Genomic DNA, 47,542 nt, shown 5'->3' on the forward strand with positions numbered 1-47,542 from the left:
CCCCCTCATGAGGTCTACACCACTCGGGGTTCGCGCCCGCAACCCCGCCTGGCCCCCTTTCGCACGCGGCACGCGATCTCTTTCGACGAGTGGACTAGACCTTTTGCGGGGTCCCGCGCGACACTGTCCCCCGTGAGACACGTCATCGCCCTCGATGTGGGCGGCACCGGCATGAAGGCCGCCCTGGTCGCGGCGGACGGCACGCTGCTGCACGAGGCACGCCGCCCGACCGGCCGGGAGCGCGGCCCGGGTGCCGTGGTCGACTCCGTGCTCGACTTCGCCGCGGACCTTCGTACCTACGGCGAAAGCGCTTACGGCGAGCCCGCCGCCGCGGCCGGGGTCGCCGTGCCCGGGCTGGTCGACGAGCGGGCCGGCATCGCGGTCTACTCCGCGAACCTCGGCTGGCGCGACGCGCCCCTGCGCGACCTGCTCACCCGCCGCCTCGACGGCACCCCCGTCGCCCTCGGCCACGACGTGCGCGCCGGCGGCCTCGCCGAGGGCCGGCTGGGCGCGGGGCGGGGCGCCGAGCGCTTCCTGTTCGTGGCGCTGGGCACCGGCATCGCCGGGGCGATCGGCATCGAGGGCCGTGTCGAGGCCACCGAGCTCGGGCACGTCGTCGTCCGCCCCGGCGGCCCGGTCTGCGGCTGCGGCCAGCGGGGCTGCCTGGAGACGGCGGCCTCCGCCGCCGCCGTGGCCCGCGCCTGGGAGGCCGCGGGCGGGAGCCCGGACGCCGGGGCCGCCGGCTGCGCCGCCGCCGTCGAGGCGGGCGACCCCCGCGCGGCGGCCGTGTGGGACGAGGTCGTCGCCGCCCTCGCCGACGGCCTGGTCACCGGGATCACCCTGATGACCCCGGGCACGCTGATCGTCGGCGGCGGGCTCGCCGAGGCCGGCGACACCCTCTTCGCACCGCTGCGGGCCGCCGTCGAGCGGCGGCTGACCTTCCAGCAACTCCCCCTCATCGTGCCGGCGGCCCTCGGGGACACCGCCGGATGCCTGGGCGCAGGGCTGCTCGCCTGGGATCTTCTCTCCGTGGAGGTGACCGCTTGACTGCGGCAACTAGCGTGCTGACCGGTGCCCGTGTGGTGCTGCCGGACGGCGTGGTCGAGGACGGCCGGCTGACCGTCGAGGGCCGCTCGATCGTCGCGAACGACCCGCTCCAGGCGTCCACCCGCGATCTGACGGGGCACTGGATCGTCCCCGGCTTCGTCGACATCCACGTGCACGGCGGCGGCGGCGCGTCCTTCTCCTCCGGTGACGCCGAGGCCGTCCTCACCGGCATCGCGACCCACCGGCGGCACGGCACCACCACCCTGCTCGCCTCGACGGTCACCGGGGACCTGGACGACCTGTCCCGGCAGGCCGCGCTGCTGTCCGAACTGGTCGAGCAGGGCGACCTGGCCGGCATCCACTTCGAGGGGCCGTTCATCTCCCCGCACCGGCGCGGTGCGCACAAGCCCTCGCTGCTGCGCGACCCGCACCCCTCGGACGTCCGCAAGCTGCTCGACGCCGCCCGCGGCACCGCGCGCATGGTGACCCTCGCCCCCGAACTGCCCGGCGGGCTCGACTCGGTGCGGATGCTGGCCGAGCACGGCGTCATCGCCGCCGTCGGCCACACCGACGCCGCGTACGAGGCCACCCTGCAGGCCGTCGAGGCGGGCGCGACCGTGGCGACGCACCTGTTCAACGCCATGCCCGCGCTGCTGCACCGCGCACCCGGCCCGATCGCCGCCCTGCTGGAGGACGAGCGGGTCACCGTCGAACTCATCAACGACGGCGTCCACCTGCACCCGGCCGTCCTGGAGATGGCGTTCCGCAGCGCCGGGGCCGACCGGGTCGCCTTCATCACCGACGCCATGGACGCGGCCGGCTTCGGCGACGGCCGCTACCTGCTGGGCCCGATGGAGGTCGACGTCGTCGACGGCGTCGCCCGGCTCGTCGAGGGCGGCTCCATCGCGGGCTCCACGCTGACCCTGGACACCGCGTTCAAGCGGGCGGTGACCGTGGACGGGCTGCCCGTCGCCGACGCCGTGCGCGCGCTGAGCGCCAACCCGGCGCGGCTGCTGGGCGCGTACGACCGGATCGGCTCCCTGGAGCCGGGCAAGGACGCCGACCTGGTGGTCCTGAACGCGTCGTTCGACCTCGTGGGCGTGATGCGGAAGGGCAGCTGGGTCGTCGAGCCCTGACGGACCCCCGGGCGGCGGGGTCTGTGCCTCCGGGCGTTCCTTTGGCATGATCCCTTCCCATCGCACACGCTGTTCGAAGGGATCATGCGGTGATCGTCACCGTCACGCTGAACGCCGCCATCGACGTGACCTACCGCGTCCCCCGGCTGCGGCCGCACACCACCCACCGGGTGTCGGAGGCCGCGGAACGTCCCGGCGGCAAAGGGCTGAACGTCGCCCGCGTCCTCGCCGCGCTCGGCCACGAGGCCGTCGCGACCGGCTTCGCGGGCGGCGCGTCCGGTGACCGGCTGCGGGCCTGCCTGACGGGGATCGACGGCGTCACGGACGCCCTCGTGCCCACCTCCGGCAGCACCCGGCGGACGGTGGGCGTCGTGGACGAGTCGGGCGGCGACACCACGATGTTCAACGAGCCCGGCCCGACGATCACTTCGCAGGAGTGGGCGGCCTTCCTCGGTACGTACCGCAAGTTCCTGGACGGCGGCGCGGCGCGCGCCGTGGCGCTGTGCGGCAGCCTCCCGCCGGGACTGCCGGTCGGCTGCTACGCCGAACTCGTGCGGGACGCGCGCGCCGCGGGCGTCCCGGTCCTGCTGGACACCAGCGGTGAGCCGCTGCGGCGCGGCCTGGCCGCCCGGCCGGATCTGGTCAAGCCCAACGCCGCCGAGCTGACCGGGCTCACCGGCGCGACAGAGCCCATGCGCGCCGCCCGCGACGCCCGCCGCCGCGGCGCCCGCGCCGTCGCCGCCTCGCTCGGCCCCGACGGGATGCTCGCCCTCGCCGAGGACGGCACCGTGTGGACCGCCCGGCCCCCGGCGCCCGTCCCCGGCAATCCCGCCGGCGCCGGCGACTCCGCCGTCGCCGCCCTGCTCTCCGGGCTCGTCGAGGGCCTCGACTGGCCGCGCCGCCTGGCCCGCGCCGTCGCCCTCTCGGCGGCCACCGTGGCGGCACCGGTCGCGGGCGAGTTCGACCGCGGGGTGTACGAGGACCTGCTGGGGCGGGTCGAGGTGCTGTGCTCGGAGGAGACGGGGCGTTAGCCCTTGTGCTCGCCCTGCTCGACCGAGACCTGGTCGAGGTAGTAGTTGCACTGGTTGCCTGCCTCGCAGGACAGGGCCACCGTGTTCTCGCCCTGCTTCAGCCGGATGTAGCTGTAGGACTTGGTCCAGCCGCCCTCGTAGTCACCAGGCTTGGCGTGCGCGAAGTTCCGCAGGCTCATGGGCCGCTGCTGCTTCTCGCCGTTGACGGTGATCGTGGCGTTCCCGTCGGCGCCCGGCACGGTGTATTCCACGAACAGCGTGTACGCGCCGTCCTCGGGGACGGAGAAGTCCCACGTGGCCGAGGCACCCACGGACTCCATCCCGGCGACGTACTTGCCGCCGGCACCCTTGCCTCCGGAGACGCCGGTGGCGATCGTGGCACCGCCGGCCAGCTTCAGGGTGGCCGCGTCCACGACTCCCGGAACGGTCGCGCTCGCCGAGGCCGAGGGCTCGCCGGAACTGTCGCTCTTGCCGCCGTCGCTGTTCGCGGTCGGCGTGGAGCCGCCGCCCGCCTGCGGGGTCTTGTCGTCACCGCCCGCCATGGCGACGCCGATGCCGATCGCGACGGCGGCGACGACGGCGACGGCACCGATCAGCAGGCCCTTGCTGTTGGGGCCGCCGGGGCGCGGGGACGCGGCGCGCCGGCTGCCGCCGCCGGCCGGTCCCGACGGGCCTGCCGGGCCCTGGGGGAACTGCTGGGTCGCCTGTGCCTGCTGGGGCTGCGGCTGACCGTAGGAGGGCGCCTGCTGACCGTACGCGGGCTGCTGCTGCGGGTAGCCGTAGCCGCCCTGCTGGGACTGCTGCGGCTGCTGCTGGCGCCGCTCACCGACCCGCTGCACCTGGTTGTACGAGGTGCGGGGCACACCGGGCTGGGCAGCAGCCGCCTGACCCGGCTCCTCGCCGTCCTGGCGGTACAGGTACGCGAAGGGGTCGTCACTCCCGGGCTCGGGGGCACCGTTGTTGCCGGCCGTCATCCGCTCTTCACCTTCCACTGCCTGTCACTTGCACAGCACCTATCAGTACCGGGCCATCCGGCAATAGGCGTACGCTCACGCGATGGCCAAATGTTCATGATCGATTCATCCGCGGCCGTCACGGGCGGACACACCTCTGACCACGGCACCCTACCTGGAACCGGTGATGGACCGCTCAACCGTCCGAAGCCCCGGGTTGTGCACATACGGTGGAGACGTGATCGACAGCACAGCCGCGTGGACGGGGTGGCGGGAGGCCACGGAGCGGGCCCTGTACGGCCCGGGAGGCTTCTTCCGCCGGGAGCGCCCGGCCGCCCATTTCCGCACTTCGGTGCATGCCTCGCCGCTGTTCGCGGGGGCCGTCGCCCGGCTCCTGGAGCGCGTCGACGCGGACCTCGGGCACCCCGGCGAGCTGGCCCTGGTGGACGTCGGCGCGGGCGCCGGGGAACTGCTCACGGAGGTGCTCGATGTGGTTCCCGCCACGTTGCGCGCCCGCCTGCGGCCCCACGCGGTGGAGAAGGCCCCGCGACCGGACGGCCTGGACGCCCGGGTGACCTGGTCCGACGAGCTCCCGCGGGGCCTGCGGGGCCTGCTCTTCGCCAACGAATGGCTGGACAACGTGCCGGTCGCGGTGGCGGAGACCGACGCGCACGGTGTGCCCCGCCACGTCCTCGTCCGCGCCTCGGACGGCGCCGAGCGCCTGGGCGACGCGGTGGCCGGGGAGGACGCCGCCTGGCTGCGCCGCTGGTGGCCGGTCGAGGGCGCGGAGGCCGGGACCCGGGCGGAGATCGGCCGCTGGCGGGATTCCGCCTGGGCGGCCGCGGTGGCCTGCCTGGAGGCCGGGCTCGCCGTCGCGGTCGACTACGGCCACGTGGCCGGGGCCCGCCCGCCGTACGGGACGCTCACCGCGTTCCGGGCGGGCCGCGAGGTCTCACCGCCCGTGCCCGACGGCTCCTGCGACATCACGGCACACGTGGCGATGGACGCCTGCGCGGGCCCCGGGGCGGTCCTGCGCACCCAGCGCGAGGCCCTGGGCGCCCTGGGGGTCACCGGGGCCCGTCCGCCGCTCTCCCTGGCCTCCTCCGACCCCGCCGGCTACGTGCGCGCCCTGGCCCGCGCGGGTCAGGCGGCCGAGCTCACCGAGCCGTCCGGTCTCGGCGGCTTCCTCTGGCTGGAGCAGCCCGTGCCGGCCGCCGGGGAAGCTCCGGGGGGCACGCCCCGGGACACGTAAAGGGATGGGAAACTGGGCCCATGACGGAGACCACGATCGGCATCGGCGGCGCGGCCGAGGGCACCGACATGGTGCTGAACATCGGCCCGCAGCACCCCTCGACGCACGGGGTGCTGCGCCTGCGCCTGAGCCTGGACGGCGAGCGGATCGGCTCGGCCGAGCCGGTCATCGGGTACATGCACCGGGGCGCCGAGAAGCTCTTCGAGGCCCGGGACTACCGCCAGATCATCATGCTGGCCAACCGGCACGACTGGCTCTCCGCCTTCTCCAACGAACTCGGTGTCGTGCTCGCCGTGGAGCGCATGCTCGGCATGGAGGTGCCCGAGCGCGCGGTGTGGACCCGCACGCTGCTCGCCGAGCTGAACCGGGTGCTCAACCACCTGATGTTCCTCGGCTCCTACCCCCTCGAACTGGGCGGGATCACCCCGATTTTCCACGCGTTCCGCGAGCGCGAGGACCTGCAGGCGGTCATGGAGGAGGTTTCCGGCGGCCGCATGCACTACATGTTCAACCGCGTCGGCGGCCTCAAGGAGGACCTCCCCAATGGCTGGCACGGCCGGGTCCGGGCCGCCGTCGCCGCCGTGCGCTCGCGCATGGGGACCTTCGACGACCTGGTCCTCGGCAACGAGATCTTCCGCGGCCGCACCCGCGGCGTCGGCGTCCTCGCCGCGCGGGACGTGCACGCGTACGGGGTGAGCGGCCCGATCGCCCGCGCCTCGGGCGTCGACTTCGACCTGCGCCGGGACGAGCCGTACCTGGCCTACGGGGAGTTGGCGGACACCCTGAAGGTCCCCACCCGCACCGAGGGCGACTGCCTGGCCCGCTTCGAGGTGCTGCTGGAGCAGACCCACGTCGCCTTGGACCTCGCCGACGCGTGCCTCGACCGGCTGGCCGAGCTGCCCCCGGGACCCGTCAACCAGCGGCTGCCGAAGGTGCTCAAGGCCCCCGAGGGCCACACGTACGCCTGGACCGAGAACCCGCTCGGGCTCAACGGCTACTACCTGGTGTCCAAGGGCGAGAAGACGCCGTACCGGCTGAAGCTGCGCTCGGCGTCCTACAACAACATCCAGGCGCTCGCCGTACTGCTGCCGGGCACGCTGATCGCCGACATGGTGGCGATCCTGGGCTCGATGTTCTTCGTCGTCGGCGACATCGACAAGTGACCGGCGGGGCGCCTGCGGGCGGCCCGCCGGACGTCGGAAGGCCGGACGTCAGGAGGACTGGGCGCGCAGCTCGCTGAGGTCCAGCTGCTCGGTCTCGTCGTGCACGGTCAGGTCGATGACCTCGGCCTGCTCGGCCACGGCCTCGTCCCCGACGACGTCGGCGAGGTCCGCCCCCGCGGGCGCCGCCTCGCCGGCCGGTTCCAGTTCCTGGGGGCGGGCCTTCTCGTTCTTCGTGCCGAAGAAGTCGAAGCCGCCCTGGGCACGGCTGGCCTGCCGGTTGGGCTTGGCGTACGGCAGCACGGCCGCGGCGACCGCCGGGACGAGCTTGGGCTGGCGCACCGGCAGCGCCGGGGTGTTCCCGCTGCCACTGGTGGTGGCGTCGGCGGGACGCTCACGGACGGCCGGGTCCAGCGCGTGCCTGCCCTGCGGCTCGTCGGTGTCGGTGAGGTCGCGGCGGCGCGCCTCCTCGACGGTGAGCGCGGCCTGCTGGCGGGCGCCGTTGCGCGACAGGTCCCGCAGCGCGGAGGCGGCCCGCAGGTACGCGGCCGGGCTGACCGGCGAGGTGTAGGGCACGGGCAGCGCGGAGCCGACCGCCTTCTTGGCGACGCGGCCGTCCTCCAGGGCGCGGGCCCGCTCGGACTCGGCGGTGGCGTAGCGACGCAGCAGGTCCGCGTGCTCCGTGCGGAGCCGGGCCAGTTCGGCGCGCTTGCCGCGCAGCTTGTTCTCCAGCTTGCCGCGCAGCTCGCGGGAGTCCTCGAGGTCCACCTCGAGCTCCGCGATCCGCTCGTCGGCACGCCACTCGTCGCGCACACGCGCGGTCTTCAGGTCGGCAACCTGCTTGCCGGCGGCGCGGTCCCAGCTGCGCAGCAGGAAGGCGCCGCCACCGGCGACACCGGCCGCCGCGACGACGAACACACGGAGCAGCACCGGATCACCGATCACCAGCGCGCCGACGGCGAGGGCCGCGGCGGAGCCGGCGACCGTCACGGGCGGGAGCAGCCGGTGCAGCGGCTGGGAATGGCGGTGTCGTCCACGGGGCATGGAAGGGAACTTAGCGTGCCCGTGCGTCGTGTGGGGCCGCGGCATCCGATTTCTCACCGAACACACAACGACAAATACGGAGGGCGCTCGCGCGTGCACCAAACGTCACGCGAACGCCCTCCCGCCACCATTTAGTCGATCTTGTCCGTCCGGAACCGTCCGGGACCGTCCGTCGGCCCCGGGGCCTCAGCCCTTCAGCAGGCCCTTCGACTTCAGGTAGTCGGCGGCCACGTCCTCGGGCTTCTTGCGCTCCGCGTCCACCTGCTTGTTCAGCTCGGTGAGGTCGGCCGTGGTCAGCACCTGGGTGAGCTTGTCCAGGGCCGCGGCGACGTCCGCCCCGCCGGCCTCCTTCGCGTTGACGACGGGCAGCACGTTGTCGGCGTTCTGCAGGCCCCTGTCGTCCTCCAGGAGCACCAGGCCGAACTGGTCGAGGGTGGCGTCCGTGGTCGTGGTGAGCACCAGCTGGTCGGTGCCGTCCTTGACGGCCTGCTTGGCCTGGACGGTGCCGACGCCCTTGGTGTCGACCGACGTGACGTCTATGCCGTAGGTCTTCTTCAGGCCGGGCGAGCAGAAGGGGCGGATGGAGCACTCCTCGCCCGCGGCGAGCTTGACCTTGATCTTCGACTTCCCGAGGTCGGACAGGGTCTTGAGGTTGTTCTTCTCCGCGAAGTCCTTGGTGACCGCGAACGCGTTCTGGTCGACCGCCTCACCGGCCGGCAGCACCTTCAGCCCGCGCGGGTCGGCGAGTTCGGTGAGCGCCGTGACGGTGGCGTCGACGTCGGAGGAGGCCACGGGCGCGGCGTCCTTGCCGTTCGCCTTCGCGTTGAGGAATTCCGCGAGCGTGGCCGCGTACTCGGGGACGACGTCTATCTGGCCCTTCTCCAGGGCGGGTTCGTACAGCTCGCGGTTGTCGACCGTCTTGATCGTGGTCTTGTAGCCGGCGTCGGTCAGCAACTGCGCGTACAGCTGCGCGAGGACCGTGCTCTCGGTGAACCCGGCCGAGCCGACGGTCAGGGAACCCTTGCCGCCGCCTGCCGACGAACTGCCCCCTCCCCCGCTCTTCTCCAGGCTGTCGCCGCCGCAGGCCGCCAGGCCGGCGGAGAGGACCGCCACGGCGGCCACGGCGGTGGCGGTGCGCAGGGCCTTGCTCATGAGAACTCCATCTGATGTGTGGGACGGGCAGGTCTTCGGGCGGGTCGGGACTTCCGCGTGGGGGACACCAGGCGCTGCAGCAACAGGAAGACTCCCTCCACCAGCAGGGCGAGCGCGGCCACGAGCACCGCGCCCGCGACCACCTTCGGGGTGTCGTACTGGGCGAAGCCCGCGGTGATGATGCGGCCGAGGCCGCCCTCCCCGGGCAGTGCCGCGAGCGTGGCGGTGGCGACGACCTGGACGGCGGCCGAGCGCACCCCGCTCAGGACGAAGGGCGCGGCGAGCGGCAGCTCGATCCGGCCGAGCAGCTGCCCACCGGTCATCCCCATGCCGCGGGCGGCCTCCACCGCGTCGCGGTCGACCTGGCGCATGCCGACGTAGGTGTTGGTGAGCAGCGGCGGGACGGCGAAGAGGACCAGCGCGAGGATCGTCGGCCAGTGGCTCGCCGACCCCAGGGCGATGATCAGGAGCACGAGCACGGCGAACGTGGGCACCGCGCGACCGACGTTGGACAGGTTGACGGCCAGCGCCCCGCCCTTGCCGAGGTGGCCGAGGAGGATCGCGACGGGCAGCGCCACGGCGCAGGCGATGCCCAGGGAGACGAAGGTCAGGGAGAGGTGCTCGCCGAGCCGCTGCAGCACCCCGTCGGTGCCGGTCCAGTTGGCGCCGGTGGTCAGCCACTCCCACGCGCCGGGGATCACCGCCATCACGCCACCGCCTTCCGGGCACGGCTCCAGGGCGAGAGCAGCCGCTGGAGACCGAGCAGGAGCACGTCCGCGAGGATCGCCAGCACCACGCAGATCGCCGAGGCGGTGAACACCTCGGCCTTGAAGAAGCTGTGCATCCCCGCGTAGATCAGGTTGCCCAGGCCCCCGTAGCCGAGGATCGCGCCGACCGTCGTGAGGGAGACCGTGGCGACCGTGGCGATCCGCACGCCCGCCATCACCGCCGGCAGCGCCAGCGGCAGCTCCACCTCCAGCAGCAGGCGTACCGGGCCGTACCCCATGCCGCGGGCGGCCTCCCGCGCGTCCTCGGGCACGGAGTCCAGGCCGGCGAGGAAGTTCCTGACGAGGATGGTCAGCGAGTAGAGCGTCAGCCCGGTGACGACCACGGCCGCGGAGATGCCGAACACGGGCACGAGCAAGGAGAAGAGCGCGAGCGACGGGACCGTGTAGAGCACGGTCGTCACGCCCAGCACCGGCCCCTCGGCCGCCCGCCAGCGCCGGGCGAGCAGGGCCAGCGGCAACGCGAGCAGCACGCCCGCCGCCACCGACGCCACGGTGATCCACAGATGTTGCACACCCGCGTCCAGCAACTCCTGGCTGCGCGTGCGCACGTACTCACCGCAGATCCAGTCGTTCGCCGCCAGGCAGTCCTGTCCGGCCATGCGATGCCACCTCCCCCGCCCGCTTCAGATCATGCAGGTGAGCGTAAACCCGGCCACCGACATTCCCGGCGTCCCGCCACATCCTCGCAACACCCCCTTCACAACCATCGCCGAGCGTGTACCAAGCTGGGGGGTGAGCCGCACCACCCAGCGCCGACGAGAGGTCCCGATGATCCGCTTCGAGAACGTCACCAAGCGCTACCCCGACGGCACCACCGCCGTCGACGACCTGTCCTTCGACGTGCGCGAGGGCGAACTCGTGACCCTCGTCGGGCCGTCCGGCTGCGGCAAGACCACCACGATGAAGATGGTCAACCGGCTCATCGAGCCCACCGCCGGCCGGATCCTGCTGGACGGCGAGGACATCGCCCGCACCGACCCGGTACGGCTGCGCCGCCGCATCGGCTACGTCATCCAGAACGTCGGGCTGTTCCCCCACAAGACCGTGCTGGAGAACACCGAGACCGTGCCGCACCTGCTCGGCTGGACCCGCGCCAAGCGCCGGGCGCGCGCCGCCGAGCTGCTGGAACTGGTCGGCCTGGACCCGTCCGTGCACGGCTCCCGCTACCCCGAGCAGCTCTCCGGCGGGCAGCGGCAACGGGTCGGTGTGGCGCGGGCACTGGCGGCCGACCCGCCGCTGCTGCTGATGGACGAGCCCTTCGGCGCCGTCGACCCGGTGGTGCGCGAGCGGCTGCAGTCGGAGTTCCTGCGGCTGCAGGAACAGGTGCGCAAGACCGTGCTGTTCGTCACCCACGACATCGAGGAGGCGGTCCGGCTCGGCGACCGCATGGCGGTCTTCGGCCCCGGCCGGATCGAGCAGTACGACACCCCCGCGACCGTGCTCGGTTCCCCCGCCACCCCGTACGTGGCCGACTTCGTCGGCTCCGACCGCGGTCTGAAGCGGCTGTCCGTCACGCCGGTCGAGACCGCCGACCTGGAGCACCCGCCCGTCGTGCGCGCCGGCTCCCCCGCCGCGGAGGCCGCCGCCGTCCTGGCGGAGCAGGGCGACCCCTACGCCGTCGTCCTCGACGACGACGGCGGGCTGCGCGGCTACGTCGCCGCGGGCACCCTCACCTCGGGCACCGTGGCCGACCACACCCGCCGCCTGGAGGCCTGGGTCCCGGTCGGCGCCCCCCTCAAGCGGGCCTTCAGCGCGATGCTCCAGCACGACGCGGGCTGGATAGCCGTCGTCGACGGCGACCGCTTCGCCGGGGTGCTGACCCCGGCGACGCTCCACACCGCGCTGCGCCGTTCGGTCAACGAGGACGGCGACGACGGCGATGTCGAGGACGAGAACGATGACGCGGGGCGGTCGGTGGCGGCCGGGACCGGGCCGGGCGACAATCGCCGGGCCGAACCGGACGCCGAAGCCTCCTGATGCGGAGCGTTCCATGACCACCCCGCGGGACCTGATCATCACCGCCCTGGAACGGGCCGCCGAACGCGCCGTGGAGCCCGGCGACCTCTCCCTCGCCCTCGCCGCGGCCGAGGCCGTCGACCTCCTGGCCGCGGGGGCGGTGGCCCTGGAGGGCGACCGCCTGGTGCCGGGCGGGCACCCGGAGCTCGCCGACCCGCTGCTGGAGGAGGCCGCGGCCGCGCTGGTGCGCCAGGCGCCGTACGAGACCCCCGGCGACTGGCTGTGGCGCAGGGGCCGCGGCCTGGCCGGCGTCTACCTGGCCGCCCTGGAAGCCGGGGGCGAGGTCGTACGGGAACGGCACCGGAGGTGGCTGGTCCGCGACACCCGGACCGTGCTGGGCGACTCCCCCGCCCGGCGCCGCGCGGCGGACCGCCTGGCGGCGGACGAGCCCGTCCTGACCGCCCTCACCGGGGCGCTCGGCCTGCGCGGCGGCCCGGCCACCGACCCGCCCCCCGGGGTGACCGACCCCGCGAAGGCCCGCGTCCTGGCCGCCCTCGACGGCGCGCTGGCCGAGCTGACGGCCGAACGCCGACGGCGCTCCCGGCGACAGGCCGACGCCGCCGCCGAGAACGTCCGGCGCGGCTACTGACAGAGCTAGGCCCGGCCGCCCACCGCGCCGGTGCGGTTGTCGTCCTCGTCCTCGGGGAGGCGGCAGACCCGCTCCAGGAAGATCGCGGCGGCGCAGACCGCGATGCCGGCGATCACCGCGGTGCCCGCGTAGATCGCCTGGTCACGGCGGGGGTCGTTGTCCAGCTGGTACATGACGAGGAAGACGCACGCGCCGCCGTACATGCCCGCGACCAGGGCGGCGACCAGCGCGCTGGCCTGGCCGAAGACCACCGCCCGGGCGGCCAGCAGCGGGTCCACGCCCTTGGCTCCCGGACGCCGCTCGCGCTGCGCGCGCAGCCTGGAGCGCAACGACAGCGCCGTCGCCGCCAGCACGGCGGCGATCAGCGCCAGCACGATCGGCGCGGCCACGGGCACGCCCGGCAGGGTGCCGAGCGAGTCCCAGAGCTTCGCGCCGGCCCAGGAGAGCACTCCGGCCACCACGAACAGTCCGACCAGGGTCCTGATGCGCAGCGCCTTCACCGAGTGCTCGCTCCCCACATCACATCGACGAACGTACCGACGGGATCGTAACGATTACTCCGGCAGCCTGAGTTCCACGTCGCCCCGGGCCCACACGCTCTCCCGGCCCACGCCCGCCAGCAGACCGGCCACCGGCCCCTGTCCGGGCAGCTCCGCCGCGGGGTCGATGTCCAGCCACGGCGCCAGCACGAAGGCCCGCTGGTGCGCCCGCGGATGCGGCAGCGTCAGCTCCGGGTCGTCGGAGACGACGCCCTGGTAGGCCACGATGTCGACGTCGATGGTGCGCGCGCCCCAGCGCTCGGTGCGGGTCCGGGCGAAGGCGTCCTCGATCGCCCGGCCGCGCTCCAGCAGCGAGGACGGCGGCAGCGTCGTCCTGACCAGGACGACGGCGTTGAAGTAGTTCGGCTGCGAGCCCGGCTCGACGCCCCAGGGCTCCGTCTCGTACACCGGCGAGACCTTCTTGACCCGGACGCCCGGGGTGTCCTCCAAGGCGTCCACGGCGCCCTGCAGCGTCTCCAGGCGGTTGCCGAGGTTGCTGCCCAGCGAGATGACGGCGAACTTCGGATTCTGCAGCGTCGAGTCCGCGGCGTCGACCTGCGCGACGACGGAGGCCGGGACCGGCTGCACGGTGGGGTCGTAGCTCACGGGCGCCTCCGGGTGATGGTGACGGACACATCGGCGAACGGGACGGTGATCGGGGCATGTGGCTTGTGCACGGTGACCTCCACCTCCTGGACCAGGTCGTGCTTGAGGACCTGGTCGGCGATCCGCTGGGCCAAGGTCTCGATCAGGTCCACGGGCTCGCCCTCGACGACGGCGGTGACCTCCTCGGCCACGATGCCGTAGTGCACGGTCCTGGTCAGGTCGTCCGTGGCGGCGGCGGGGGCGGTGTCCAGGCCGAGGACGAGGTCCACGAAGAAGTCCTGGCCCTCGCGGCGCTCGTGTTCGAACACGCCGTGGTGCCCGCGGGCCTTCAGGCCGCGCAGCGCGACACGATCCACGATTCACTCCCGCTGGTCGTCGGACGGACGGGCGGGCGCGGTCCGCCCGCCCAGCGGGAGGGGAGGGCCGCTCCGCCCTTACTCGAATGTACCTTCGACCACCGACAGTCCCCAGTACCGGGCACCGAGGCGGCCGACCGCCCCGCGCTTACCCCGGGACGCAGCGGCCTACTCCGGCCTTCACCACTTCTTGGCTCGAACGAGTGGTCAGAAGGCCTCAGGCTGACCCCTCGCCGCCGTTGTCGGCGTCCTCCGCGGCGTCCTCGTCGGCCCCGTCCGCCATCACCGGGGAACCGTGGTGCACCCACAGCCGCCAGCCCTCCGGTGTGCGCCGAAACACATTCGTGGCGACCACCAGGCCGCCCACGAGGGAGCCCATCTCGCCCTCCTCCTCGGCGGGGCCGCCGGTGAGGATGTTCTCGGTGCACGTGACGAGGGCCGTGTCGCCGTCGACCGCCACCTCCACGTCGGTCAGGAAGAACTGGATGTACTCGGTGTTCGCCATGATCAGGGCGTACGAGCGCATCACCTCGCGTCGCCCGCGCAGCACCGGCCAGCCCGGGTGCACCACGGACACCGTCTCCGCCAGCGGGCCGGTCAGCACCAGCTCCTCCAGCGCGTCCAGGTCGGACCGCTCCACGGCGTCGTAGAACGCCTGGTTGGCCTCCTCGACCCGTGCGGCCTCGGCGGTACGCGGCGTCATCCTGTCCCCCCGTCCCTCGTCGTCTGCTCGCGTGCGTCGCTCACCAAGCTCCCTCGTTCGCTTCTCCGCCCGCTCGGCATCCCGCCGCGGGCATCGTCGCCGCCTGCCGCCCGGCGGCCTCGCGTGCGTCGCTCACCAAGCTCCCTCGTTCGCTTCTCCGCCCGCTCGGCATCCCGCCGCGGGCATCGTCGCCGCCTGCCGCCCGGCGGCCTCGCGTGCGTCGCTCACCAAGCTCCCTCGTTCGCTTCTCCCGGCACCCCTCGGCACCCGGTCGGACACCTAGCTCACCGAGCCCCTTCCAGCGCCCGCGCGACCCGTACGGCGTCGGCGCTGTCGTGCACCTCGTGCACCCGGACCGCCCAGGCGCCGCGGCCCGCCACGATGGCGGTGACGGCGGCCGTGGCGGCGTCGCGTTCCCTGGCCGGGGGCGGATCGCCGCCCTCGCCGGCCAGCACACGGCCGAGGAACCGCTTGCGGGAGGCCGCGATCAGCAGGGGGCGGCCGAGGGCCAGCAGGTCCTCGACGTGGGCGATCAGGGTCAGGTCGTGTTCAGCGTTCTTCGCGAAGCCCAGGCCCGGGTCGAGGACGATCCGCTCCGGGTCGATGCCGCCCGCCACCGCGTGCTCGAAGCTGCGCCGCAGCTCGGTGGTGACCTCGCCGACGACGTCCCGGTAGACCGCCCGGTTGTTCATGTCGATGCTCTGGCCGCGCCAGTGCATCACGATGAACGGGCTGCCCGTCGCCGCGACGACCGGGATCATCGCCGGGTCCGCCAGTCCACCGCTGACGTCGTTGACCAGCGCCGCGCCCGCCTCGACCGCCTTCTCCGCGACCGTGGCCCGCATCGTGTCGACGCTCACCACGACCCCGGCTCTGGCCAGCTCGCGGACGACCGGGACCACCCGGCGCAGTTCCTCCGCCTCGTCCACCCGCGCCGCGCCCGGACGGGTCGACTCACCGCCGACGTCCACCAGGTCGGCACCGGCCGCGACGAGGTCCAGACCGTGCTTCACCGCCAGGTCCGTGTCGAACCAGTCGCCGCCGTCGGAGAACGAGTCCGGCGTGACGTTGACCACGCCCATGACCGCGCACCGGTCCCAGGACGGCAATCCGGCCACGTGGCCGCGCATCGTACCCATGGGGCCAGCCTAGAGCGGGCGGCTCACCGCAGGCGCCGGGAGGCCCACGCGGGGAGCGCCAGGGTGACGAATCCCTCGGCGCGCATGGCGGCCAGGCCGATCCGGGGCAGGTCCCCGGTGGCCCGGAAGACCAGGAAGCGCGGCAGCCACTCCGGCTGGAACTTGGCGTTGAACCGGTACAGCGACTCGATCTGGAACCACCGGGACAGGAAGACCAGCAGGCCACGCCAGGTCCGCAGCACCGGCCCCGCGCCGAGCCGCTCCCCGCGGGCCAGCGCCGACCGGAACATCGCGAAGTTCAGCGAGACCCGCCGCACGCCCAGCCGCGGAGCCTCGCCCAGCGCGGCCACGATCAGCAGTTCGTTCAGCCCCGGGTCGGCGGACCGGTCGCGCCGCATCAGGTCCAGCGACATGCCGTCCTCGCCCCAGGGAACGAAGTGCAGCACCGCCCTCAGCACGTCCTGCGCGTCGTGCGCCGTCACCACCACGCACTCCTCGTCCGCCGGGTCGCCGAAGCGGCCCAGCGCCATGGAGAAGCCCCGCTCGGTGTCCGTGCCGCGCCAGGCGTCCGCGGCGCGGCGGACCGCGTCGCGTTCCTCCTCGCCCAGTTCCGCCACGCGCCGGACCCGGCACACGTACCCCGCGCGCTCGGTGCGCTTGACCATCTGCCGCACGTTGCGCATCGCCCGCCCCGACAGGGAGAAGCAGGAGGTCTCCACCACCGCCTCGTCGCCCAGCTCCAGGGCGTCCAGACCGGTCTCCCGGGTCCACACCTCCCCGCCGGTCTCGCTGCAGCCCATGACCGCGGGGATCCAGGCGTGCGCCCGGGCCTCGGCCATGAACCGCTGTATCGCCCCCGGCCAGGCCTCCACGTCGCCGATCGGGTCGCCGCTGGCGAGCATCACCCCCGACACCACGCGGTAGCAGACCGCGGCCTTGCCGCTCGGCGAGAAGACCACGCTCTTGTCCCTGCGCAGCGCGAAGTGCCCCAGGGAGTCGCGGGCCCCGTGCCGGCGCAGCAGCGCCCGCAGCCGCTCCTCGTCCCCGGTCGTCAGCTCGGCGACCGGATGGGCCGGGCGCAGCGCCAGGTACGCGGTGGTGGCGGCGATCAGGAACCCCAGCCCGCCCAGCGAGTACGCGACGACGTCGGAGGCCTGGCCGGTGGCGTAGGAGACCGGCCCGTCGAAGCCGAAGAGCCCGCAGACCACCTCGGCCAGCCGGTCCGTCCAGGACGGGTCGCCCATCTCCGCCGCCGGGTGGGCGCTGACGATGACCAGTCCCACCACCAGGCTGAGCGCGCTCAGCCCCGCGAAGGCCGCGACCGACTTCAGCCGGGTACGGGGGTCGCCGAGCGCCGAGAACTCCGCCCGGTACCCGATCAGCAGGGCCAGCAGCACCGCCGACAGCACGGCACCGCCCAGCGAGTGCCGGTGCAGCACCTGCGCCACCGCGCCCGCCGGCAGCAGCAGCACGGCCGCCCGCCAGGCGCGCTTCTTCCCCCGCTTGAGGGCGTGCGCCAGCATCAGCATCAGGATGCCGGTGACCACCCCCGCCGCCGCGGCCACCGAGGTGACCGTGCCCGGGAAGACCCCGGCGAGCACGTGCATCCGGCTGTGCCGGAACCCGGGGAACACCGCCGCCGCGAGGTCCAGCAGCCCCACCAGCGCGCACGCCCTCCCCACCGCGCGGGGCGCCGCCGACCCCGGCATCAGCCGTGGGAGCCGTCGCACCCTGTCCCGGGGAACCCGGACAGCGGGATCTTCCTCTGCCACGACAGACATCAGCCACCACGCCCCGGCAGTGCGGTTCACCACCGCACGCCCCGCTCTCGTCGGAGATTTGCGCCCTGTAGGACGTGAACTCCGGCGGGCGGGTTCCGTCCCCGGGCGGGAAGCCCGGAACGGTAACGGGGACCGGGGAACGGGAAACGGGAACGCCGACCGGGCCGGGGGCCGGGGCCCGCGGCCCCTCAGGTCACTGGGCCATGATCAGGCTCATCGCCTCCGCGCGGGTCGCGGGGTCGCGCAACTGGCCCCGCACCGCCGAGGTGATGGTCTTCGCGCCGGGCTTGCGAACCCCGCGCATCGTCATGCACATGTGCTCGCACTCGATGACCACGATCACACCGCGCGGTTCGAGTATCCGCATGAGCGAGTCCGCGATCTGCGTGGTCAGCCGCTCCTGCACCTGCGGGCGGCGGGCGAAGACGTCGACCAGGCGGGCCAGCTTCGACAGACCGGTGATCTTGCCGTCCACGGAGGGGATGTAGCCGACGTGGGCGACGCCCACGAACGGCACCAGGTGGTGCTCGCAGCTCGACAGCACCTCGATGTCCTTCACCAGGACCATCTCGTCGTGCCCGAGGTCGAAGGTGGTCGTCAGGACGTCCTCCGGCTCCTGGTAGAGCCCGGCGAAGATCTCCCGGTACGCCCGCGCGACCCGGCCGGGGGTCTCCCGCAGTCCCTCGCGGTCGGGGTCCTCCCCGACGGCGATCAGCAGCTCACGGATGGCGTTCTCGGCACGCTTCTCGTCGAACTCGCCGATGGGGCGCAGATCGCCCTCCAGGGTCACCGGGTCGGTCATGTGTGCCTCGTTCCTCAGACGTGCCGAAATGCGCGGACCGCGGGAACCGCGGAAACGCCGCGCCCCCCAGGATAGGAAACCTGGGGGGCGCGGCACGCATTCCGATGTCCGTGACCAAGGCCACGTCGCGCGTCAGGACTCCGCGCTGGGCTCCTCCGGAAGCTCCACCGTCTCGGCGGACTTGCTCAGGGAGGACGCCGTGGTGCTGCCGTTGGCCGTCGGCTGGGTGCCGTTGGTCAGGGCGAGCTCCTTGGGCGAGAGCACCGGCGGGCGGGTCGACGGCGTGCGCCGCGAGGAACCCGTCCAGGCCGGACGCGCCGGACGCTTGACGATCGACTTGAAGATCTCGGCGATCTCCTCCTTGTTCAGCGTCTCCTTCTCCAGGAGGGCCAGAACGAGGTTGTCGAGGACGTCGCGGTTCTCGACCAGGATCTCCCACGCCTCGTTGTGCGCGGTCTCGATGAGCTTCTTGACCTCTTCGTCGACCAGCCCGGCGACCTCTTCCGAGTAGTCGCGCTGGTGGGACATCTCACGGCCGAGGAAGGGCTCCCCGTCGCTCGACCCGAACTTGATCGCGCCCAGCCGCTCGGTCATGCCGTACTGGGTGACCATCGCGCGGGCCGTGGTGGTGGCCTTCTCGATGTCGTCCGCGGCACCCGTGGTGGGGTCGTGGAAGACGAGCTCCTCCGCCGCGCGGCCGCCCATGGTCATGGCGAGCCGGTCGAGCATCTCGTTGCGGGTGGTGGAGTACTTGTCCTCGTCGGGCAGGACCATCGTGTAGCCGAGGGCACGGCCGCGGGACAAGATCGTGATCTTGTGGACCGGGTCGCTGTTCGGAGAAGCCGCCGCGACCAGGGCGTGACCGCCCTCGTGGTACGCGGTGATCTTCTTCTCCTTCTCGGACATGATCCGGGTGCGCTTCTGCGGGCCGGCCACGACACGGTCGATGGCCTCGTCCAGCATCGCGTTGTCGACCAGCTTCTTGTCGCTGCGCGCGGTGAGCAGCGCCGCCTCGTTGAGCACGTTCGCGAGGTCCGCGCCGGTGAAGCCGGGGGTCCGGCGGGCGACGGCCTTGAGGTCGACGTCCGGGGCGACCGGCTTGCCCTTCTGGTGGACCCGGAGGATCTCCAGGCGGCCCTGCAGGTCGGGGCGGTCGACGGCGATCTGCCGGTCGAACCGGCCCGGGCGCAGCAGCGCCGGGTCCAGGATGTCCGGGCGGTTGGTGGCGGCGATCAGGATGACGCCGCCCTTGACGTCGAAGCCGTCCATCTCGACCAGCAGCTGGTTCAGCGTCTGCTCGCGCTCGTCGTGGCCGCCGCCGAGGCCCGCACCGCGGTGCCGGCCGACGGCATCGATCTCGTCGACGAAGACGATGGCCGGGGCGTTCGCCTTGGCCTGCTCGAACAGGTCGCGGACACGCGAGGCGCCGACACCCACGAACATCTCGACGAAGTCGGAGCCGGAGATCGAGTAGAACGGGACCCCCGCCTCGCCGGCGACGGCGCGCGCGAGCAGGGTCTTGCCGGTTCCGGGCGGGCCGTAGAGCAGCACACCCTTGGGGATCTTGGCGCCCACGGCCTGGAACTTCGCCGGCTCCTGCAGGAACTCCTTGATCTCCTGGAGTTCCTCGACGGCCTCGTCCGAGCCCGCCACGTCGGCGAAGGTGGTCTTCGGGGTGTCCTTGGTGATCAGCTTGGCCTTGGACTTCCCGAAGTTCATCACCCGGGAGCCGCCGCCCTGCATCTGGTTCATCAGGAACAGGAAGACCACGACGATGAGGACGAAGGGCAGCAGCGAGAGCAGGATGCCGACGAAGGCGTTCTGCTTCGAGGGCGCGACGGTGTAGCCGTCGGGCAGCGTGCTCTTGTCGCCGTCGTCGACCTTCGCCTGCAGGATCTTCGCCACGTCGACGCCCTGGTCGCCGATGTAGCTCGCCTTGATCTTGGAGCCCAGGTCCTTGTCGCCTACCTTGGCGCCGTCCTTGAGCTCGACCTTGATCGTGTTCTCGTCGCCGGTGGTCAGCTCGGCGGACTTGGCCTGGTTGCTGTTGATCGCCTCAATGGCCTGGCCGGTGTCCACCGTCTTGTAGCCACCGGAAGAACCGACGACCTGCATCAATACGACCACGGCGAGGACAGCCAGCACGATCCACATGACTGGCCCACGGAAATAGCGCTTCACGTCCATCCATGCGGGGCGAAATCGCCCCGTCCCTCCTGCCACAGTGAGGCACCGCGGCCTGGGGGCCGCCGGTGCATCCGGTGTATGAACCGACCTTCGGACGGTACCCCAGCATTGTCACCCGAAGTCGCCGGAGACCATAAACAAACAGCGTTACCACCCTCCAACGCGGAGGAGGGCGTCGGGGTTCCCGGAGCCTCAGCCGCCGTACACGTGCGGCGCAAGGGTGCCGATGAACGGCAGGTTCCGGTACTTCTCCGCGAAGTCCAGGCCGTATCCGACCACGAACTCGTTGGGGATGTCGAAGCCGACGTACTTCACATCGATCTCGACCTTGGCGGCGTCCGGCTTGCGCAGCAGCGTGCAGACCTCGAGCGAGGCCGGACGGCGCGAGCCGAGGTTGCTGATCAGCCAGGACAGGGTCAGTCCGGAGTCGATGATGTCCTCGACGATCAGGACGTCCCGGCCGGCGATGTCGGTGTCCAGGTCCTTGAGGATCCGCACGACACCCGAGGACTTGGTCCCGGCGCCGTACGAGGACACCGCCATCCAGTCCATGGTGACCTGGGAGGACAGGGATCTCGCGAGGTCCGCCATCACCATGACGGCGCCCTTGAGGACGCCGACGATCAGGAGGTCCTTGCCCTCGTAGTCCTTGTCGATCTGCGCAGCCAGCTCCGCCAGCTTGGCGTCGATCTCTTGCTTGGAGATGAGCACCTTCTCGAGGTCGGTGCCCATGTCGTTCTCGTTCACCCGCACAACTTCCGGCTCGGTCTACAGGGCCTGGAAGAACAGTCTGCCATTCCGCCGGCCGACGACGACGCCGCCCGGGAGGTTGAGCGGCTTCTGACCGCGCCACGCGGTGAGCAGGCGGTCGGTCTCCTCGACGTGCCGGGCGAAGAGCGAACCTGCGGGAGAGCCCGCCGCGACGGCCGCACGGCGCAGCACCCGGCGGCGCACGGCGGCGGGGAGGGTCAGCAGCCGGGCGACGTCCAGCCCGCCGTCGGCGTCGACGGCGGTCCGCTCGGCCTGGGCCGCCCACTGGTCGAGGGCGTCGGCGTCGTCCCGGGAGAGCTGGGCGGTGCGGGCCAGCGCCTCCACGACGCCCTTGCCCAGGGACTTCTCCAGCACCGGCAGCGCCTCGTGGCGGACCCGGGAGCGGGTGTAGGCCGGGTCCTGGTTGTGCGGGTCCTCCCACACGTCGATGCCCTGTGCGAGGCAGGCCTTGCGGACCGTGTCACGGTCCAGCAGCAGGAAGGGACGGCGGTAACGGCCGTTGACGGCTGGCATGCCGGACAGCGACCGGATGCCGGAGCCGCGGGCCAGCCCCAGCAGCACCGTTTCGGCCTGGTCGTCCCTGGTGTGCCCGAGCAGCACGGCGGCGGCGCCGGCGCGTTCCGCGGCGGCGTCGAGGGCCGCGTACCGGGCGTCGCGGGCGGCGGCCTCCGGGCCGCCCTGGCGGCCCACGGTGACCGCGACGGCGTCCACCGGGTCGAGTCCGAGACCGCGCAGCCGGTCGGCCACGTCGACGGCGCGGGCCGCCGAGCCGTCCTGCAGGCCGTGGTCGACGGTGACGCCGCCGGCCCGGATGCCGAGCTTGGGCGCTTCGAAGGCGAGGGCGGTGGCGAGGGCCATCGAATCGGCTCCGCCGCTGCAGGCGGCCAGCACGAGTGGGCTGCCGCCGGGGTGGTCGGTCAGGACGTCCTGGAGTACGCGGCGGACCGCCAGGCGTATCGCCGCGACCGCGGGGTGGGGACCCATGTCCGGTTTCCCTCCTGGAGAGGCTGGGGGAGGCGTCGGGACGGTGAAGATGACGCAGGGTAGCTAGATGGTGACAGACAGCGGGCAATACTCGAGCATCGCACGCTTACCCTGCGCCCACGGTCCCTCGGAAGGGTGAACCGGGAGGCCCCGGGGCCTGTTGTGCCCCGGGTCGACTCAGGTTTCGCTCCGCCCGTGCACCCGTGCCACCCAGTCCGCGGGTTTGGCGATCTCCTGCTTGGTGGGCAGGGTGTTGGGCGAGGTCCAGATCCGGTTGAAGCCGTCCATCCCGGCCCCGTCCACCACGGCCCGCACGAAACGCTCGCCGTCACGGTACTGGCGCAGCTTGGCGTCCAGCCCCAGCAGCTTGCGCAGCGCCATGTCCATCCGCCCGGCACCGCTCTGCCTGCGGCGCTGGAACTTCTCCCGGATCTCCGCCACGGACGGCACGACGTCCGGGCCCACCCCGTCCATCACGTAGTCGGCGTGCCCCTCCAGCAGCGACATGACCGCGGTCAGCCGCCCCAGGATCTCCCGCTGGTTCGGGGTCTGCACCAGGTCGATCAGGCTGCGGCCCTCGTCGCCGTCCGCGTCGACCGACGCCTCCTCCGCGTCGGGCCGGTTGCCGGAGGAGAAGGCCTGGAACGCCTCGCGCAGCCGCTCGATCAGCGTCGACGGGTCGATCTCGGTCTCGCCGAGGAAGGCCTGGATCTCCTGCTCGATGTGGTCCCGCAGCCACGGCACGGCCGTGAACTGGGTGCGGTGGGTCTCCTCGTGCAGGCACACCCACAGCCGGAAGTCGTGCGGGTCCACGTCGAGTTCGCGCTCCACGTGGACGATGTTGGGGGCCACCAGCAGGAGCCGCCCGGTGCGCGGCTCGCCCGGACCGGGCGCGGCGGGACCGGCCGGCATGTCGCGGGTCGCGGGGGCGAAGGTCTCGTACTGGCCCAGCACGCGGGAGGCCAGGAAGCTCAGCAGCATCCCGACCTCGACGCCGGTCACCTTCCCGCCGACGGTGCCCAGCACGGCGCCGCCGGGGCCTCCCGGCTTGCGGGCCTGCATCTTGTCCAGCAGCGGCTTGAGCACTTCGCGGAAGCCGGCGACGTTGGCCCTGATCCACCCCGGGCGGTCCACGATCAGCACCGGGGTCCCGGTGTCGGCCGGGTCCTCCTGATCGCCGAACATCCTGGTGAAGGCCCGGACGTGCGCCTCCGACTCCTTTGCGTGCCGCCGCAGTTCCGCCACGACCGCGCGCGCCTCGTCCCGGCTCACGTCCGGTCCGGGCCGCACGAAGCGGGTCGCGGTCGCGACCGCGAGGTTCCAGTCGACCATCTCCGCACCACCGATGCTCGTCATCCCTTCACGGTACGTGCTTGTCCCCCTCCCCGGGAGCGTTCCTCGCCCGCGGCACGTCCCCGTGCCTCGTGGGGGTTGTGGGAAGTCGTTCCGCAAGGCGGAACGGGTTGGCACACCCCCACCCACCGGCGTGCAGACGCCGGCGCAACCCGGGGTGCCGCACAGGTGCGGCGCCGTCGTGGGGTTGCGCCAGCCCTCCCCCAGCTACCGCTGGGGGTGCCCCCAGCCTCCGGCGAGCGGCCGACCCGCAACCAGGTTCGGCTACGTGCGGCAGCCGCACGTGGCGAGGCCGGCGGCGAGGCGGTCGAGGGCGGACTGCGCGGCAACGGGGTCGGTCGTGCCGTTGGTCAGGAAGGCGAACGTGAGCAGGCGGCCGTCCGCGTCGACCACCGTCCCGGCGAGCGCGTTGACCCCCGTGAGCGTGCCCGTCTTCGCGCGGACGAGCCCCGCGCCCCCGCCCGCGGAGGTGAAGCGTTCCCGCAGGGACCCGGTGAAGCCCGCCACCGGCAGCCCGGTGAGGACGGGGCGGAGTTCCGGGTGGTCGGAGTCGGCCGCCAGCGCCAGCATCCGCGCCAGCTGCTCCGCTGTGAGGTGCCCGGCGCGGTTGAGCCCGCTGCCGTCCACGAAGCGGGCCCCCTTCAGCGGGAGTCCGAGTTCGCGGAGTGCGGAGCCGATGGCCTTGGCGCCGCCGGAGAAGGACCCCGGGCGGTCCGCGGCGAGGGCGGTGTGCCGGGCGAGGGCCTCGGCGATGTCGTTGTCGCTGTTGGTGAGCATGCGCTCGACCAGGTCGGCCAGGGGCGCGGACCGCGCCTCCGCCAGCCGGTCGGCCGCGTGCGTGCGCGTGGGCGCCTTGCCGGCCTTCACCGCGCCGTCGATCTCGATGCCGCGCTTGCGCAGCAGGTCCGCGAAGGCCGCCGCCGCGTCCGCCGCCGGGTCCCACCCGCGGGCGGCCGGGCCCTTGAAGCTCTTGCCGTCGGTGCGGCCCTCGTCGGCCATCAGGGCGGTGACGGGCGCGATGTTGTCGTTGTGCCCGATGGGGTGGACGGCGGGGCCGGTGAAGAGCGAGGTGTCGTACGTGAGCTTCACCGAGCGGACGCCCTTGGCGCGCAGCGCGCGGGCGGTGTCGGAGGCGAGGGTGCCCAGGGAGGCCGCCGTCCATCCGCCGCCGGGCTTCGTGCGGGCGGTCAGGGTGGGGTCGCCGCCGCCGACCAGGACGACGCGGTCCTTGCCCGCGGCGACCACGGAGGTGGTGAGCCGGTGGTCGGCCCCGAGCAGCGAGAGGGCCGCGACGGCCGTGGCGACCTTCGTGGTGGAGGCGGGGACGGCGGCCGTGGCGGTGCCCTGCCCCCACACGGTCCGGCCCGACACGGCGTCGACGACGGCGCCCGTCGTCAGCGCGCCGAGCGCGGGGTCGTGCAGCAACGGGCCGAGCCGGCCCGCCAGTCCGGCCTTGGTCGGCAGCGGCGCGCCCTGCGGCCCGGACACGGCGGTGAGCACCTCGGGGGCGGGCGGCACCGGGGCGACCGCCCCCTTGTGGCCGCCCCCGCCGCCCTTCTTGTGGGGACGCGCCTGCTTCCCCTGACCGTCCCGGGAGGCGGCGATCGCCCGTTCGGCCGTACGCTGGCCTGACTCCCACGGTCCTGCTGCGGCCACAGCCGTCAGCGCCACGGCAAGTCCTGCGGCAGCCGACCCTGCCACCACCTGCCAGTTCTTCGGAACGGGCACCCCGGACCAGCCCCTTTCGCGACCACACACAAGCGTGGGAGACACTTAATCACCAGAAGTATGTGCTGATCATGGAGGACAGGCTGTGCTCGAGTTCGACGTAACGATCGAGATCCCGAAGGGTTCCCGCAACAAGTACGAGGTGGACCACGAGACCGGTCGTATCCGCCTGGACCGGCACCTGTTCACCTCGACGGTCTACCCGGCCGACTACGGCTTCGTGGAGAACACCCTGGGCGAGGACGGCGACCCGCTGGACGCCCTGGTCCTGCTCGACGAGCCGACCTTCCCCGGCGTCCTCGTGCGCTGCCGCGCGATCGGCATGTTCCGCATGACGGACGAGGCCGGCGGCGACGACAAGCTCCTGTGCGTGCCCGCCTCGGACCCGCGGGTCGAGCACCTGCGTGACATCCACCACGTCTCCGAGTTCGACCGCCTGGAGATCCAGCACTTCTTCGAGGTCTACAAGGACCTGGAGCCCGGCAAGTCCGTCGAGGGCGCCAACTGGGTGGGCCGCGCCGAGGCCGAGGCCGAGATCGAGGCGTCCTACAAGCGCCTGAAGGAGCACGGCGGTCACTGACCCCGTACGCTCCCGCGGCCATGAGGGCGGCGCGCTCCCTGCCGGGGCGGGCCGCCCTCAGGCGTGTCCGGGGGCGTCACCCGCAGGCGTCGAGCAGTTCGGCCAGCGCGCCGTGCAGGGCCCCGGCGAGCGTGTCGGCGTCCGGCAGGGACTCCGCGTCCGCGAGCAGCCCGATGTGGACCCGGCGGCGGTACGTGGAGACGGCGACCGCCAGCGACTGCCCGCGGGCGAGCGGGGCGATCGGGTAGAGCTCTGTCATGCGGCAGCCGTCCAGGGTGAGCGGCACGTCGAGCATCGGCACGTTGGTGACCAGCACGTCGAACAGCAGTCGCGCCGAGGCGGCGAGCAGCGGCGCGGCGAAGCGGTGCGCGAGCGGCGGCACGCTGTCGGCCAGCAGCGCGACGGCACCGGGCCCCGAGTCGGGTCCGGCGTCCTTGTTGCGGTCCATGCCCGCGCGGACGTCGCGCAGCCGGGCGAGCGGGTCGGGCTCGCCGACCGGCAGTCGCAGCAGGTAGCCGGAGATGCGGTTGCCCCGGCCGCCGCGCACGCCTCTGCGGCGGCGCCGCGCCACCGGGATCAGGGCGCGCGGGCCCGGACCCGCCGGGTCGTCGCCGCGGGCCTGCATCCAGCGCCGCAGCGCCCCGGCGACGACGGCCATGACGACGTCGTTGACGGTCCCGCCGCTGGTCTTGCGGACCCGGTGCAGGTCGTCGACGTCGAGGGAGGCGGTGGCGAAGCGCCGCTCCGCGCCACCGGGCGTCCAGGCCGCGCCCAGCGCGGCGGGCCCGCCGGGGTCGAGGGAGGCGCGCAGCACGGCCGAACCGATGCCCAGGGCGCGCCCGGCCTCGCGCACCCGGTCCGGCAGGGAGGCGACGACCTGCCGCGGATCGGGCAGCGGCAGCGCGGGCAGGTGGATGCCGGGCCCCCGTACCTGGGCCGGTACGGCCGCCTCGACGCCGGGCCGCGGCGCCGGAGCCCCCGGCGCCGGACCCGCCGGGGCGGGGGCGGCCGCCGTGGTGCGGGCCCCCTGGTCGAGCAGGGCGGCGCCGAACTCCACGGCACGCAGGCCGTCGGCGAGGGCGTGGTGCAGCTTGACCAGGACGGAGAAGGGCGCGTCGGGGGCACCCTCGATGACGTAGACCTCCCACGGCGGCCGGTCGCGGTCCATGGGCCGGGACATCAGTTCGGCGACGGCGGCCCGGGCGTCGGCCCGCCGGACGGCGTGGACGTGGTGCCGGGCGTCGAAGTGCTCGTCGGCCGCCCAGGCGGCGCCGCCGACGCCGTACCAGACGTCCTTCACGCGCTGCCGCATCCGCGGTACGGCCTCGGCCCGGGCGGTGAGCAGCGCGGCGAGTCCGTCGGCGTCGACCGGGTGCTCCGGGTCGCGGTCGAAGACGGCCACGGCGCCGAGGTGCATGGGGTGACCCGGCGAGTCCAGGTTCCAGAAGGCGAGGTCCAGCGGGCTCAGGTGCTCGTCTGCCAAGGCTCCATGCCTCCGAAAGGTCGGGTTTTGCCCCGGAACGGACTCCAGTTGGTGAAGTGAAACCCCTAAAACCGATTACAGTCAACTACGACCACGATACGGACAGTTAACATCAGGTTGCCCGTGCGATCGCCGGGCGGCGAGGCGACGGGGCCCGGAAGGCTCAGAAGCCTCGGGTCCGCTTGGCCGCCGCGCGGCGTCGTGCCTGGTCAGCGCCACCGGGCAGCTTGATGAACAGCCGCGCGATCTCTCCTCCCAGGTTCACCCCGATGGCCACGGCGAGGGCCAGCGCCGCCGCCTTCGTCAGCGAGGCGAATCCCTGGTCCAGGTGACCGCGGGTCAGCCCGAGGAGCCCGAAGTACGTCGCGGAACCCGGCAGCAGCGGGCCGATGGCCGCCGTCACATACGGCAGCGCGGAGGCGTACCGGTAGCGGGAGAGCACCTGGCCGAAGAGACCCACCAGGCCGGCGGCGACGGCGGTGGCCGCGACCGGCGACATGCCGATGCCGATCTTCTCCTGGTGCAGCGCCGCGTAGACCGTCCAGGCGACACCGCCGTTGAGCGCGGCGACCACCAGCACGCCGCGCTCGCACTGCAGCAACACGGCGAAGGCCAGGCTCAGCACCATCGCGGCGACCAGTTGCACCGGCGGGTTCTCGTAGGCCCGGAAGACCTGGTCGGGGTCGAGTCCGGCGCCCAGGCTGACCCCGGCGTAGAGGATCAGCGTCACGCCGACCACGATGCCGGTGAAGAGGTACATCACCTCCAGCAGGCGCGCGGAGGCGGTGATGTAGAAGCCGGTCAGGCCGTCCTGGACGGCCGCGACCAGGGCCCTTCCCGGGATCAGCGCGAAGAGCCCACCGGTGATGACCGCCGAGGCCTGCAGGGTGCTCGTACCGGGCAGGTGCTGGCCGAACCGGGCGACCAGCACCCCCATCACGGCGGCGGGCATCGCCGCGGCGACGAACTGGTAGAACTCCGGCAGCCCGCGGCCCGCGCACAGCCAGGCCAGCCGGTCGCCCAGCATCGCGCCGAGCGCGGCGATCGCGAACACCAGCGGACCGCCGCCGCCGACCAGCATGCTCGCCGCGCCGGCGAGGAGCCCGGCCGCCCCGGTCAGCAGCCAGCCCGGGTACGGGTGCCGGTTGCGGCGGATCTCGGCGAGCCGCCGGTAGGCGTCCTCCAGGCTGAGGTCGGCCGCGGTGACGTCGTTGATCAGCCGGAAGACGGCCGCGAGACGGGTGTAGTCGGTGGCCCGGCGGCGCACCGTGCGGTTGGCGGTGACCGGCGCGTCCACGAGCGAGGGCTGGTACGAGATGCCCAGCAGGGTGAACGTCACGGTCGGCTCGACCCGTCCGAGCCCGTAGGCGTGGGCGACGCCGAGCATCGCGGCCTCGACGTCCTCCGCGCCCTCGCCGCCGGCGAGCAGCAGCTCACCGATGCGCAGCGTGAGGTCGAGCACGCGCGGGACCGGTGGGCCGCCCTCCGCCTCCGGCCGCCGGGCGGGCTGCTCGGGAGCGGGGCGCTCGCCGACGGGCATGCGCAGCATCGTGCGCATCCGGTCGGGCCAGGGGGTCTCCTTGGAGAGGCTGACGACCGGGATGCCCTCGGGGGGCGTGAAGGCCGGGTGGGACAGCTGCGACGAGGTCCGCGTCCCGGGGCGGGCGAAGGCGGAACCCTGCGGTTCGGGCCTGGGCAGTTCCACGCCCAGGGGCGGGGTGAACTCCGAGCCGCCGGCCGGCTGCTCGGGCTCGTCGGGCTCCTTGGGGTGCGCCACGGGATCCTCCTTTCGACGCGTGATCACTGGACGGTGCCGGGGTGTGCCAGAGGGGAGGGTGCGGTCACCCTCCCCTCTGGCACAGCGGGACGACTGCCCACTCCCTCCGTCGGCTAACGGCGGTTCGCGCGGTGCCGCCCGCCGGAGCCCCGCTGGAGCGGGGGCTGGCCGGCCTCGTCCTCGGCCTCGTACTCGTGTGCGCCGGGCAGCGGCCCGGGGCCGGCCTTGCGGGAGGCCGCGCGGGCGCGCAGGAACTCGATCGCGATCGGGACGACCGAGAGCAGCACGATGCCGACCAGGATCAGCTCGATGTGCTCGTGGACGAACGCGATCTGGCCCAGCCAGTAGCCGAGCAGGGTCACGCCGGCGCCCCACATCAGGCCGCCGACGATGTTGTACGTCACGAAGACGCGGTAGTTCATGCGGCTGACGCCGGCGATGATCGGGGTGAAGGTGCGCACGATCGGCACGAAGCGGGCGAGCACGATCGACTTGGCGCCGTGCCGCTCGAAGAACTCGTGGGCCTTCTCGACGTTCTCCTGCTTGAAGAGCCTGGAGTCGGGGCGCCGGAAGAGCGAGGGCCCGACCTTGCGGCCGAAGAGGTAGCCCACCTGGTCGCCGGCGACCGCGGCGAGCACGACCAGCACGCAGACCAGCCAGATCGGATAGTCGAGCTTGCCGCCCGCGACCAGCAGGCCGCCGGTGAAGAGCAGGGAGTCACCTGGCAGGAAGAAGCCGATGAGCAGACCCGACTCGGCGAAGACGATCGCCAGCAGGCCGATCAGGCCCGCTGACGAGATGAGGTAATCGGGGTCGAGCCATTGCGGGCCCAGGGCGAGAGTCGTCACGCGCCAAAAGTATCAACGTGGTCGCGACCGAACCGTTCCCAGCCCGCGAACGCTCGGCTACGGTCCTCCCAAGCGTTTTACCGTGCAACACCGCAAGTCGCCCGTCACTCCTGAATCATCATGATCCGGCGGAACCCACATGACTCGCGCCATTTCCCTGCACGACGTCTCGAAGACCTACGGCCGCGGCGTGCGCGCCGTGGACCGCTTCTCCCTGGACATCGCCCCCGGCGAGTTCCTGGTGCTGCTCGGCCCCTCGGGCTGCGGCAAGTCCACGGTGCTGCGCATGATCGCCGGCCTGGAGGACATCACCTCCGGCGAGCTGCTCCTGGACGGCGAGTACGCCAACGACCTGGCGCCGGGCGACCGGAGGATGGCCATGGTCTTCCAGAACTTCGCCCTCTACCCGAGCATGACCAGCCGGGAGAACATCGGCTTCCCGCTGCGCTTCGAGATGCCCGGGCAGGACACCGGGCCCCGGGTCGCCGAGACCGCGCGGACCCTGGGCATCGAGGACATCCTCGACCGCTACCCGGGCCAGCTGTCCGGCGGCGAGCGGCAGCGGGTCGCGATGGGCCGGGCCATCTCGCGGCGCCCGTCCGTCTTCCTGATGGACGAGCCGCTGTCCAACCTCGACGCCAAGCTCCGCTCGCACCTGCGCGCCGAGATCGCCCGGCTGACCCGCGGCATGGGCGTGACGACCGTGTACGTCACCCACGACCAGGCCGAGGCGATGTCCCTGGGCGACCGCGTGGCGATCATGCGCAACGGCGTGCTGCAGCAGGTGGGCACCCCGCGTGCGGCGTACCACCTGCCGCAGAACGTCTTCGTGGCCGCCTTCATCGGCACCCCGCGGATCAACCTCATGGAGGCGACCGTGGTGGCACCGCTGGACGGCGGGATGTGGATCGACCTCGGGCGGCAGCGGCTCGTCCTCCCCCAGCCGCTGAGCAGGGACCACCAGATGCTCCGCATCCAGCAGGGCCGGCCGGTCATCGTCGGCCTGCGCTCGGAGGCCGTGCGCATCGACCGGCCGAGCAGCGCGCGGCCGGGCGAGGTGGTGCTGAGCGGTGTCGTGGAGCACGTGGAGTACCAGGGCCACGAGTCGCTGGTGCACCTGGGCACCGGCGCCCGCGCGGCCGTCGTGCCCGAACTGGAGTCCGCCCGTCCGGGCACCGGGCGGCAGCGCTCCCGTGCGGCGTCCCGGCAGGGCGGCGCGGCAGGCCTGGGCCGGTTGGTGCAGAAGGCCGCCGCCCGGGTCTCCGGCCAGGGCCAGACGGCCGTACTGGACCCGCCGGGGCAGCGGCCGGAGACCGAGCGGCACGCCGGCGGGGGCGGCGACCTGGTCGTGCGCACCGGGCCCGACCTGCGGCTCCGCGCCGGCCAGCACGTGCCGCTGCTGGTCGACCTCGCGCACCTGTACGTCTTCGACCACGCGGGCCACCGGATCTGCCCGGCCCCGGACCGGGCACCGCACCTGGAGTACTGAGACTGCGCGGGACGGCGGGCAGGGGCGACGATGCCCGTATGGGTATCGACGAGTACGGCGGCGGACAGTCGCCCCGGTCCGCCGTCCTGGTGGTCACCACGAACGACGTGCCGGGCCACCGGGTGGAACGGGTGATCGGTGAGGTGTTCGGCCTCACCGTGCGCTCCCGCCACCTGGGCAGCCAGATCGGCGCGGGCCTGAAGTCCCTGATCGGCGGCGAGCTGAAGGGCCTCACCAAGACCCTGGCCCAGACCCGCACCGAGGCGATGGAGCGGCTGGTGGAACAGGCGCAGTCGCGCGGCGCCAACGCGGTGCTGGCGATGCGCTTCGACGTCGGCGAGGCCGCCGACGCCGGCACCGAGGTGTGCGCCTACGGCACGGCGGTGGTGATCAGCCCCGCGCCCGCCTAGCGTTGGCGACGATCGCGTCGTGGACGTACTGCGCGGTGCCCGGCGCGATCGCCTCGTAGAAGGCGTTGAAGCGCGGGTCCGCCAGGTACATCCCGGCGAGACCGGTGTGGATCTCGTACGTGCAGTCGTAGTAGTGGTCCGCGATGAACTGCCGGTGCTCCTCGGCCAGGTCCATCGCCGCCTCGCCGTCCGCCGGGGCGCCGGACCCGCGCAGCGCGACCAGCCGGGCGCCCCAGTCCTCCTGTTCGGCCTTGATGCGCAGCCAGTCCTCCTTGGTGTAGGAGGCGGCACGGCGCTGCGACTGCTCGTACGCCTCGGTGTCGCCCCAGCGCTCCCGGGTCTCCTCGGCGTGCCGGTCGGGGTCGTAGTCCCCGAAGACCTCGAACTTCTCCTCGGGCGTGAGGTTGATGCCCATCGTGCGTGCCTCCATGGCTCGTTGGACGGCGTCGGCCATCTCCGTCAGCTTCCCGATCCGCGCGGTCAGCAGCTCGTGCTGGCGCCGCAGGTGCTCCCGCGGGTCCGCGGCCGGGTCGTCGAGGAGGACCGCCACCTGGTCCAGGGGGAAGCCGAGCTCCCGGTAGAAGAGGATCTGCTGCAGCCGGTCGAGGTCGGCGTCGCTGTAGCGCCGGTGGCCCGCGTGGCTGCGGGCGCTGGGCGAGAGCAGTCCGATCTCGTCGTAGTGGTGCAGCGTGCGGACGGTCACGCCGGCGAAACCCGCCACCTGCCCGACCGGGTAGCCCGTGCTCGTGTTCATGACCACACCCTCCGGCCTCACGCCACGTGAGGTGCAAGTGCCATATTGGTGCGCATGCTGGGAATCACCGACCTGTCGACGTACGTCCTGGGCACCGTACTGATCGTGCTGCTGCCGGGGCCGAACTCGCTGTACACCCTGTCCGTCGCGGCGCGCCGCGGCGTCCGGACGGCGTACCGCGCGGCCCTGGGCGTCTTCCTCGGCGACACCGTGCTGATGACCGCTTCGGCGGCGGGCGTGGCCGGGCTGCTCCAGGCCAACGCCGTGCTGTTCGGCATCGTGAAGTACGCGGGCGCCGGCTACCTGGCGTGGATCGCCGTCGGCATGGCGCGGGCCGCCTGGGGCATGTGGCGCTCCCGGGGCACCCAGCCGGTGGCGCCGACCACCGCGGCCGAGGAGGTGGCGGACGCGGAGCGGCCGTTCCGGCGGGCGCTGGTGATCAGCCTGCTCAACCCCAAGGCGATCCTGTTCTTCATCTCCTTCTTCGTGCAGTTCGTGGACCCCGGTTACGCCCACCCCGCGCTGTCCTTCCTCGCGCTGGGCGCCATCGCGCAGGTCTTCAGCTTCTGCTACCTGACGCTGCTGATCTTCGGCGGCACCTACCTGGCCGCCCAGTTCCGCCGTCGCAGGCACCTGGCGGCGGGACTGACCTCGGGCGCCGCGGCGCTCTTCCTGGGCTTCGCGGCGAAGCTGTCGATGTCCTCGGCGGGCTGAGCGGCCCCCGGCCGGGGCCGGTCGCCGCCGACCTGCCGGTGACGGGTTTCACACGTATCGTGACGGTATGTCGCTGCACAAAGGTGCCGAGGGCCTGCCGAAGCTCGCCGTGAACCCCTTCTACGCCGGGGCCGACCCGGTCGCCGGGATGCGCGCGGCGCCACCGAAGCACCGGCTGCCCGACGGCCCGATGGCGCCCGCCACGGCGTACCAGCTCGTCCACGACGAGCTGATGCTCGACGGCAACGCCCGGCTCAACCTCGCCACCTTCGTCACCACGTGGATGGAGCCCGAGGCCGGGGTGCTGATGGGCGAGTGCCTCGACAAGAACATGATCGACAAGGACGAGTACCCGCGCACCGCCGAACTGGAGCGGCGCTGCGTGTCGATGCTCGCCGACCTGTGGCACGCCCCCGATCCGGAGAGCGCCGTCGGCTGCTCCACCACCGGCTCCTCCGAAGCCTGCATGCTCGCCGGGATGGCCCTCAAGCGCCGCTGGATGAGGCGTGCGGGTGACGGCACCCGCACGTCCCTCGCACGCCGCCTGACCAGGCGCGCCGGCGACCGCCACCCGGGCACCGGCCGCCCGAACCTGGTCATGGGCGCCAACGTGCAGGTCTGCTGGGAGAAGTTCTGCAACTTCTGGGAGGTCGAGCCGCGCCTGGTGCCGATGGAGGGCGACCGGCTGCACCTGGAAGCGGACACGGCCGTCGCGATGTGCGACGAGAACACCATCGGGGTCGTGGCCGTCCTCGGCTCGACCTTCGACGGCTCCTACGAGCCCGTGGCCGAGATCTGCGCGGCGCTCGACGCCTTCCAGGAGCGGACCGGGCTGGACGTCCCCGTCCACGTCGACGGGGCCTCCGGGGGCATGATCGCGCCCTTCCTCGACGAGGACCTGGTCTGGGACTTCCGGCTGCCCCGGGTGGCCTCGATCAACACCTCCGGCCACAAGTACGGGCTGGTCTACCCCGGCGTCGGCTGGGCGCTGTGGCGGGACAGCGACGCCCTGCCCGAGGAACTGGTCTTCCGGGTCAACTACCTCGGCGGCGACATGCCGACCTTCGCCCTGAACTTCTCCCGGCCGGGCGCGCAGGTCGTCGCCCAGTACTACACCTTCCTGCGCCTGGGCCGGGACGGCTTCCGCACCGTCCAGCAGACCGCCCGCGACGTGGCCGTCTACCTCGCCTCGCGGATCGAGGAGTGCGGGGACTTCCGGCTGATCACCCGAGGCGACCAGTTGCCGGTCTTCGCCTTCACCACCGCCGACCACGTCACCGCCTACGACGTCTTCGACGTCTCCCGGCGGATGCGCGAGCGCGGCTGGCTGGTGCCCGCCTACACCTATCCGGCCGACCGCGAGGACCTGGCGGTGCTGCGCATCGTGGTCCGCAACGGCTTCTCCGAGGACCTCGCCGACCTCTTCCTCGCCGACCTCAAGCGCTACCTCCCCCAGCTGCGCGAACAGGAACACCCGCTCCACCCGCCCGGCGAGGCACCCACCGCCTTCCACCACTGAGCGCCGCGCGGCGGGGCACACGCTCCCCATGGGGAAGGACGAACGGACCAAGGGCACCGTCTTCATCGCCCTCGCCGCGAACCTGGTGATCGCCGTGGCGAAGGCGGTCGGCGGGCTGCTCACCACCTCGCCGGCGCTGCTGTCGGAGGCCGCGCACTCGGTGGCCGACACCCTCAACGAGGTCTTCCTGCTGGCCGCGCTGCGCCGCAGCCGGCGCAGACCCGACGCGCGGCACCCTTTCGGCTACGGCAAGGAGCGCTGGTTCTGGTCGCTGCTCGCCGCCGTGGGGATCTTCGTGATGGGCGGCTGCTTCTCCTTCTACCAGGGCCTGTCCGCGTTCCACGAGCGCGAGCCGCACACCACGCAGGCCTTCCTGACCGCCGTGGCCGTCCTGGTCGTCTCCCTGCTCGCCGAGGGATCCTCACTGCTCAGGGCGCTGCTGCAGGTGCGCGGCGGGGCCCGCGAGCACGGCCGCCCCTTCCGCACCGAACTGCGCGAGGGCGACGACCCCACCCTGCGCACCGTGCTCGGCGAGGACAGCGCCGCGGTGCTCGGCGTGCTGCTGGCGCTCGCCGGCGTGGTGCTGCACTGGACGACCGGCGACCGCACGTGGGAGGCGTACGCGTCCCTGGCGATCGCCGCCCTGCTGATGTACGTCGCCTACCGGCTCGGCAAGGACTGCCGGGACACCCTCATCGGTGAGGCCGCCGACCCCCGGCTGCGGCAGCGGGCGCACGAACTGCTGACCCTGCAGCCGGAGATCGACACGGTCACCGCGCTGCTCACGATGCGCCTCGGGGTCGACTCGGTGCTGCTGGCAGCCCGGGTGGACCTGACCGAGGGCATCGACAGCGAGACCGTGGAGGAGGCCGCGATCCGCATCAAGCGCACCCTGGCCGGGGAGTTCCCCGAACTGGACCAGATCTTCCTGGACGTCACGGACGCCTCCGACGAGGACCGCCGCGCGGCGCACCGGCTGCGGCGGTCCCTGCGCGCCGAGGCGGGCAAGGGCGAGGGCGGGGGCTGACCGGTCGCCCGGCCGGCCCCCGCCCTCGTACGGGTGGTGCCGCGTGCGTCAGCGCACGTCGACGTAGACGGCGGTGCCGTCGCTGTCGAAGTGCTTGGAGTCACCGAAGTACTGGATCAGCCACTTGCCGTCGGAGGACGGCTTGCCCTTCACGGTGGCCTTGCCCGTCGAGCTCGTGGTGCCCGACGCGACGTACGTCCACTTCGTCGAGCCCTTCTTCTGGAAGAACAGCTCGACGTGCCGGCCCTTGTACGGCCGCCAGGAACCGGAGACGTACTCCTTCAGCGTGCCGGTGAAGGTGACGGTGGCACCCTTCTTCACCTTCGTCGCGGACGCCTTGATCGAGTACATCCGGGTGTTGGTGCGGGTCAGCCGGACCGGCTTGGTGGTGCTCTCGGCGAGCTGGTCGGAGACGTAGTGGTGCAGCCGGTAGTAGCCGTCGAGGTGGCCCCACTTGGTGATCGTCACCACGCTGCCGTTGTTGTCGGCGTGCGCGGTGCCGAGGTCCTGCCAGCCCGTCTTGCCGTCCTTGGAGTACTCCAGGTGGACGACCTGGGGCTGGTAGACGGACGTCACCCGGTCGTATGCGGCGTACAGCCGGGCGGACAGGGTCACCTTGGTGTCCGCGGCGATCTTGGCGCTCGCCTCGGTGAAGACGGAGTCCGCCGGGAGGACGATCGAGCCGCCGGCGGAGACGGAGGCGGACAGGTAGGGGTCCGCCTCTCCGGCCGACCAGGAACCGTACGTGGCGGGTGCCGCGATCACCTTGCCGGTGAAGGCGCCCGAGGCGTCGGTGGTGACCGTGACCTGACCCGTGCCGCTGAGCGCCAGCGCCACCGGCACCCCGGCGACCGGCGCGCCCGTGGTGTCCTTGACGTGGCCGCTGATCGTCACCGCCTGGCCGGGCACCGCGCGGGTGCGGTCGGCCGTGGCGGTGACGATCACGTCGGTCTGCCGGATCTCCGGGCTCCCGGCCTCCGCGGTGACGGACCCGTGCACCCGCCCGTCGTCCACGGAGAGCGCCGCCCTCAGCCCGGACCAGGTGACGACCGGGAACTCCTGGGAGGTGAAGGACCCGTCCGCCCCGGTCACGGCCTGCCCGGAGCTGTCGGGCCGCCCGTCGACGGAGTAGTAGGTGCGGGTCACGTCGACCGTGGCGCCCTCGACGGGCACCTGGTCGCCGCTGCCCGGCTGGACGCCGAGGAGCGTGCCGGTGACGGCCGTCGTGCGGTGGTCCTTGTCCAGCACCGTCCGCGTCAGCGCGGTGCCGGTGAGGACCGGCCGCAGGGTGAAGTCCAGGGTGCCGGCGCCCGTGCGGGTGACGGTGTGGCCCTGGTCGTCGGTGGCGGTGACGTCGATGGTGTACCGGCCCAGGTGCGGCATGGCGCCGCCGTCCTCGGTCAGCTTCAGCGGGGCGCCGGACGGCACCGACCACCGCTCCCCGGAGCCGGCGAGCGACAGCGCGTCCACGACGACCGCGTCGCCGTCGCGCACCGTCGCCGTGACCGAGGTGACCGCGGCGCCGGGGACGTCCGTCCACACCGGCACCGTGAAGGAGCCGCGCTCGGCGTCGGCCGTACGGGCCACACCGATGCCGACCGGGCCCGCGTCGTCGGCGAGGGCGGGGGTGACGGCGAGACCGCCGGAGAGCGCGGCCACCGAGGCGATCAGCGCGAGGGCGCGCCGGGACTCAACGGGCATTGACGTACTCCGTCTTCGACTCGCTGTAGAAGTGCGTGGAGTCGGCCTCCAGGTAGGCGCCCCACGTGCCGTCGCCGTAGGCCTTGGTGTTGAGGCTGAAACGGCCCGAGGAGTCGGTCCTCCCCTTCACGGTCCAGTACCAGGTGCTCTCGCCCTTGGGCCGGAAGACGATGACGACCTTCCCGCCCTTGTACGCCTTCCACTTGCCGCCCGACTGGTACTGCAGCGTGCCGCGGGCCTTCAGCGCACCGCCCACGCGCGGGCTGTTGGGCGTCATGTCGAAGGAGACGATCCGGGTCACCGTGCGGTGCAGGCGCTTCTTGGCCGAGGCCACCGCGAGCATCCCGTCCGACTCGGCGTGGTACAGGCGGTAGTAGCCGTCCGTGTAGCCGTAGGCGCTCACCGAGAAGGAGCACTTGCCGCCGGAGGAGTCCCCCGCGGAGCCCGACTTGAGGGTCTTCCAGCCGGTGCTGCCGTTCTTGGAGTACTGCAGGGAGACCTGCGCGTTCCAGCAGGAACCCGCCAGCTTGCCCTTGGCGGTGACCTTCTTGTAGGCGTCCAGCGACATCGTGACGCCCGAGTAGGAGCCGGCCGTGGGCACGTTGACCAGGTGCTCGGCGTAGGCGAAGCCGGACACGTACTCCGACGGCTTGACGTAGGTGTAGTGGTAGGTCGTCTTCGTCGCCGTCGCCGCGAGCGAGAAGTTCCCCGAGGCGTCCGCGGTGCCCGTGCCCATCAGGCCGGGCGTGGTGTACCGGTACACGTCCGGCGGCTGCGGGGTGGTGACCAGGGGCGCGCCGGCGAACGGCTTCCAGCCCTCGTCGGTCAGCCGCTGGACGGTGCCCCGCATGGTGAAGGTCTTGCCCTGGTGGACCCGCTTGGCCGACGGATCGGCGCTGATCCGGTACTGCACCGCCTTGGCCGGCAGCTCCGGAAGGGCGGCCGGGGCCACCGGGTCGGTGTCGGCCCCGCCGCTGACGACGGCGGTGCCCGCGGTGAGCGCGCCGCCGGGCGTCACGCCGACCGAGAAGGTGCCGTCGGCTCCGGACGTCGCCGTCGCCGAGCCGTGCTTGGTGTCGACCCCGACGCGGGCGGTCCAGTTGACCCGCACCGGAGTGCCGGGCGCGGCCGGGCCGGTCGTGCCCGTCGCCGGGTCGAAGGTCGTGACGGCGCCGGTGAGCACCGCCGACTGGTGGTCGAAGTCGGTGTGGTCGCGGTCGTAGGCGAGCGTGCCGACCCCGGTGTGCAGCCGGTAGCCGAAGAGCCCCGCCCCGCCGTGTGCGGCGCCGTTCCAGTGCTGGACGGTGCCGCCGGGCAGGCGGTAGTCGACGTCCACCGGGTAGTCGCCGAACGCCGTGCCCGCGGGCAGGCCGACGGGCCGGTCGGTGTACCAGCCGCGCTGCCACGAGAAGGACAGGTCGTCGGTCGAGGCCAGTACGGGCGCGTCCACGGCCGCGGAGGCCCGGACGCTCACCTTGACCCACAGCGCCTGGCCGTCGGCCAGGCCCACGGCCAGGGTGCCGTCGTCGCCGGTGGTCAGGCCGCTGACCGTCACGTCGTCGGCGAAGGCGGGCCCAGCGGCCAGCGGCCCGGCCGCGAGGCCGGTGGTGAGAAGGAGAACGGATGCACTTCGGAGGACGGCAGCCCGATGTGCGCGCGAAATGCGCATGCAGGACCCCCCACAGGTCAGAAAGCGGCGCCGAAACGGTCAGCGCCGGAGGCCGAACAATAGCGAACCTGTGGGGAAACCGTGGGGGGTGGGGTTCCCGTGCCGGTCGTCGGTGGGCCGTCGGCGGCCGTCAGCCGCCGATCCGCACGCCGTGCCGGGCCAGCCAGGGCAGCGGGGCGACCGACGAACCCATCTGCGGCGTGACACGGACCTCGAAGTGCAGGTGCGGACCGGTGGAGTTGCCGGAGTTGCCGGACCGGCCGATCCGCTCGCCGGCGCGGACCCGCTGCCCGGGAACGACCTCCAGGACGGACAGATGGGCGTAGTGCGTGCAGTAGCCGTCGTCGTGCCGGACGACGACCTGGTTGCCGAAGCCGTCACCGCACGCGGCCACCACCACCGTGCCGTCGCCCACCGCGCGGACCGGGGTGCCCGGCGGCACCGCGAAGTCCTGGCCGGTGTGACGGTGCGCCCAGTGCGCCCCGGAGGCGTCGTAGCCCGCGGTGAGCGTGTAGTGCGCCACCGGGCGCACCCAGTGCGGGGCGCCCGGCCGGTGGGCGGCGGCGGACGACCGGGGCGGGGTCCGGGGGAGGTCGCGCGGGCAGTCCACCGAGAGTCCCTCGTGGGCCATGAGCGCCAGGTCCCGGGCGGACAGCCCGGCCCGGGCGCGCAGCAGCCGCGCCTCGATGCGCCGGCGGAGAGCGTCCTTGCGGCGGGCCTCGCGGGCCAGCACCGCCAGCGTCCGGCGGACGGCCTCGGTGTCCGCCGCCAGCCGGCGCTCGGCCAGCATCCGCTCGGCCAGCAGCGCCGCCTGCGCGTGGTCGCCCTGCCGGGCCAGCGTCGCGCCCTCCAGCAACCGGTCGGGCCGCCCGGACAGCAGCAGCCGCGCCGAGGGTCCCAGCCCCCCGTTGCGGTACTCGCTGCGCGCCATCGCCCCGATCCGGTCCCGCAGCACGTCCAGCCGCCGCCGTTCCACCGCTGCGGCCCGGTGCAGCAGGCGCAGGTCGGCCCGCTTGCGGCGGACCGCCCGCTCCGCGTCCTCGTACGCCTGCACCGCGCGGGCCGCCTGCGCGTACAGCCGCTCCACCCGGGCCGGGGGGCCCGGGCGCGGCCCGGGGTGCTCGCCGGCCACCGCCGGCGAGGCGGTCAGCAGCAGGCAGAGGGCCACGGCCGCCGTCCTCCATCGCATCGCCCGATCCTTTCGGGCCGGTCACCGCGGGGCCCGGACGACACGCCCCGCCGCCCGGCGGCCACCCGGCGGGGTGACCGCATCCGGGCGTGCGCCCGGCGGGGGACCGCCCGATCATGGGAACGGGCGCACTCGGCGGACAGGAGGGTGACCGGGTGAGCGGTGACGGTGAGCCCGGCGGCTGGTCACCGCCGGACGACGGGGTCCTGCGGCAGGTGCTGGACGGCACCCCCGCGGGCGTGGGCATCTACGACCCGCAACTGCGCTACGTCTACGTCAACCCCGCCCTCGCCCGGATGAACGGCCTGCCCGCCGAGGCGCACCTCGGCCGCCGGATCACCGAGGTGCTGCCGGACCTGGACGACGCGGGCGAGGAGGCGCTGCGCCAGGTCCTGTCCGACGGCAAGTCGCGCGAGGTGCCCTCCAGCGGCCGCACGCACGCCGAGTCCGGGACGGGCCGGCGCTACTGGCAGGGCGCGTACCACCGGCTGGACGCGGCGGACGGCACGGTGCTCGGCCTCGTCGGGATCATGCTGGAGGTCAGCGCGTCGCGCCAGCACCAGCAGGAACTGGAACGGGCCCGGGAGCGGCTGGCGATCCTGGACCGCGCCGCCACCTTCATCGGCACCACCCTGGAGATGGACGAGACCTGCGCCGAGCTCGCCGGGTTCCTCGTGCCGCTGCTCGCCGACATCGCCACCGTCGAGGTCTTCCCCACCGAGCGCTCCACCCCCTACAACCGCGGTGTGCTGCGGCTGCGCCGGGCGGCGATGGCCGCGCTGCCGAACCTGCGCGAGCAGGTCAAGATCTTCGGCGAGCCCGGGGAGTACGTGGAGTACCCGTCGGGCACGACCATCCCGCGCTGCCTGCAGTCGGGCAGCCCGGTGGTGCAGAGCCTCTTCGAGGACGACGCCCTGGGCCACGGCGGGTCGGCCCGCGAGCGGATGGCCGCCTTCCGCTCGGTGGGCATCCACTCGGCGCTCGTCGTGCCGCTCGCGGCGCGCGGCGAGCCCATCGGCACGGTGACCCTGGTCCGCTGCGGCGAGTCGCCGGGGTTCACCGAGCGGGACACCGAGACCGTCCAGGACATCGTCCGGCGGGCCGCGATCTACCTCGACAACGCCCGCCGCTACACCCACGAGCACGGCATCGCCCTGGAGTTGCAGCGCGCCCTGATGTCGGAGCCGGGCTCCCCGCACCCCTCGGTGGAGGCCGCGTTCCGCTACCAGCCGGCCGGCAGCACCGCGCTGGTGGGCGGCGACTGGTACGACGCCGTACGGCTGTCCTACGGGCGCACCCTGCTGGCCATGGGCGACGTCATGGGGCACGGGGTGGAGGCCTCGGTCGACATGAGCCAGTACCGCTCGATGCTGCGCTTCGTGGCCGCGGCCGACCTGCCGCCGCACCGCATCCTGCGCCGGCTGGACACCCTCATCTCGGAGACCGAGTCGGGCCGTCCGGCGAGCTGCCTGCTGGCCCTCGTCGACCCGGTGCGCAACACGTGCACCTTCTCCAGCGCCGGTCACCTGCCGCCCGCCGTCATCCGGCCGGACGGCACGGTCGACATCGTCGACGTGCCGGTCGGGCCGCCGCTGGGCACCGGCCACGGAGGCTACGAGCCCGTCGCGGCCTCCTGCCGGGCCGGTGACGTCCTGCTGCTGTACACCGACGGTCTGGTGGAGCGGCGCGGGGAGGACATCGACGCTTCGCTCGACCGCCTCGCCGGGTTGCGCCTGCACTCCGACGGTGATCTGGGCGGACTGGTCGACCGGGTGCTGTCCCTGCTGGTCGTGGAGCCGGCCGACGACGACATCGCGGTCCTCGCGGCACGGATCATGCGATAGGCGGATCAACCGCTCGGAGTACCACAACAGGCGGATCTCGACTTGCGCCCGCACGATGATCAAACGGGCCGCCGCAGGGGCGGGCCCGGGAACCGGCCCCTCGGGGAGGATCTGCCGTGACCGTCAGTCTGGCGCATCTGCGTCGTTGCTCCGTTGCCGTCGACCTCGGGGCGTCGCGCACCCGTGTCTACCTCAAGCACCAGGGACTCGTCGTGGACGAGCCCAGCGTGGCCGCCGTCAACGCGCACAGCGGTGCCCTCATCGCGGTCGGCTCGCTCGCCGAGAAGATGACGGGCCGCACGCCCGAGCACATCCGCGTGGTCCGCCCCATCCAGGCCGGCATGGTCGTCGACATCGAGATGGCCCAGCGCATGCTCCGTCACCTGCTGGGCGGTCAGCTCCGCAAGGCCTGGCGGCGCAAGCCGATGCTCCGGGCGGCCGTCTGCACCCCCAACGGCAGCGGACCGCTGGCCCAGCGGGCCGCCGTCGAGACGATGTACGGCCTCGGTTCGCGGCGGGTCGAGCTCGTCGACTCCGTCATCGCGGCCGCCATCGGGTGCGGACTGCCGGTCGAGCAGCCCGAGGCGACGATGATCATGCTGGCCGGGGCGAGCACCACGCAGATCGCGGTCATGTCGATGGGCGCGATCGTCGCGGCGGAGACCATCGCGGTGGGCGGCGAGGCGATCGACCACGCCGTCGTCCAGCACCTGCGCAACACCCACGAACTGGTGCTGCCCAGCCAGTCGGTACGGCCGCTGCACGAGATCCTCTCGGCGCCCGGCCCCACCGCGCCCAGCGCCGAGGTCCAGGGGCGCGACGTCGCCAGCGGCATCGCCCGTACGGTCCGCGTCGACACCGAGGCGGTGCGGCAGGCGATCCGGATGCCCATGGCGACGCTGGTCGACGGGATCGGCCAGACGCTCAGGCGGTGCCCGCCGGACCTGGTCGCCGACCTCACCGACCGCGGCATCATGCTCGCGGGCGGCAGCGCGCTGCTGCCCGGCCTGGACATGATGCTCCGTCAGGCCACCGGGATGCCGGTCACGATCGCGGACCGGCCCGACGTCTGCGCGGTGCGCGGGCTGGGCGCGATGATGGAGGGCCACCCCGTCCCGATGCCGCTCGACCCGCTGTCCGTGTAGGCCCCGGGCCGGGTTCAGACGTCCAGGACGAGACGGGAGCCGGCGGCTCCCCGCGAGACGCAGACGAGCATCGCGTCGCCCGTGCGGCGGGCGGTCGCGCTGCCGCCGTGGCGGACCGCGTCCGCGCCCGCCAGGACCCGGACCCGGCACGTGCCGCAGAAGCCCTGGCGGCAGGAGTACGACGTCGCGGGCCGCGCCCCCGTCAGGACGGAGAGCGCGGTGCGGTCGGCCGCGACGGGGAGCACCTCCCCGTCCCGGCCGAGCTGCATCTCGAAGGCGGTGCCGTCCGTGATCGGCGGCGGCGAGAAGCGCTCCACGTGCAGCACCGGGGCCGGGCGCAGCGCGGGGATCAGCGCGGGCGGACCGCAGAAGTAGACCGCCGTACCCGCGTCCGCGCCCGCCAGCAGCTCCGCCCCCGTCGGGGGACCACCGGCCTCCTCGTCGGTGCGGACCCGCACCCGCCACGGCTCGTGCCCCGCGAGCCCGGCCAGCTCCGCCAGGAACGGCAGCGTCGCCCTGCTGCGCCCCGCGTACACCAGGCGCCAGTCCGCCCCGGCGGCGGCCGCGGCGCGCACCATCGGCAGGATCGGCGTGATCCCGATGCCGCCCGCGAGGAAGAGCAGCGACCCGGAGCCGGTCAGGGCCAGGGGGAAGGCGTTGCGCGGGCCGAGGGTGCGCAGGACCGCGCCCGGGGCGAGGGCGTGCATCTCGCGGGACCCGCCCTCCCCGTCCGGGACGAGCCGCACCGCCACCCGGTAGGCGTCCCGTTCGGCCGGGTCGCCGCACAGGCTGTACTGGCGGCGGCGCCCGGACGGCAGGTCGAGGTCGAGGTGGGCACCGGGGTGCCAGGCAGGCAGCGCGGCGGTGCCGCCGTCCGCCCGTACCAGCCGCAGCCCCACGACGCCCTCGGCCGCCGCGGTGACCTCGGCGACGCGCAGGGCCAGCGAGCGGTCCACGGCGGCCGGTTCGCGCGCCGGCCGCCGCCCGCTGCCGCGCACCAGCAGCGGGGTGATCCGGGCGAGCAGCGCGAGCAGCGGCTCCGGACGGGAGCCGCCGGCCCGGCGGGGCGGCGGGGTCGCCCATGCCGGATGCGGGGGAAGGGTGCTCGGGTCGGGCAGGGACACGTGCGGGGACCCCCTAGTGGAGCGCCGCGCGCGCGGCGGGCGAGGACGCGAGGTAGGCGACGGCCTGCGTGGTGGACCCGTACCGCGACGGGTGGTAGCCGGGCCGCAGGTAGGAGAAGAAGAGCCGGACGACCGCGCGCGGCGGCGGCAGCAGCCCCCGCCGGGCACCGCGGTACCAGTCGCGCCAGCGCGGCTTCCCGGCGCCCACCGGGTCCTCGGCCATGAGGCAGCGCAGTCCGCGCACCCACCAGTAGAGCAACACGGGGAAGGCGACCAGGTGCGCCCGCACCCGGTGCCGGTAGCGGCCGTCAAGATGGGTGAACAGGTCGTACGCGACGGCGCGGTGCTCGACCTCCTCCGCCCCGTGCCAGCGGTAGAGGTCGAGGACGGCCCCGGCCTTCTCGTGCTTGTCGAGGGCGTCCAGCGCGTGCGCGTTCAGGATCCAGTCGCCGAGGAAGGACGTCACGTGCTCGATGGCGGCGATGATCGCGACGCGCTCGACGAGCCAGCCGTGGGCGGCCCTGCCGGTCAGACCGCGGTCGCCGAGCATCTCCTGGAAGAACCAGCGCAGTTGGGCGACGAACCCCTCGGTGTCCAGACCCGCGTCGTTGAAGTGGCCCAGCAGTGACTGGTGGGCCTGGGAGTGCATCGCCTCCTGGCCGATGAAGCCGATGACGTCCTCGCGCAGCCGGTCGTCCCCGATCATCGGCACGGTCTGCTGGAAGACGGTGAGGAACCAGTCCTCGCCCTCGGGCAGCAGGATGTTGAGGACGTTGGCGAAGTGGGTGAGGAAGGCGTCGTCGTCCAGGTAGCGGACGGGCAGGCCGTCCCAGTCCCAGTGCACGTCGCGCGGCTTGAGGACGAGGTGCTCGGGCTCGGCGGTCATGCCGCGGTCCCTTCCTTCTCGACACGTTCGACCAGGCGGGCGGCGTGCTCGGCGACGAGGTCCGGGCGGTGGGACGGCAGCCAGTGGCCGCCGTCGACGTGGTGGACCTCGGCCCCGGGTGCCCAGTCGGTGATCTCGGCCTGCCAGGGCGGCAGGACGAACACGTCCTTGGACGGGGCCAGCACGACCGCGGGGAGCGCGGCGTGCCGGACCCGGGGGCGGAACATGCGGGGCAGCACGTTGGCGCGGTAGAGCTTGAGCCCGGCACGGTTGCGGGCGGCGAGCCCTGGGCCGTAGCCGGAGGGGCCCTCGCCGGTCTCCAGGCGGCGCAGGGCCGTGACGACGCTGTCCAGGAAGCCGCTGCGGCAGGCGAGCTCGGCGACCCCCGCCAGGTGGAAGAAGCCGACGTACTGCGAGGCCAGCGACTGCTTGGCGAGCTTCAGCAGGCGGGCGGGCGTCGGCCGGCGCAGCTGGGCGCGGTACCAGCGGCCGGTGTGGTCCAGGTCGGGGCCGGAGATCGAGGTGATCGAGGCGTAGCGGTGGGCGAGCTCCGGGGTGCTGACGGTGTGCCAGCTCTGCACCGACCCCCAGTCGTGGGTGAGCAGGTGGACCGGGGCCCGCGGGCTGACCGCGTCGGCGACGGCGGTGGTGTCGGCGGCGAGCTGCGGCAGCCGGTAGGCGCGGGTACGGCGTGGGACGTCCGAGGCGCCCGAGCCGCGCACGTCGTAGGTCACGACGTGGAAGCCGCGGGCGGCGAGGCGCCCCGCGACGCCGTCCCACACACCGTGGTCGTCGGGGAAGCCGTGCACGCACAGCACCGTGGTCCCGGCCGGGTCCCCCTGCTCGTACACCGCCAGCCGCACCCCGTCGGAGGCCGTGACCCAGCGCTGCGCCATGTCCGCCGCCCTTCGTCTTCGCCTTCGCGTCACCGCGTCGTCGGTCGGTCGTCGCGTCCTTGTTGCGCCGTCGTCGCGTCGCCGTTCCCGGCGGCCACGATGGCAGCTTGTTGACGCGGTGTCTAGCAGTGGGACGGTATAGCTTTGGCGCCGTGACCGGTGAGAACGCGATACTGCGACGACGGCTCGGCGTCTTCGACGCCACCGTCGTCGGGCTCGGCTCGATGATCGGCGCCGGGGTCTTCGCGGCCTTCGCCCCGGCCGCCCGCGCGGCGGGGTCCGGGCTGCTGCTCGGGCTCGCGGCGGCCGCCGTCGTCGCCTACTGCAACGCCATGTCCTCGGCCCGGCTCGCCGCGCTCCACCCCGCCTCGGGCGGGACCTACGTCTACGGGCGCGAGCGGCTCGGGCCGTTCTGGGGCTACCTGGCGGGCTGGTCCTTCGTCGTCGGCAAGACCGCCTCCTGCGGGGCGATGGCCCTGACGATCGGCGCGTACGCCTGGCCGGAGCAGCAACGGGCGGTCGGCGTCGCCGCGGTCGTGGCGCTCACCGCCGTCAACTACGCGGGCGTGCAGAAGGCGGCCTGGCTCACCCGGGGCATCGTCGCGGTCGTCCTCGCGGTGCTCGCGGCCTTCGTGGTCGCCGCGTTCACCGGCGGCGACGCGGACGCCGCCCGGCTGGACATCGGGGCCGACGCGACCGCGGGCGGGGTGCTGCAGGCGGCCGGCCTGCTCTTCTTCGCCTTCGCCGGGTACGCCAGGATCGCCACGCTCGGCGAGGAGGTCAAGGACCCGGCGCGCACCATCCCCCGGGCCATCCCGCTCGCCCTCGGCATCACCCTGGCCGTCTACGCCGCCGTCGCCGTCGCCCTCCTCGCGGTGCTGGGCCCGCAGGGGCTCGCCCGTTCCGCGGCGCCCCTGGCCGACGCCGCGGACGGCCTCGCGCCGCTGATGCGGGTGGGCGCGGCGGTCGCCGCCACCGGATCCCTGCTCGCGCTGATCCTCGGGGTCTCCCGCACCACCCTGGCCATGGCCCGCGACGGGCACCTGCCGCGGACCCTGGCCGCGGTGCACCCCCGGTCCGGGGTGCCGCACCACGCCGAACTCGCCGTCGGCGCGGTCGTCGCCGTGCTCGCCGCCACCGCCGACCTGCGCGGGGCGATCGGCTTCTCCTCCTTCGGCGTCCTCGCCTACTACGCCGTCGCCAACGCCTCCGCCTGGACCCTGGGCCCCGGCGTCCGGCGCGCCGTCCCCGCCCTCGGGCTGCTCGGCTGCCTCGCCCTGGCCTTCGCCCTCCCCTGGACCTCCGTCGCCGCGGGCGCCGCCGTCCTCGCCACCGGGGCGGCGCTGTACGCGGCGACGGAGGTCCAGGGG

General features: G+C 73.3%; 43 protein-coding genes. 16 read left to right on the forward strand and 27 right to left on the reverse strand.

All coding sequences use genetic code 11. The features are described from left to right. The first annotated feature begins 132 nt into the window (after positions 1–132). The 3 genes from PV350_RS13310 to PV350_RS13320 all read left to right on the forward strand — a co-directional run bounded on the left by PV350_RS13310 (position 133) and on the right by PV350_RS13320 (position 3,214). A complete protein-coding gene (locus tag PV350_RS13310) occupies positions 133–1,047 on the forward strand; it encodes an ROK family protein (RefSeq protein ID WP_500322740.1) in 915 nt (304 codons plus the stop codon). Continuing rightward, positions 990–2,183 carry an N-acetylglucosamine-6-phosphate deacetylase gene (nagA, locus tag PV350_RS13315; protein ID WP_500333881.1) on the forward strand — a complete coding sequence of 398 codons (1,194 nt, stop codon included), beginning with the start codon at positions 990–992 and terminating at the stop codon, positions 2,181–2,183. Before PV350_RS13310 ends, nagA begins: the two co-directional genes overlap by 58 nt. Positions 2,184–2,272: 89 nt before the next feature. Further along, positions 2,273–3,214: a 1-phosphofructokinase family hexose kinase gene (locus PV350_RS13320; RefSeq protein WP_500333883.1), complete on the forward strand. Its 942-nt coding sequence runs from the start codon at positions 2,273–2,275 to the stop codon at positions 3,212–3,214. On the opposite strand, the gene PV350_RS13325 is transcribed toward PV350_RS13320, so the two are convergent. Then, the gene (locus PV350_RS13325) at positions 3,211–4,188 is read right to left on the reverse strand and encodes a carbohydrate-binding protein (RefSeq protein WP_499512507.1); all 978 of its coding nucleotides are present in this window, start codon (positions 4,186–4,188) and stop codon (positions 3,211–3,213) included. The genes PV350_RS13320 and PV350_RS13325 overlap by 4 nt on opposite strands. 217 nt (positions 4,189–4,405) lie before the next feature. On the opposite strand from PV350_RS13325, the gene PV350_RS13330 reads away from it, so the two are divergent. Further along, a complete protein-coding gene (locus tag PV350_RS13330) occupies positions 4,406–5,419 on the forward strand; it encodes an SAM-dependent methyltransferase (RefSeq protein WP_500333885.1) in 1,014 nt (337 codons plus the stop codon). A gap of 20 nt (positions 5,420–5,439) precedes the next feature. After that, positions 5,440–6,582, forward strand: a complete 1,143-nt coding sequence (locus tag PV350_RS13335) for an NADH-quinone oxidoreductase subunit D (RefSeq protein ID WP_500333886.1) — start codon at positions 5,440–5,442, stop codon at positions 6,580–6,582. A 48-nt stretch (positions 6,583–6,630) separates the two neighbouring features. On the opposite strand, the gene PV350_RS13340 is transcribed toward PV350_RS13335, so the two are convergent. The 4 genes from PV350_RS13340 to PV350_RS13355 all read right to left on the reverse strand — a co-directional run bounded on the left by PV350_RS13340 (position 6,631) and on the right by PV350_RS13355 (position 10,162). After that, complete coding sequence (locus PV350_RS13340) at positions 6,631–7,623, reverse strand: hypothetical protein (protein ID WP_499512510.1); 993 nt, start codon at positions 7,621–7,623, stop codon at positions 6,631–6,633. Between the two features lie 186 nt (positions 7,624–7,809). After that, positions 7,810–8,775: an ABC transporter substrate-binding protein gene (locus PV350_RS13345; protein WP_499512511.1), complete on the reverse strand. Its 966-nt coding sequence runs from the start codon at positions 8,773–8,775 to the stop codon at positions 7,810–7,812. Then, on the reverse strand, positions 8,772–9,482 hold the full coding sequence (locus PV350_RS13350; RefSeq protein WP_499512512.1) for an ABC transporter permease: 711 nt from the start codon (positions 9,480–9,482) through the stop codon (positions 8,772–8,774). Before PV350_RS13350 ends, PV350_RS13345 begins: the two co-directional genes overlap by 4 nt. Beyond that, positions 9,482–10,162 (reverse strand): ABC transporter permease, encoded by a 681-nt coding sequence (locus PV350_RS13355; RefSeq protein ID WP_499512513.1) that lies wholly within the window; start codon positions 10,160–10,162, stop codon positions 9,482–9,484. Before PV350_RS13355 ends, PV350_RS13350 begins: the two co-directional genes overlap by 1 nt. 169 nt (positions 10,163–10,331) lie before the next feature. Between PV350_RS13355 and PV350_RS13360 the strand changes: the two genes are divergently transcribed. Together PV350_RS13360 and PV350_RS13365 are read left to right on the forward strand one after the other, a co-directional pair. After that, positions 10,332–11,540, forward strand: a complete 1,209-nt coding sequence (locus PV350_RS13360; RefSeq protein ID WP_499516873.1) for an ABC transporter ATP-binding protein — start codon at positions 10,332–10,334, stop codon at positions 11,538–11,540. A 13-nt stretch (positions 11,541–11,553) separates the two neighbouring features. Then, the gene (locus PV350_RS13365) at positions 11,554–12,168 is read left to right on the forward strand and encodes a GPP34 family phosphoprotein (RefSeq protein ID WP_499512514.1); all 615 of its coding nucleotides are present in this window, start codon (positions 11,554–11,556) and stop codon (positions 12,166–12,168) included. 5 nt (positions 12,169–12,173) lie between these two features. On the opposite strand, the gene PV350_RS13370 is transcribed toward PV350_RS13365, so the two are convergent. From PV350_RS13370 to dacB, 12 genes are all read right to left on the reverse strand, one after another. Then, entirely contained in the window at positions 12,174–12,668 is a 495-nt protein-coding gene (locus tag PV350_RS13370) for a DUF3180 domain-containing protein (RefSeq protein ID WP_499516874.1), read from the reverse strand. 54 nt (positions 12,669–12,722) lie between these two features. Further along, on the reverse strand, positions 12,723–13,313 hold the full coding sequence (gene folK / locus PV350_RS13375; RefSeq protein WP_499512515.1) for a 2-amino-4-hydroxy-6-hydroxymethyldihydropteridine diphosphokinase: 591 nt from the start codon (positions 13,311–13,313) through the stop codon (positions 12,723–12,725). Further along, positions 13,310–13,669, reverse strand: coding sequence for a dihydroneopterin aldolase (folB, locus tag PV350_RS13380; RefSeq protein WP_499512516.1), 360 nt, complete (start codon positions 13,667–13,669; stop codon positions 13,310–13,312). The genes folK and folB overlap by 4 nt, the downstream gene beginning before the upstream one ends. 217 nt (positions 13,670–13,886) lie before the next feature. Continuing rightward, entirely contained in the window at positions 13,887–14,372 is a 486-nt protein-coding gene (locus PV350_RS13385) for a nuclear transport factor 2 family protein (RefSeq protein WP_499512517.1), read from the reverse strand. 284 nt (positions 14,373–14,656) lie between these two features. Then, on the reverse strand, positions 14,657–15,511 hold the full coding sequence (gene folP / locus PV350_RS13390; protein WP_499512518.1) for a dihydropteroate synthase: 855 nt from the start codon (positions 15,509–15,511) through the stop codon (positions 14,657–14,659). Between the two features lie 23 nt (positions 15,512–15,534). Beyond that, positions 15,535–17,292 carry a phosphatidylglycerol lysyltransferase domain-containing protein gene (locus PV350_RS13395; RefSeq protein ID WP_500333890.1) on the reverse strand — a complete coding sequence of 586 codons (1,758 nt, stop codon included), beginning with the start codon at positions 17,290–17,292 and terminating at the stop codon, positions 15,535–15,537. A 193-nt stretch (positions 17,293–17,485) separates the two neighbouring features. After that, on the reverse strand, positions 17,486–18,094 hold the full coding sequence (gene folE, locus PV350_RS13400; RefSeq protein ID WP_499512520.1) for a GTP cyclohydrolase I FolE: 609 nt from the start codon (positions 18,092–18,094) through the stop codon (positions 17,486–17,488). 132 nt (positions 18,095–18,226) lie between these two features. Further along, positions 18,227–20,281, reverse strand: a complete 2,055-nt coding sequence (gene ftsH, locus PV350_RS13405) for an ATP-dependent zinc metalloprotease FtsH (RefSeq protein ID WP_499512521.1) — start codon at positions 20,279–20,281, stop codon at positions 18,227–18,229. Positions 20,282–20,473: 192 nt separating this feature from the next. After that, positions 20,474–21,013 carry a phosphoribosyltransferase gene (hpt, locus tag PV350_RS13410; protein ID WP_499516875.1) on the reverse strand — a complete coding sequence of 180 codons (540 nt, stop codon included), beginning with the start codon at positions 21,011–21,013 and terminating at the stop codon, positions 20,474–20,476. Between the two features lie 36 nt (positions 21,014–21,049). Next, positions 21,050–22,036 carry a tRNA lysidine(34) synthetase TilS gene (gene tilS, locus PV350_RS13415; protein ID WP_499512522.1) on the reverse strand — a complete coding sequence of 329 codons (987 nt, stop codon included), beginning with the start codon at positions 22,034–22,036 and terminating at the stop codon, positions 21,050–21,052. Between the two features lie 177 nt (positions 22,037–22,213). Then, positions 22,214–23,392, reverse strand: coding sequence for a zinc-dependent metalloprotease (locus tag PV350_RS13420; RefSeq protein WP_499512523.1), 1,179 nt, complete (start codon positions 23,390–23,392; stop codon positions 22,214–22,216). 261 nt (positions 23,393–23,653) lie between these two features. After that, entirely contained in the window at positions 23,654–25,060 is a 1,407-nt protein-coding gene (gene dacB / locus PV350_RS13425; protein ID WP_500333893.1) for a D-alanyl-D-alanine carboxypeptidase/D-alanyl-D-alanine endopeptidase, read from the reverse strand. A 142-nt stretch (positions 25,061–25,202) separates the two neighbouring features. On the opposite strand from dacB, the gene PV350_RS13430 reads away from it, so the two are divergent. Further along, positions 25,203–25,697, forward strand: coding sequence for an inorganic diphosphatase (locus PV350_RS13430; protein ID WP_319139054.1), 495 nt, complete (start codon positions 25,203–25,205; stop codon positions 25,695–25,697). Positions 25,698–25,773: 76 nt separating this feature from the next. On the opposite strand, the gene PV350_RS13435 is transcribed toward PV350_RS13430, so the two are convergent. From PV350_RS13435 to PV350_RS13445, 3 genes are all read right to left on the reverse strand, one after another. Next, complete coding sequence (locus tag PV350_RS13435) at positions 25,774–27,180, reverse strand: wax ester/triacylglycerol synthase family O-acyltransferase (protein ID WP_500333895.1); 1,407 nt, start codon at positions 27,178–27,180, stop codon at positions 25,774–25,776. A 163-nt stretch (positions 27,181–27,343) separates the two neighbouring features. Next, positions 27,344–28,957 carry a threonine/serine exporter family protein gene (locus PV350_RS13440; RefSeq protein WP_499512526.1) on the reverse strand — a complete coding sequence of 538 codons (1,614 nt, stop codon included), beginning with the start codon at positions 28,955–28,957 and terminating at the stop codon, positions 27,344–27,346. Positions 28,958–29,070: 113 nt separating this feature from the next. Beyond that, on the reverse strand, positions 29,071–29,805 hold the full coding sequence (locus PV350_RS13445; protein WP_499512527.1) for a DedA family protein: 735 nt from the start codon (positions 29,803–29,805) through the stop codon (positions 29,071–29,073). A 139-nt stretch (positions 29,806–29,944) separates the two neighbouring features. Here PV350_RS13445 and PV350_RS13450 point away from each other — a divergent pair, with 139 nt between their 5' ends. Both PV350_RS13450 and PV350_RS13455 read left to right on the forward strand, forming a co-directional pair. Beyond that, a complete protein-coding gene (locus PV350_RS13450; RefSeq protein WP_499512528.1) occupies positions 29,945–31,294 on the forward strand; it encodes an ABC transporter ATP-binding protein in 1,350 nt (449 codons plus the stop codon). Positions 31,295–31,332: 38 nt separating this feature from the next. Further along, complete coding sequence (locus PV350_RS13455; protein ID WP_499512529.1) at positions 31,333–31,704, forward strand: YbjQ family protein; 372 nt, start codon at positions 31,333–31,335, stop codon at positions 31,702–31,704. Here PV350_RS13455 and PV350_RS13460 read toward each other — a convergent pair. Continuing rightward, positions 31,685–32,458 carry a MerR family transcriptional regulator gene (locus tag PV350_RS13460; protein ID WP_499512530.1) on the reverse strand — a complete coding sequence of 258 codons (774 nt, stop codon included), beginning with the start codon at positions 32,456–32,458 and terminating at the stop codon, positions 31,685–31,687. The genes PV350_RS13455 and PV350_RS13460 overlap by 20 nt on opposite strands. A gap of 54 nt (positions 32,459–32,512) precedes the next feature. Here PV350_RS13460 and leuE point away from each other — a divergent pair, with 54 nt between their 5' ends. The 3 genes from leuE to PV350_RS13475 all read left to right on the forward strand — a co-directional run bounded on the left by leuE (position 32,513) and on the right by PV350_RS13475 (position 35,718). Then, a complete protein-coding gene (leuE, locus tag PV350_RS13465; RefSeq protein ID WP_500333899.1) occupies positions 32,513–33,172 on the forward strand; it encodes a leucine efflux protein LeuE in 660 nt (219 codons plus the stop codon). A gap of 67 nt (positions 33,173–33,239) precedes the next feature. Continuing rightward, positions 33,240–34,691 (forward strand): glutamate decarboxylase, encoded by a 1,452-nt coding sequence (gene gad, locus PV350_RS13470; RefSeq protein WP_499512532.1) that lies wholly within the window; start codon positions 33,240–33,242, stop codon positions 34,689–34,691. Positions 34,692–34,719: 28 nt separating this feature from the next. Further along, positions 34,720–35,718 (forward strand): cation diffusion facilitator family transporter, encoded by a 999-nt coding sequence (locus PV350_RS13475; protein ID WP_500333901.1) that lies wholly within the window; start codon positions 34,720–34,722, stop codon positions 35,716–35,718. 48 nt (positions 35,719–35,766) lie between these two features. Here PV350_RS13475 and PV350_RS13480 read toward each other — a convergent pair whose 3' ends face one another. The 3 genes from PV350_RS13480 to PV350_RS13490 all read right to left on the reverse strand — a co-directional run bounded on the left by PV350_RS13480 (position 35,767) and on the right by PV350_RS13490 (position 40,277). After that, positions 35,767–37,419 (reverse strand): carboxypeptidase-like regulatory domain-containing protein, encoded by a 1,653-nt coding sequence (locus PV350_RS13480; RefSeq protein WP_500333902.1) that lies wholly within the window; start codon positions 37,417–37,419, stop codon positions 35,767–35,769. After that, on the reverse strand, positions 37,409–38,974 hold the full coding sequence (locus tag PV350_RS13485; RefSeq protein WP_500333904.1) for a hypothetical protein: 1,566 nt from the start codon (positions 38,972–38,974) through the stop codon (positions 37,409–37,411). Before PV350_RS13485 ends, PV350_RS13480 begins: the two co-directional genes overlap by 11 nt. A 244-nt stretch (positions 38,975–39,218) precedes the next feature. After that, complete coding sequence (locus tag PV350_RS13490; RefSeq protein WP_500333906.1) at positions 39,219–40,277, reverse strand: M23 family metallopeptidase; 1,059 nt, start codon at positions 40,275–40,277, stop codon at positions 39,219–39,221. A 155-nt stretch (positions 40,278–40,432) separates the two neighbouring features. Between PV350_RS13490 and PV350_RS13495 the strand changes: the two genes are divergently transcribed. Together PV350_RS13495 and PV350_RS13500 are read left to right on the forward strand one after the other, a co-directional pair. Next, entirely contained in the window at positions 40,433–42,121 is a 1,689-nt protein-coding gene (locus PV350_RS13495) for a SpoIIE family protein phosphatase (RefSeq protein WP_499512537.1), read from the forward strand. 116 nt (positions 42,122–42,237) lie between these two features. After that, the gene (locus tag PV350_RS13500; RefSeq protein WP_499512538.1) at positions 42,238–43,266 is read left to right on the forward strand and encodes a rod shape-determining protein; all 1,029 of its coding nucleotides are present in this window, start codon (positions 42,238–42,240) and stop codon (positions 43,264–43,266) included. 14 nt (positions 43,267–43,280) lie between these two features. On the opposite strand, the gene PV350_RS13505 is transcribed toward PV350_RS13500, so the two are convergent. The 3 genes from PV350_RS13505 to PV350_RS13515 are packed head-to-tail and all read right to left on the reverse strand — an operon-like array spanning position 43,281 to position 46,172. Next, a complete protein-coding gene (locus PV350_RS13505) occupies positions 43,281–44,390 on the reverse strand; it encodes a PDR/VanB family oxidoreductase (RefSeq protein WP_500333908.1) in 1,110 nt (369 codons plus the stop codon). 13 nt (positions 44,391–44,403) lie between these two features. Next, the gene (locus PV350_RS13510) at positions 44,404–45,276 is read right to left on the reverse strand and encodes a metal-dependent hydrolase (protein ID WP_499512540.1); all 873 of its coding nucleotides are present in this window, start codon (positions 45,274–45,276) and stop codon (positions 44,404–44,406) included. Next, entirely contained in the window at positions 45,273–46,172 is a 900-nt protein-coding gene (locus PV350_RS13515) for an alpha/beta fold hydrolase (RefSeq protein WP_499512541.1), read from the reverse strand. The genes PV350_RS13510 and PV350_RS13515 overlap by 4 nt, the downstream gene beginning before the upstream one ends. A 152-nt stretch (positions 46,173–46,324) precedes the next feature. Here PV350_RS13515 and PV350_RS13520 point away from each other — a divergent pair. Continuing rightward, on the forward strand, positions 46,325–47,542 hold a 1,218-nt coding region (locus PV350_RS13520; RefSeq protein ID WP_500333911.1), incomplete at its 3' end, for an APC family permease.

The organism is Streptomyces sp. PA03-6a, from assembly GCF_033792765.1.
Taxonomy (GTDB): Bacteria; Actinomycetota; Actinomycetes; order Streptomycetales; family Streptomycetaceae; genus Actinacidiphila.

What these genes read in the sequence shown, in the direction of transcription:
- nagA (WP_500333881.1), top strand. Translation starts at nt 990, where the DNA reads ATGCCTGGGCGCAGGGCTGCTCGCCTGGGATCTTCTCTCCGTGGAGGT.
- PV350_RS13325 (WP_499512507.1), bottom strand. Translation starts at nt 4,188, where the DNA reads ATGACGGCCGGCAACAACGGTGCCCCCGAGCCCGGGAGTGACGACCCC.
- PV350_RS13335 (WP_500333886.1), top strand. Translation starts at nt 5,440, where the DNA reads ATGACGGAGACCACGATCGGCATCGGCGGCGCGGCCGAGGGCACCGAC.
- PV350_RS13340 (WP_499512510.1), bottom strand. Translation starts at nt 7,623, where the DNA reads ATGCCCCGTGGACGACACCGCCATTCCCAGCCGCTGCACCGGCTGCTC.
- PV350_RS13345 (WP_499512511.1), bottom strand. Translation starts at nt 8,775, where the DNA reads ATGAGCAAGGCCCTGCGCACCGCCACCGCCGTGGCCGCCGTGGCGGTC.
- PV350_RS13350 (WP_499512512.1), bottom strand. Translation starts at nt 9,482, where the DNA reads ATGGCGGTGATCCCCGGCGCGTGGGAGTGGCTGACCACCGGCGCCAAC.
- PV350_RS13355 (WP_499512513.1), bottom strand. Translation starts at nt 10,162, where the DNA reads ATGGCCGGACAGGACTGCCTGGCGGCGAACGACTGGATCTGCGGTGAG.
- PV350_RS13360 (WP_499516873.1), top strand. Translation starts at nt 10,332, where the DNA reads ATGATCCGCTTCGAGAACGTCACCAAGCGCTACCCCGACGGCACCACC.
- PV350_RS13365 (WP_499512514.1), top strand. Translation starts at nt 11,554, where the DNA reads ATGACCACCCCGCGGGACCTGATCATCACCGCCCTGGAACGGGCCGCC.
- PV350_RS13385 (WP_499512517.1), bottom strand. Translation starts at nt 14,372, where the DNA reads ATGACGCCGCGTACCGCCGAGGCCGCACGGGTCGAGGAGGCCAACCAG.
- folP (WP_499512518.1), bottom strand. Translation starts at nt 15,511, where the DNA reads ATGGGTACGATGCGCGGCCACGTGGCCGGATTGCCGTCCTGGGACCGG.
- PV350_RS13395 (WP_500333890.1), bottom strand. Translation starts at nt 17,292, where the DNA reads ATGTCTGTCGTGGCAGAGGAAGATCCCGCTGTCCGGGTTCCCCGGGAC.
- folE (WP_499512520.1), bottom strand. Translation starts at nt 18,094, where the DNA reads ATGACCGACCCGGTGACCCTGGAGGGCGATCTGCGCCCCATCGGCGAG.
- ftsH (WP_499512521.1), bottom strand. Translation starts at nt 20,281, where the DNA reads ATGGACGTGAAGCGCTATTTCCGTGGGCCAGTCATGTGGATCGTGCTG.
- hpt (WP_499516875.1), bottom strand. Translation starts at nt 21,013, where the DNA reads ATGGGCACCGACCTCGAGAAGGTGCTCATCTCCAAGCAAGAGATCGAC.
- tilS (WP_499512522.1), bottom strand. Translation starts at nt 22,036, where the DNA reads ATGGGTCCCCACCCCGCGGTCGCGGCGATACGCCTGGCGGTCCGCCGC.
- PV350_RS13420 (WP_499512523.1), bottom strand. Translation starts at nt 23,392, where the DNA reads ATGACGAGCATCGGTGGTGCGGAGATGGTCGACTGGAACCTCGCGGTC.
- PV350_RS13450 (WP_499512528.1), top strand. Translation starts at nt 29,945, where the DNA reads ATGACTCGCGCCATTTCCCTGCACGACGTCTCGAAGACCTACGGCCGC.
- PV350_RS13455 (WP_499512529.1), top strand. Translation starts at nt 31,333, where the DNA reads ATGGGTATCGACGAGTACGGCGGCGGACAGTCGCCCCGGTCCGCCGTC.
- PV350_RS13460 (WP_499512530.1), bottom strand. Translation starts at nt 32,458, where the DNA reads ATGAACACGAGCACGGGCTACCCGGTCGGGCAGGTGGCGGGTTTCGCC.
- leuE (WP_500333899.1), top strand. Translation starts at nt 32,513, where the DNA reads ATGCTGGGAATCACCGACCTGTCGACGTACGTCCTGGGCACCGTACTG.
- gad (WP_499512532.1), top strand. Translation starts at nt 33,240, where the DNA reads ATGTCGCTGCACAAAGGTGCCGAGGGCCTGCCGAAGCTCGCCGTGAAC.
- PV350_RS13475 (WP_500333901.1), top strand. Translation starts at nt 34,720, where the DNA reads ATGGGGAAGGACGAACGGACCAAGGGCACCGTCTTCATCGCCCTCGCC.
- PV350_RS13480 (WP_500333902.1), bottom strand. Translation starts at nt 37,419, where the DNA reads ATGCCCGTTGAGTCCCGGCGCGCCCTCGCGCTGATCGCCTCGGTGGCC.
- PV350_RS13490 (WP_500333906.1), bottom strand. Translation starts at nt 40,277, where the DNA reads ATGCGATGGAGGACGGCGGCCGTGGCCCTCTGCCTGCTGCTGACCGCC.
- PV350_RS13510 (WP_499512540.1), bottom strand. Translation starts at nt 45,276, where the DNA reads ATGACCGCCGAGCCCGAGCACCTCGTCCTCAAGCCGCGCGACGTGCAC.
- PV350_RS13515 (WP_499512541.1), bottom strand. Translation starts at nt 46,172, where the DNA reads ATGGCGCAGCGCTGGGTCACGGCCTCCGACGGGGTGCGGCTGGCGGTG.